Annotated in this window: 47 protein-coding genes and 1 tRNA gene (1 of these 48 only partly in view); 29 read left to right on the plus strand and 19 right to left on the minus strand. The window is 67.5% G+C overall.

Annotated features, from left to right (window positions below; genetic code table 11):
* Positions 1–1,952, plus strand: the 3' end of a protein-coding gene (locus tag IPI67_02415) for an RHS domain-containing protein (GenBank protein ID MBK7579035.1). Its footprint begins 6,082 nt before the window's first position; only the last 1,952 of its 8,034 coding nucleotides appear in the window; the start codon falls outside the window, past its left edge; it ends in the stop codon at positions 1,950–1,952.
* 55 nt (positions 1,953–2,007) lie between these two features.
* On the plus strand, positions 2,008–2,502 hold the full coding sequence (locus IPI67_02420) for a hypothetical protein (protein MBK7579036.1): 495 nt from the start codon (positions 2,008–2,010) through the stop codon (positions 2,500–2,502).
* Between the two features lie 366 nt (positions 2,503–2,868).
* Here the strand turns inward: IPI67_02420 and IPI67_02425 are convergent, their stop codons facing one another.
* Both IPI67_02425 and IPI67_02430 read right to left on the minus strand, forming a co-directional pair.
* Entirely contained in the window at positions 2,869–3,084 is a 216-nt protein-coding gene (locus tag IPI67_02425) for a hypothetical protein (GenBank protein ID MBK7579037.1), read from the minus strand.
* Positions 3,081–3,431 (minus strand): DUF559 domain-containing protein, encoded by a 351-nt coding sequence (locus IPI67_02430; protein ID MBK7579038.1) that lies wholly within the window; start codon positions 3,429–3,431, stop codon positions 3,081–3,083. The genes IPI67_02425 and IPI67_02430 overlap by 4 nt, the downstream gene beginning before the upstream one ends.
* A gap of 267 nt (positions 3,432–3,698) precedes the next feature.
* Here IPI67_02430 and IPI67_02435 point away from each other — a divergent pair, with 267 nt between their 5' ends.
* Positions 3,699–5,804 carry an RHS domain-containing protein gene (locus IPI67_02435; protein ID MBK7579039.1) on the plus strand — a complete coding sequence of 702 codons (2,106 nt, stop codon included), beginning with the start codon at positions 3,699–3,701 and terminating at the stop codon, positions 5,802–5,804.
* Positions 5,805–6,577: 773 nt separating this feature from the next.
* Here the strand turns inward: IPI67_02435 and IPI67_02440 are convergent.
* The 5 genes from IPI67_02440 to IPI67_02460 form a co-directional block, all read right to left on the minus strand.
* The gene (locus IPI67_02440) at positions 6,578–6,790 is read right to left on the minus strand and encodes a hypothetical protein (protein ID MBK7579040.1); all 213 of its coding nucleotides are present in this window, start codon (positions 6,788–6,790) and stop codon (positions 6,578–6,580) included.
* The gene (locus tag IPI67_02445) at positions 6,787–7,842 is read right to left on the minus strand and encodes an AAA family ATPase (GenBank protein MBK7579041.1); all 1,056 of its coding nucleotides are present in this window, start codon (positions 7,840–7,842) and stop codon (positions 6,787–6,789) included. The genes IPI67_02440 and IPI67_02445 overlap by 4 nt, the downstream gene beginning before the upstream one ends.
* The gene (locus tag IPI67_02450) at positions 7,839–9,095 is read right to left on the minus strand and encodes a transposase (GenBank protein ID MBK7579042.1); all 1,257 of its coding nucleotides are present in this window, start codon (positions 9,093–9,095) and stop codon (positions 7,839–7,841) included. Before IPI67_02450 ends, IPI67_02445 begins: the two co-directional genes overlap by 4 nt.
* 162 nt (positions 9,096–9,257) lie before the next feature.
* Positions 9,258–9,599: a hypothetical protein gene (locus tag IPI67_02455; protein MBK7579043.1), complete on the minus strand. Its 342-nt coding sequence runs from the start codon at positions 9,597–9,599 to the stop codon at positions 9,258–9,260.
* Complete coding sequence (locus IPI67_02460) at positions 9,596–9,826, minus strand: hypothetical protein (protein ID MBK7579044.1); 231 nt, start codon at positions 9,824–9,826, stop codon at positions 9,596–9,598. The genes IPI67_02455 and IPI67_02460 overlap by 4 nt, the downstream gene beginning before the upstream one ends.
* A gap of 180 nt (positions 9,827–10,006) precedes the next feature.
* Between IPI67_02460 and IPI67_02465 the strand changes: the two genes are divergently transcribed.
* From IPI67_02465 to IPI67_02490, 6 genes are all read left to right on the plus strand, one after another.
* Positions 10,007–10,360, plus strand: coding sequence for an RHS repeat-associated core domain-containing protein (locus IPI67_02465; protein ID MBK7579045.1), 354 nt, complete (start codon positions 10,007–10,009; stop codon positions 10,358–10,360).
* A gap of 1,164 nt (positions 10,361–11,524) precedes the next feature.
* Positions 11,525–11,812, plus strand: coding sequence for a hypothetical protein (locus IPI67_02470; GenBank protein ID MBK7579046.1), 288 nt, complete (start codon positions 11,525–11,527; stop codon positions 11,810–11,812).
* Positions 11,813–12,245: 433 nt separating this feature from the next.
* The gene (locus IPI67_02475; protein MBK7579047.1) at positions 12,246–13,313 is read left to right on the plus strand and encodes a transposase; all 1,068 of its coding nucleotides are present in this window, start codon (positions 12,246–12,248) and stop codon (positions 13,311–13,313) included.
* On the plus strand, positions 13,310–14,056 hold the full coding sequence (locus tag IPI67_02480) for an ATP-binding protein (GenBank protein MBK7579048.1): 747 nt from the start codon (positions 13,310–13,312) through the stop codon (positions 14,054–14,056). Before IPI67_02475 ends, IPI67_02480 begins: the two co-directional genes overlap by 4 nt.
* An 894-nt stretch (positions 14,057–14,950) precedes the next feature.
* Positions 14,951–15,829 carry an RHS domain-containing protein gene (locus IPI67_02485; protein ID MBK7579049.1) on the plus strand — a complete coding sequence of 293 codons (879 nt, stop codon included), beginning with the start codon at positions 14,951–14,953 and terminating at the stop codon, positions 15,827–15,829.
* A gap of 2 nt (positions 15,830–15,831) precedes the next feature.
* On the plus strand, positions 15,832–16,476 hold the full coding sequence (locus tag IPI67_02490; GenBank protein MBK7579050.1) for a hypothetical protein: 645 nt from the start codon (positions 15,832–15,834) through the stop codon (positions 16,474–16,476).
* Between the two features lie 183 nt (positions 16,477–16,659).
* On the opposite strand, the gene IPI67_02495 is transcribed toward IPI67_02490, so the two are convergent.
* Positions 16,660–16,977, minus strand: coding sequence for a hypothetical protein (locus IPI67_02495; GenBank protein MBK7579051.1), 318 nt, complete (start codon positions 16,975–16,977; stop codon positions 16,660–16,662).
* A gap of 55 nt (positions 16,978–17,032) precedes the next feature.
* Here IPI67_02495 and IPI67_02500 point away from each other — a divergent pair, with 55 nt between their 5' ends.
* Positions 17,033–17,248, plus strand: a complete 216-nt coding sequence (locus tag IPI67_02500; protein ID MBK7579052.1) for a hypothetical protein — start codon at positions 17,033–17,035, stop codon at positions 17,246–17,248.
* A 339-nt stretch (positions 17,249–17,587) separates the two neighbouring features.
* On the opposite strand, the gene IPI67_02505 is transcribed toward IPI67_02500, so the two are convergent.
* Positions 17,588–20,011, minus strand: a complete 2,424-nt coding sequence (locus IPI67_02505) for a mechanosensitive ion channel (GenBank protein MBK7579053.1) — start codon at positions 20,009–20,011, stop codon at positions 17,588–17,590.
* 560 nt (positions 20,012–20,571) lie between these two features.
* On the opposite strand from IPI67_02505, the gene IPI67_02510 reads away from it, so the two are divergent.
* The 3 genes from IPI67_02510 (at position 20,572) to IPI67_02520 (ending at position 24,844) form a co-directional block, all read left to right on the plus strand.
* Positions 20,572–23,127: an SUMF1/EgtB/PvdO family nonheme iron enzyme gene (locus IPI67_02510; protein MBK7579054.1), complete on the plus strand. Its 2,556-nt coding sequence runs from the start codon at positions 20,572–20,574 to the stop codon at positions 23,125–23,127.
* A 120-nt stretch (positions 23,128–23,247) separates the two neighbouring features.
* The gene (locus tag IPI67_02515) at positions 23,248–23,484 is read left to right on the plus strand and encodes a hypothetical protein (GenBank protein ID MBK7579055.1); all 237 of its coding nucleotides are present in this window, start codon (positions 23,248–23,250) and stop codon (positions 23,482–23,484) included.
* Between the two features lie 130 nt (positions 23,485–23,614).
* Positions 23,615–24,844 carry a glycosyltransferase gene (locus IPI67_02520; protein ID MBK7579056.1) on the plus strand — a complete coding sequence of 410 codons (1,230 nt, stop codon included), beginning with the start codon at positions 23,615–23,617 and terminating at the stop codon, positions 24,842–24,844.
* Positions 24,845–24,874: 30 nt separating this feature from the next.
* Here IPI67_02520 and IPI67_02525 read toward each other — a convergent pair whose 3' ends face one another.
* From IPI67_02525 to IPI67_02535, 3 genes are all read right to left on the minus strand, one after another.
* The gene (locus tag IPI67_02525) at positions 24,875–25,594 is read right to left on the minus strand and encodes a hypothetical protein (GenBank protein ID MBK7579057.1); all 720 of its coding nucleotides are present in this window, start codon (positions 25,592–25,594) and stop codon (positions 24,875–24,877) included.
* A 70-nt stretch (positions 25,595–25,664) separates the two neighbouring features.
* Positions 25,665–26,747, minus strand: a complete 1,083-nt coding sequence (locus IPI67_02530) for a DUF362 domain-containing protein (GenBank protein MBK7579058.1) — start codon at positions 26,745–26,747, stop codon at positions 25,665–25,667.
* 65 nt (positions 26,748–26,812) lie between these two features.
* Positions 26,813–28,468 (minus strand): hypothetical protein, encoded by a 1,656-nt coding sequence (locus IPI67_02535; GenBank protein MBK7579059.1) that lies wholly within the window; start codon positions 28,466–28,468, stop codon positions 26,813–26,815.
* A gap of 239 nt (positions 28,469–28,707) precedes the next feature.
* Here IPI67_02535 and IPI67_02540 point away from each other — a divergent pair, with 239 nt between their 5' ends.
* From IPI67_02540 to IPI67_02555, 4 genes are all read left to right on the plus strand, one after another.
* Positions 28,708–28,956, plus strand: coding sequence for a hypothetical protein (locus tag IPI67_02540; protein MBK7579060.1), 249 nt, complete (start codon positions 28,708–28,710; stop codon positions 28,954–28,956).
* Between the two features lie 114 nt (positions 28,957–29,070).
* Positions 29,071–29,577: a helix-hairpin-helix domain-containing protein gene (locus IPI67_02545; GenBank protein MBK7579061.1), complete on the plus strand. Its 507-nt coding sequence runs from the start codon at positions 29,071–29,073 to the stop codon at positions 29,575–29,577.
* A 44-nt stretch (positions 29,578–29,621) separates the two neighbouring features.
* Positions 29,622–30,551, plus strand: a complete 930-nt coding sequence (locus tag IPI67_02550; protein ID MBK7579062.1) for an SUMF1/EgtB/PvdO family nonheme iron enzyme — start codon at positions 29,622–29,624, stop codon at positions 30,549–30,551.
* Positions 30,552–30,880: 329 nt separating this feature from the next.
* Positions 30,881–31,597 carry a hypothetical protein gene (locus IPI67_02555; protein MBK7579063.1) on the plus strand — a complete coding sequence of 239 codons (717 nt, stop codon included), beginning with the start codon at positions 30,881–30,883 and terminating at the stop codon, positions 31,595–31,597.
* A gap of 165 nt (positions 31,598–31,762) precedes the next feature.
* Here IPI67_02555 and IPI67_02560 read toward each other — a convergent pair whose 3' ends face one another.
* Positions 31,763–32,383, minus strand: coding sequence for an ATP phosphoribosyltransferase (locus tag IPI67_02560; GenBank protein MBK7579064.1), 621 nt, complete (start codon positions 32,381–32,383; stop codon positions 31,763–31,765).
* Positions 32,380–33,648: a UDP-N-acetylglucosamine 1-carboxyvinyltransferase gene (gene murA, locus IPI67_02565; protein ID MBK7579065.1), complete on the minus strand. Its 1,269-nt coding sequence runs from the start codon at positions 33,646–33,648 to the stop codon at positions 32,380–32,382. The genes IPI67_02560 and murA overlap by 4 nt, the downstream gene beginning before the upstream one ends.
* Before the next feature lie 161 nt (positions 33,649–33,809).
* Here murA and IPI67_02570 point away from each other — a divergent pair, with 161 nt between their 5' ends.
* The 11 genes from IPI67_02570 (at position 33,810) to IPI67_02620 (ending at position 48,766) form a co-directional block, all read left to right on the plus strand.
* The gene (locus IPI67_02570) at positions 33,810–36,170 is read left to right on the plus strand and encodes a protein kinase (protein ID MBK7579066.1); all 2,361 of its coding nucleotides are present in this window, start codon (positions 33,810–33,812) and stop codon (positions 36,168–36,170) included.
* Between the two features lie 45 nt (positions 36,171–36,215).
* The gene (locus tag IPI67_02575; protein ID MBK7579067.1) at positions 36,216–38,318 is read left to right on the plus strand and encodes a thrombospondin type 3 repeat-containing protein; all 2,103 of its coding nucleotides are present in this window, start codon (positions 36,216–36,218) and stop codon (positions 38,316–38,318) included.
* The gene (locus IPI67_02580) at positions 38,315–40,435 is read left to right on the plus strand and encodes a HEAT repeat domain-containing protein (protein MBK7579068.1); all 2,121 of its coding nucleotides are present in this window, start codon (positions 38,315–38,317) and stop codon (positions 40,433–40,435) included. The genes IPI67_02575 and IPI67_02580 overlap by 4 nt, the downstream gene beginning before the upstream one ends.
* A gap of 49 nt (positions 40,436–40,484) precedes the next feature.
* The gene (xseB, locus tag IPI67_02585; protein ID MBK7579069.1) at positions 40,485–40,763 is read left to right on the plus strand and encodes an exodeoxyribonuclease VII small subunit; all 279 of its coding nucleotides are present in this window, start codon (positions 40,485–40,487) and stop codon (positions 40,761–40,763) included.
* Positions 40,764–40,768: 5 nt separating this feature from the next.
* Positions 40,769–41,539, plus strand: a complete 771-nt coding sequence (locus IPI67_02590) for a competence/damage-inducible protein A (GenBank protein ID MBK7579070.1) — start codon at positions 40,769–40,771, stop codon at positions 41,537–41,539.
* Positions 41,540–41,712: 173 nt separating this feature from the next.
* Positions 41,713–42,387 carry a DNA repair protein gene (locus tag IPI67_02595; protein MBK7579071.1) on the plus strand — a complete coding sequence of 225 codons (675 nt, stop codon included), beginning with the start codon at positions 41,713–41,715 and terminating at the stop codon, positions 42,385–42,387.
* Positions 42,388–42,473: 86 nt separating this feature from the next.
* Complete coding sequence (locus IPI67_02600) at positions 42,474–43,847, plus strand: cyclic nucleotide-binding domain-containing protein (GenBank protein ID MBK7579072.1); 1,374 nt, start codon at positions 42,474–42,476, stop codon at positions 43,845–43,847.
* Positions 43,844–44,812 (plus strand): hypothetical protein, encoded by a 969-nt coding sequence (locus IPI67_02605; GenBank protein MBK7579073.1) that lies wholly within the window; start codon positions 43,844–43,846, stop codon positions 44,810–44,812. The genes IPI67_02600 and IPI67_02605 overlap by 4 nt, the downstream gene beginning before the upstream one ends.
* A 55-nt stretch (positions 44,813–44,867) precedes the next feature.
* Entirely contained in the window at positions 44,868–46,436 is a 1,569-nt protein-coding gene (locus tag IPI67_02610; GenBank protein MBK7579074.1) for a hypothetical protein, read from the plus strand.
* 9 nt (positions 46,437–46,445) lie between these two features.
* Entirely contained in the window at positions 46,446–47,849 is a 1,404-nt protein-coding gene (locus IPI67_02615) for a hypothetical protein (protein ID MBK7579075.1), read from the plus strand.
* A complete protein-coding gene (locus tag IPI67_02620) occupies positions 47,846–48,766 on the plus strand; it encodes an RluA family pseudouridine synthase (protein ID MBK7579076.1) in 921 nt (306 codons plus the stop codon). The genes IPI67_02615 and IPI67_02620 overlap by 4 nt, the downstream gene beginning before the upstream one ends.
* On the opposite strand, the gene IPI67_02625 is transcribed toward IPI67_02620, so the two are convergent.
* The 4 genes from IPI67_02625 to dnaK form a co-directional block, all read right to left on the minus strand.
* Entirely contained in the window at positions 48,676–50,469 is a 1,794-nt protein-coding gene (locus tag IPI67_02625) for a hypothetical protein (GenBank protein MBK7579077.1), read from the minus strand. The two genes, IPI67_02620 and IPI67_02625, sit on opposite strands and share 91 nt — an antisense overlap.
* 88 nt (positions 50,470–50,557) lie before the next feature.
* Positions 50,558–52,543: a hypothetical protein gene (locus tag IPI67_02630; GenBank protein MBK7579078.1), complete on the minus strand. Its 1,986-nt coding sequence runs from the start codon at positions 52,541–52,543 to the stop codon at positions 50,558–50,560.
* A gap of 128 nt (positions 52,544–52,671) precedes the next feature.
* The gene (locus tag IPI67_02635; protein ID MBK7579079.1) at positions 52,672–53,904 is read right to left on the minus strand and encodes an NAD(P)/FAD-dependent oxidoreductase; all 1,233 of its coding nucleotides are present in this window, start codon (positions 53,902–53,904) and stop codon (positions 52,672–52,674) included.
* A gap of 92 nt (positions 53,905–53,996) precedes the next feature.
* Complete coding sequence (dnaK, locus tag IPI67_02640; GenBank protein ID MBK7579080.1) at positions 53,997–55,916, minus strand: molecular chaperone DnaK; 1,920 nt, start codon at positions 55,914–55,916, stop codon at positions 53,997–53,999.
* Between the two features lie 265 nt (positions 55,917–56,181).
* Between dnaK and IPI67_02645 the strand changes: the two genes are divergently transcribed.
* Positions 56,182–56,254: transfer RNA gene (locus IPI67_02645), tRNA-Ala, on the plus strand.
* A gap of 76 nt (positions 56,255–56,330) precedes the next feature.
* On the opposite strand, the gene IPI67_02650 is transcribed toward IPI67_02645, so the two are convergent.
* Positions 56,331–57,545, minus strand: coding sequence for a S1 family peptidase (locus tag IPI67_02650; GenBank protein ID MBK7579081.1), 1,215 nt, complete (start codon positions 57,543–57,545; stop codon positions 56,331–56,333).
* Between the last annotated feature and the right edge of the window lie 126 nt (positions 57,546–57,671).

Consider the following 57,671-nt stretch of genomic DNA (forward strand, 5'->3'; position numbering starts at 1 on the left):
CGACCTATTTCAACACCGCCGACGCCCGCAACGGCTACGTGCAGTGGGTCACGAACGCCCTCAGCCAGACCACCAGCTTCTCGCCTGACGCGACAGGTCGTGTCCTGCAACAGCTCGACCCCGACGGTGCGCTGACCAGCTTCTCCTGGGACGGCAACAGCAACCTGACCAGCGTGACCCCGCCCGGCCAACCGGCTCACGGCCAGTCCTTTACTCCCGTAGACTTGCTCTCGGCCTACACGCCGCCGAGCGTGCCGGGAGTGCCGGCCCCGGCTACACTGTTCGCGTACAACGTGGACAAGCAGCTGACGCAGACAACGAGACCCGACGGCTTGCTCGTGGGCAGGACCTACGACGCGGCGGGCAAGCTCGACTTGCTCACGACACCCACCGGCAACGTGGACTACGACTACTTCGGGCTGACGCCTTGCCCTAGCTGCGCACCGGGACGACTTCAGCGCATCACCGATCCGAGCGGCGTGGTTCTCGATCACAGCTACGATGGGATCCTGCTTAAGAGCCTGACGTGGTCGGGCCCTGTCGCCGGCAGCGTGACTTTCGGCCACGACGCGAGCTTCCGGGTCACCAGCGAAACGGTGACGGTGGGCGCGACGACCTCCCCGGTGGCCTTCGGCTACGACAACGACGACATCCTGATCTGCGCGTCGCCCAGTTCGTGTTCGCCGGGCGGAACGGACGCGCTGAAGCTCACGCTGAACGCTGGCAACGGCCTCGTCACCGGGAGCACGCACGGCGTGGTCGCCGATACGCTGACGTACAACGTGTTCGGGGAGCTCGCGAGCTACACGGGCAAGGTGGGGGCGACGAACGTATTCAGCGAGGTCGTCGACACGGCCAGCAACCCGCGCGACGCCCTCGGGCGCATCGTGCAGCGCGTCGAGGCCAACGGAGGCGCGAGCACGACGTGGCGATACTCGTATGATCTTCGCGGGCGGCTCATCGACGTGCAGAAGGATGGATCGCTGTTCGAGCACTTCGACTACGATCCGAACGGGAATCGCACGCTGCTGACGACGCCGACCGGGACCACGGCCGGCGTGTACGACGCCCAGGATCGGCTGCTGAGCTACGGTGGCACGAGCTACACGTACACCGCCAACGGGGAGCTGCGAACGAAGACCGACTCATCCGGCACGACGACGTACACCTTCGACGTGCGCGGGAACTTGGTGCAGGTCGACCTGCCGAGCGGCGACGTGATCCAGTACCTCGTCGACGGTCAAGATCGACGCGTCGGCAAGAAGAAGAACGGCGTGCTCGAGAAGGCGTGGCTCTACCGGGATCAGCTCAACCCGGTGGCGGAGCTGGATGGGGCCGGCAACCTGGTGGCGAGGTTTGTCTACGGGTCGAAGAGCAACGTGCCGGAGTACATGGTGCGGGGCGGCGTCACGTACCGGGTGCTCTCGGATCACCTCGGCTCGCCGCGCGCGCTCGTGAACGTCGCGAATGGCGCAGTGGCCTGGCGCGCGGACTTCGATGCGTGGGGCAATCGCACCGTGCAGTCGGGAACGGCTGATTTCCTGCCGTTTGGCTTCGCGGGAGGGATGCTCGATGCGGAGACCGGGCTGACCCGGTTTGGTGCGAGGGATTACGACCCGATGGTGGGGAGGTGGACGGGGAAGGATCCGGGCAGCTGGGAAACGAACAACGGAAATTCATATGCTTACGTCGACAATGACCCGGTTTCCTACCAAGATCCGACTGGCTTCGGCCCTGGATGCAAAGCTTGCAAACATGATGCGTATGGCTGGGTGCTTAAGTGCGGCGGGAAGTGCAACTCGAAGTACCCGTATGGAAGTATTTTCCGCAGCATCTGCCAGGAGGGCTGTTCCACTGCTTATTCCGGACTTCTCGGCTCCTGCTATGTGCTCTGCGTGACCGAGGATGCCGCGGACGCCTGCAAGGCGGCCAAGAAGAAGTACTTCCCGTAGGCGGATGCCGATGCCTCGCTACATAGCGTCGAGCGCCGGCCAAGCTCCCAAAGGAGTGGCCATCGTCACGGTGTTTGTCGGCCTCGGTGCGGTTGCGATCGGTGCGATCGGTGCCGCGTACTTGCTTCAAATGGGCTGGGGTGGCACTGGGGGGATGGTCGGTCAATCTGTGCAACGATTGGGCAGGTTCTGGGCGCTCAGTGGCGATAGCGCGATGCTGTTCGCGGGATTGCAGTTGCTACGAAGGCGGACCGAGTGGCTGTCCATGGTTCCGGTGCTCTCTGGCGCGCAGCTAGTGATTTTTTTCGCTCTCCCAGCTGGGCTTTTCCTCGCCGGCTTGTCAGGTGGCGCGGAGCTGCTCAGCGACTTCGGAACCAGCCTGGTGGTTGTTGGCGCGCCGTTCGGAACGACATGGCATGCGGTGTTCGTGATCATCAGCGGGGTAGCGGCGCTCTGGGTGCGCGCGGCGCATCCGGAGGGCAGTACCCCGCACGCGCCTACGTCAAACGGCGACGATCATTGCACCGTCAGCGGCCACGACTCCGCGTGAGGTGGCGCTCACGGTTTGGTCGCGAGCCGCGGCTACAGCTCGAACCCCTCGTCCACGGCATGGTCGAACAGCTGTTGCCGGCCGAATTTACGTCGTAGAGAAATCCAAAACTGACGTCGTAGAGAATTTCGAAAAAGCTCGTGCTGGCATCGTAATTCGCGACCGGGATGGTCGCAGTTCTCCGGGCTCGAAACGACCAACGCCGTCGTAGCGCTGGTGGGCACCACGACGGCGCTGGCCGCGTGCAGCGAAGTCGCTACTGCGGCAGATCGACCTCCTTGCGCCAGTGTGGCTGGAGCAAAACGCGGTTGATTTGCTTCAGGTCGACGGTTTTGGTGCGGTCGCGCACGGCCTCGAGCGGGGCGCTCAGGCATAGGTTCTCGCGCGGCGGAGCACGCCTTCGGACGAGCGGACGATGAGGCTGAGCGAGTCGTCGGTGAAGGTCGAGTGGGCGACCGCCACCTTGTCGAACTCGGCGCGGATGAAGTCGGCCACGCTGTCGGGGGCGAGCTTCTGCATCAGGAGCGAGTAGGTGACGCCGTTCTTGATGTCTTCGTTGACGGTGAGGCCCAGGCGGCTCACCCGAGCGCCTCGCGCACCAGCGCGAGCGCGACGTCCGGCGCCCGGAGCACGAGCTCAGCCTCGAGCCGCAACACCCGCCACCCGAGCCGCGCGAGCTTGCGGTCCCGGCGGGCATCGGCCGCGCCCCGGGCGGCATGCCACGCCCCGTCGACCTCGATGATCAATTTTGCGCTCGGCACCGCGAAGTCCGCCACGAATGGCCCGACGACCACCTGCCGCTTGACCGCAACGCCGAGCTTCGCAACTCGAAGCAACCGCAGCATCGCCTGCTCGCTCCAGGTGGGAGCGGCCCGCATGGCATGAGCGCGAGCTTCGAGGAGCTGACGGCGTTTCAGGTTTCGATGCATGAGGTCCTCCTGTCCCGGCAGCGCGTCCGGGCTTTGCCCGACCTCGGCGCAGGGGGCGTGACAGGCGCCCGATGACGCTCTGCTCTCGCCGAGGTCCTCGAGCTCGCCTGCTCGATCCACGACTCCACGGCGCCTGGCGCGCCCCGTGCGCCATCAGGGCAGAGCCCGGACGCGCTGTCGGGCAAGGACCGAGCGGGCATCGAAGCGCGACCGCCGGCCCGCGACCCGTGCGAGCATGCCCGCACGGGCGGGGCGATCGCGAAGCGCATGCTCCAAGCGCTTTGCGCAGCGCTGGCGCTCGTGGTCTGGGCGCGACCCAGCATCGCGGCGGCGTACCCAGTCTCGGAAGGACCCGCCCCCTCCATCGGCGCGCAGCGCCGGCCCCAGGATCCTTCGACTTCACAGGTCCTGCACCGAGTCGAGCTGCGCCTTCCGTCCTGGGAAGCCGGCGCGAGCACCGATTCGGAGGGGGCAGGCGGCGCGCAGCGGCGCGAAGCGCCGCGAGCAACGACCGGGGGAGGCAACAAAACCGACGGTGCGCTGACCAGCTTCTCCTGGGACGGCAACAGCAACCTGACCAGCGTGACCCCACCCGGCCAGCCCGCTCACGGCCAGAGTTTCACGCCCGTGGACCTGCTCTCGGCCTACACCCCGCCGAGCGTGCCGGGCGTGCCGGCCCCGGCTACACTGTTCGCCTACAACGTGGACAAGCAGCTGACGCAGACAACGAGACCCGACGGCTTGCTCGTGGGCAGGACCTACGACGCGGCGGGCAAGCTCGACTTGCTCACGACGCCCACCGGCAACGTGGACTACGACTACTTCGGGCTGACGCCCTGCCCGGGCTGCGCACCGGGACGACTTCAGCGCATCACCGACCCGAGCGGCGTGGTGCTCGACCACAGCTACGACGGCCTCCTGCTGAAGAGCCTGACGTGGTCGGGCCCGGTCGCGGGCAGCGTGACGTTCGGTCACGACGCGAGCTTCCGCGTGACCAGCGAGACAGTGACCGTGGGCGCGACCGCTTCGCCGGTGGTCTTTGGGTACGACAACGACGACATCCTGATCTGCGCGTCGCCCAGCACATGTTCGCCGGGCGGTGTGGACGCGCTGAAGCTCACGCTCAACGCTGGCAACGGCCTCGTCACCGGGAGCACGCACGGCGTGGTCGCCGATACGCTGACGTACAACGCATTCGGAGAGCTCGCGAGCTACACCGGCAAGGTCGGAGCGACGAACGTATTCAGCGAGGTCGTCGACACGGCCAGCAACCCGCGCGACGCCCTCGGGCGCATCGTGCAGCGGGTCGAGACGAACGGCGGCGCGAGCACGACGTGGCGCTACACGTATGACCTTCGCGGCCGCCTCGTCGATGTGCAGAAGGACGGCGCCCTCTTCGAGCACTACGACTACGATCCGAACGGCAACCGCACGCTGCTGACGACGCCGACCGGAACGACCGCCGGCGTGTACGACGCCCAGGATCGGCTGCTGAGCTACGGTGGCACGAGCTACACGTACACCGCCAACGGGGAGCTGCGAACGAAGACCGACTCATCCGGCACGACGACGTACACCTTCGACGTGCGCGGGAACTTGGTGCAGGTCGACCTGCCGAGCGGCGATGTGATCCAGTATCTCGTCGACGGTCAAGATCGACGGGTCGGCAAGAAGAAGAACGGCGTGCTCGAGAAGGCGTGGCTGTTCAGGAACCAGCTCAACCCGGTGGCGGAGCTGGATGGGGCCGGCAACCTGGTGGCGAGGTTTGTCTACGGGTCGAAGAGCAACGTGCCGGAGTACATGGTGCGGGGCGGCGTCACGTACCGGGTGCTCTCGGATCACCTCGGCTCCCCGCGCGCGCTCGTGAACGTCGCGAATGGCGCAGTGGCCTGGCGCGCGGACTTCGATGCGTGGGGCAATCGCACGCTGATCGCGGGAACGGCTGATTTTCTGCCGTTTGGGTTCGCGGGAGGGATGCTCGATCCTGAGACGGGGCTGACCCGGTTTGGTGCGAGGGACTACGACGCGACGGTGGGGAGGTGGGCGAGCAAGGATCCGATCGGGTTCGCTTCTCGGGACCGGAACTTCTTTCGCTACGCAGATGGCGATCCGGCCAATCGTCTCGATGCACGCGGAACGACCACCGACCCTTGCATGGAGTGTTACGGGGACTGCAGCGCGGAGGAAGGCAAGTGCCGAGTGAACTGCGGCCCGATCGCCAGCGTACCGCCAGAGCCGGGGTGCCCAACTGCCTGCCCGGGTTGCGACACGGAGAAGGCCAAGAAGACGAAAGATAAGTGCGAAAAGGAGTGCGACGATGCGGCCAAAACGTGCAGAGACCAATGCAAGAAACTCCCGAACTGTCCGCCGTGAACTGACGGTGGACCGCGGGCTGGCGTTGAGGTTTCGGATGGTCGAAGCCAAGCTCTACGCGGCATCCCAGACCGCCAACGGAGCATGAATCGTTGCGCTGGGGTCACCTACGCGCCGACGCGCACTTCGGCTCGGCCGTCCTTTTAGCTGTTGCATTGGGAACCGCGTTGCATTTCATCACGTCGCCCGTCCGCCACGTGGAGGGCGTGCGCCCAAAGGATGCCGGCGCGCCGGACGCGGGAATCATCTTGGCTGACCCGATCGACCCGCCGTTCCCCCGTAAGTCACGCGACGCTCAACCTCAATCGTTCGGAGCCGCCGGTGCGCCCAGCGATGACGCGTGGACGGACGCGAGCTGGACTGACCGCGAGCGGATGGAACGAATCAGGAAGTCGCTGAAGGCGGCAGCGCAAAAGGGTCTGCTGGACGACGCTGACCGGCGCATGCTTCGCCACGTGTGCAAGGAACTCCGGGACCGGAGCTGCTCGGAGTGAGTTGTTGCCGGCCAAAACTGACGCCGTAAAGGATTTGCGAAGAAGCTCGCACTGCCATCGCCATTCGCTACCGAAACACCGAAACGGTCGTACGTCACCGAGAGCGAATCGACGAACGCCATCGTAGCGAGTGTCGACGCTACGACGGCGCTGGTCGCTGGGCGCGTCGCTACTGGGGCAGGTCGACCTCCTTGCGCCAGTGGGGTTGCAGGAGGACGCGGTTGACCTGTTTGAGGTCGACGGTTTTGGTGCGGTCGCGCACGGCCTCGAGCGGGGCGCTCAGGCATAGGTTCTCGCGCGGCGGAGCACGCCTTCGGACGAGCGGACGATGAGGCTGAGCGAGTCGTCGGTGAAGGTCGAGTGGGCGACCGCCACCTGTCGAGCTCGGCGCGGATGAAGTCGGCCACGCTGTCGGGGCGAGCTTCGCATCAGGAGCAGGTAGGTGACGCGGTTCTTGATGTCTTCGTTGACGGTGAGGCCCAGGCGGCTCACCCGAGCGCCTCGCGCACCAGCGCGAGCGCGACGTCCGGCGCCCGGAGCACGAGCTCAGCCTCGAGCCGCAACTGTTGCCGGCCAAACTGACGTCGCACGAAACTCCAAAACTGACGTCGTAAAGATTTCCGAAGAAGCTCGCGCTGCCATCGCAATTCGCGACTGAAACGGTCGTAGGCGCAGGATGCAAAACGACCAACGCCGTCGTAGCGCTGGTGGGCACCACGACGGCGCTGGCCGCGTGCAGCGAAGTCGCTACTGCGGCAGGTCGACCTCCTTGCGCCAGTGTGGCTGGGCAAGACGCGGTTGATTTGCTTCAGGTCGACGGTTTTGGTGCGGTCGCGCACGGCTTCGAGCAGGGCGCTGAGGCAGAGGTTTCTGGCGCGGCGCAGGACGCCCTCGGACGAGCGGACGATGAGGCTGAGCGCGTCGTCAGTGAAGGTCGAGTGGGCGAGCGCCACCTTGTCGAGCTCGGCGCGGATGAAGTCGGCCACGCTGTCGGGTGCGAGCTTCTGCATCAGGACCGAGTAGGTGACGCGGTTCTTGATGTCTTCGTTGACGGTGAGGCCCAGGCGGCTGAGCAACTCGGGCTGGGCGACCAAGACCAGGCAGTGATTCTTGGGGAAGTCTTCGAAGAGCAGCCGGATCCGGCGCAACGCGGAGACGTCCATCAGGTGCGCGTCGTCGATGATGGGCGCGAGCATTTTGCCCGATGCGTTGAGCCGGCGCGCCTCTTCGATGAGTCGTTTTTCGCAGCGGAAGTCGGCCCCGTCCGGCTCGATCTGAAACGCCTCGCACAGAATGCGCAGCGTGCTGTGGTAGGTGTGCAGCGTCCGATTGACGACGGGCGTCATGAGGCGCTTGGGATCGTGCTGGCACAGGGCGTGTTTGATGACGCTCTTGCCGGTGCCCGGCTCGCCGACGATGACGCACAGGCCTCCCTGCTGGCAGTGGACACGCAGGGTGTCGAGCACTTCCCTCTGGTGCGGCAACAGGGTCAGACTCTCCGCCGAGAATGGGTCTTTCGCCAGACCGAAGTGAGCGCGGATCACGACTGCACCTCGCCGGCTTGGTCGCGCGCCGGCGCGTTCGCGTGAGCTGTTTTCGAGGGCTTTCGGTCATTGGCGACGAAGTCGACGGGGCGTGCCTCGCCCATGCGCTCACCTTTGAAGTACACGATGGCGCGGTCGAAGTGCAAGCGATCGAAGCGGACCTGGATCTTGCGACTTCGGAGGTCGCGCGGCGCTTCGAAGCGGGTGTTCTTGAGGGAGAAGGTGTTGTCGGCAAGGACGGTGCGATTTTGCTCGACGAAGAACAACTCGTCGTTGACGTCGCCCGGCGGCAGGAAGCGGATGCGGCTGAGATCGAGTCCGAAGCGATCGATGGGGCGCATGCCGAGGGAGCTGTGCTCGCTCTGGTGGTACTCGTCCTCGACCCAAGCGGTGAAAGCTCGGTTGAGGGCGTCGAGGCTCGACAGGTCGAGCTGCCGGCTGAGGAAGCTCATGCGGACAGTGCGGAAAAACCGCTCGATCTTGCCCTTGGCGGCGCCGTCGCGCACGGGCGTGTGACACAGGATGGCGCCGATGCGCTGGCAGACCTGACTCATCTCCAGCGAGGAGTAGTTGCTGCCGTTGTCGACGTAGAGGCACTCGCACAGGCCGCGCTTGTAGAGCGCGCTCTTGAAGGCCTCGAGCAGAAGTTCGGTGTTGTCGGCGGGAAAGAATTGCCCGTGACAGCACACGCGGCTCGCGTCGTCCAGAAACGCGATCAGCTTGGCTTGCACCTTGCCCGCGCCGTGCTGCACGTAGGGGCCAAACATCGTGTCGGCCTGCCAGAGTTCATTGGCGTGCGCCTTGGCGAAAGCCAGCCGGCGCTTGTCTTTCACTTCGGCGTCGGGCTTGAGCAACTCGTGGGCCTTGACGACGCGGCGGAAGGTGTTCGGGGCGATGTGCTCGCGCTGTAGCAAGCCGTGCTCGATGCAGGCGCGGTAGACCGCCGTCACGTTGGGCGGGCCGCGGAAGCTGCCGCGCACCTGCTCTATGGCTTCGAGCACCTCCTCGGGCGTCGTCTTGCGCGTCTTGCCCTTGTCTGAGCGGGTCTTCGGCTTCACCGTCGTGATGCCGTTTTTCTCGTAGCGCGAGTACCAAGTCTGGATCGTGCGCCAGGTGAATTGGAAGCGCTGGCCATCCTCGTCGAGGAACACTTGGCCGCTGACGTGGCGAATGCGCGCCACGATGCTGTTGCCTGGCGCCGATTCGATGGCGCCGAGCACCCGCATCTTCAAGTAGCTGCTGACTCGTTTCATGTTGGGTCCTTTCAGGGGCGCGCGGCGCCCCCGCCCGGACGTCTACGGCGAGCCGCGTTGGGATCCGGATTGCCGTCTGCTGTTGTTGTGTGCGCCCGGTTCGAAGGCGCCCGCAGGCTACGAGCGCAGTGTGGATGGCGCGCGGAGGTGACGATGGCGCGATCAACCGTCGAAGAGCCCACGCTGCAGGCGGCCCTGAAAGCCGGATAGGAGCTCAGTCTTGCCAGAGCCGATCACGACGCGCAGGTGCGCCCACAGCTGCGCCAGCGGCTCACGCGCCGTGCTCGGGGGTGCCGTCGCCTCGCGGCACAGGCGGGCGCGGAGCGCGCTCTGCGCCTCGCACAAGCGCTGCCAGAGTCGATACCCGCTCGACAGCGACAGCGCGCCGCCCGCCGCGCGCAGCCACGCTGTCCGCCTGCTGAGCCCGGACAAGACGAGCTGCAAGAAGACCCAGAGCGTGAGCGTGCGCACGAGGAAACCGGCGACCACGGTCGACAGCTTCACCGAAAGGTCCGGCCACACCCGCGTTGCCTGCCGCGGTTCGAGCAAAAGAACCGCCGGCCGCGCACCACGATCTCGGACCCGCGCTCCGCGTAACCGCGCAGGAAGCCGTGGCCGATGAGGGCTCCGGTCCGGCGGCAATGCGGACACGCGATGAGCTTGATGCCCTCGAGCACCGCGCCGAGCGCGACGTCGGAGTCTGCGAAGCGCGGAGGGCCGAGCGGGCGCAAGGGCGGGCTGCCCTATCGATGCCGACTTCTCACGTCAAAACACCAGCCGCCGCAAGCCCGAATTGTCGGCGTTTTCCATGCGCCACCATCCGACGTCAATTCGGGTGAATTCGAGCTGGGGCTACGACTGGAGTGCGGCTTTCAACAGCTGATTTCCTGCCGTTTGGCTTCGCGGGAGGCATGCTCGATGCGGAGACGGGGCTGACCCGGTTTGGTGCGAGGGATTACGACCCGACGGTGGGGAGGTGGACGAGCAAGGATCCGATCGGGTTCGCGGGAGGCAGTGCAAACCACTATGAGTACAGTCGCTCGGATCCCGTTAACGCGGCGGATGCTACAGGGCGCTCTGCATGCGATCTCTGCCACGATGTCGTTAACCTGACCTGCGAGCAAACTTGCGCGGCGTGGGCTCCAGAGTGCTACTTCTTCAAGTCCTGCGGGCGTTACTACAAGTGCCTAGCGGCGTGCCACAAGCAGCTTGACCCCACATGCGACTCGTTCTGCACTAACTCAACTTTCTGCGGACAGCCATGAACGAGCTGGAGTCCGCTCTGCTCGGGCCCGCGATTGCGGTACAGCTTTGCGTTTGGGTGTGTGCGTGTGGTTGCATGGCCGCGACAGTCCTGGCACCATACGGCGTCAGCCGCTTTCGCGCGCGGTGGGTGGGGTCGGCTCTAGTCGCGCTTGCAGCAACCTGGGTTGGCGTGGCAACCGCTGTGTTATGGCGGGTTCCAGTACTCCTTGCCACGGCGACCGTGCTCCCGCTGGCGACCGGCAGCGCAGGGTTCCTAGCGGCGTGGATTGGCTGGTGGGTGGGAAGGTCGGCAGGGATCCTCGGCGGAACTCGTGCATGGTCCCTCTGCGTCGTGGCTACCGTCGTCAGCGCGACGGCTGCGGTGGCTGCTCTCGTCTGGCCACCCCTTGCCCTGGTCGTGGCCCCTGCCTTTTCGGTTCCGCTCGGGGTCGCCTTGCTCTTCTCCCGCCAGCTCGGTCGCATGGGTCGAGCGGCGGCGTCCTGCTCTCTAGCCGTATTCTGGATTTCGTTCTGGCCGACAACGAATTCTGTGACATGTCAGCAGCGGCCTGACTGAGCACCAATCCCACCGAGATCACCGGGACCCGGGTCCGGCGACGTCGGTGGCGTGATGGGTGCCAGGAATTGGCTCGGGCTCGGGGTGGGACGCGACGCTGGTCGGCATGGGCCGAGAAGCGAAACGGTGCACGGAGTGTCGCAGGTGGTTCCAGCCAGCGGCTTCGGCGAAGCTGGGGCAGCGAGTCTGCAGCAAGGCGTGCCGCGCTTCTCGGCGTCGCAAGCTCGCTCGACGCCGCCGACACAAGGCTCCGCTGCTGCATCGGGTCGATGCGCGATTGCGCCAGCAGGAGCGCCGCCAGCGGCTGCGCGAGCGGGGTTGTCACGCGCCACCCTCGCGGCGGAAGTCCCTGGAATTGCAGCTCGAATTGCGCGCTTTCGTGGACGGCGCTTTGGAGCTGTCACGCGCCACCCTCGAGCGAGGATTGCCCAGGATTTTGGCTCGATCAGCTGCCTCTTCGTGGACAGAAACCGGACCGCCGGGGGCAGTGTCACGCGCCACCTCGCGCCATAACCGCCGGAGATGATGCGGATTATCCGGGTTTTCGTGGACGGGATGTCACGCGCCAGGCTCGTCACGGACGACCGGCGCAACGTGCAATCGGCCCATGAGATCCACCCTCCACCCCGAGACACTGGCGCAAGCGCCCGAGCTCGCGACGCTGAAGTCGCTCGAAGTGCTCTTGCTCATCACGACGCGCGCACTCGTCGCGGCGCATCCGACTCTGATCGACGACGCCTCCGCGCCCTGGCGTCGCGCTCCGCGCTCGGTTCGCAAGGCGCGCAATCTCGTGAGGCGGATCGCCCCGCTTCGCCGTGCGCTCGAGAGCTACCGCACGGCGGTGCTCGACGCGCTCGCTCCCGCTGACATCGACGACAGCGACATCCCGTTCTGATGGCCATCGACGCTGACGCTGTGCGGGCAGAGGTCATGCGCCTTCACTACTTGGAGCGGCTGAGCATCCGGGCGATCGCGCGCCGGCTGGGGCTCGCCAGGCGCACAGTGCGGCGCCACCTGGGCAAGTTGCCCCCGCGTGAAACATCCAATCCGGCGCCGCGACCCTCGCTGCTCGATCCGTTCGCTCGGAAGATCGAGTCGATGATCGAAGGCTCGCCGGAGCTTCGTGCGCCGCAGATCCTCGAGCGGCTTCGTCCACTGGGCTACACCGGCGGGCTCAGCATCTTGCGCAGCCGCGTGAGAGCGCTGCGGCCAACGACACCGCGAGATGCATTTCTCACGCTGGACTTTGCGCCGGGTGAGGCCATGCAGGTCGACTGGGCAGACTTCGCTTCGCGATCCCGGGCGTGCCTCGGCGCGTCAGCGCCTTCGTGGCAGTGCTCTGCTACTCGCGGCGCTTGTACCTGGAATTCGTGCTCAGCCAGCAGATGGGCTCTTTCCTCCGCTGCATGGACCGCGCGCTGGAATTCTTCCAGGGCGCCACCACCGTCGACATCTTCGACAACATGAAGACGGTGGTGCTGGAGCACCCGCGCTCGGGCCCGACTCGCTTCAACCCCCACATGCTCTCCTACGCCGTCGCACGCGGCGGTTTTGCCGTCGTCGCCTGCTCGCCGGGGCACGCTGCGGCCAAGGGCCGAGTCGAGCGCCCGATCCACTTCGTCCGAGATCGCTTCTGGACGGGACGACGCTTCTCGAGCTTGCTCGACCTCAATGCCCAGGGGAGCGCGTGGCGCGACGACTTCTGCAATCTCCGAGAGCACGCCGAAACCGGCAAGGTGCCCGAGCTCGTCTTCGAGCACGAGGAGCGCGCGCGGCTCAGACCGCTGCCTGCGACGCCCTTCGATACCGACGATGTCGAGTCGGCAACGGTAACCAAGACGTTTCGAGTCCCCTGCGACCGCAACAGGTACTCGGTCCCGTGGCGTCTGGTCAGCCAGAGCGTCCTGGTCCGTGCCAACGACGAGACCGTACGGGTGATGCTGGGCACCAAGTGCGTCGCGGAGCACGCTCGCTGCTGGAGCATCAATCAGGACGTCCGCCAGGAGTCCCACTCCCGCGGTCTGCGCGAAGCGAAGAATCCCGCTGACCCTGCCGCGTCGACTCGTGATCGCTTCGGTGACACAGGCGAGCAGTATTTCAAGTTGCTCGCCGCCGGCTCTCGCTCGATGCGTCGGGAAGCGCTGCGCCTGACCTACCTCGCGGAGCTCTTCGGTCCCGCCGAGACGCGCTCCGCCATGGTCGAGGTCATGCGCTCCGGCCACGTCGGCGTCGACTTCGTCGAGTACGTGCTGCGACACAAGCGCAAGCTCACTCCCGCTGTGACTCCGCTTCGGCTCGGCAACCCGGCGCTCGACTCCATCACGCTGCGCGAGCCCGATCTCAGCATCTACGACCAGCCCGTCTCCACTCGTGACCCCGACGAAGGCGCAGCATGAAAGACGAAGACTTGCTCCAGCTCGTCAGCGGAAAGCTCCGCTGGCTCAAGCTCCCGGGAATGACGCGCGCGCTCACCGATATCGTCGACCGTGCCCGTCAGGACAACCTGTCCGCGCTCGAGATCGTCGATCGCCTCGCCGACGAGGAGCGTGCCAGCCGCGTCAGCAGCGCCGTCAAGCGCCGCATTCACGACGCAAGGTTTCCCGAGGTCAACACGATCGACGGCTTCGACTTCGATTTCGACGCCGATCGGAAGAAGATCCGCAGTCGCTACCTCGCGCTGCACGACCTGGCCTTCATCCAGCAGGGGATCAACCCGCTCTTCATCGGCATCCCCGGCACCGGGAAGACCTTCTTGTCACGCGCGTTGGCCTACAAGGCGTGCCAAGCCACGCGCCGCGTCGTCTTCGTCTCCGCGCCCAGGATGCTCAACGAGCTGCACGCGGCCGAGCTCCACGGCAAGCTCGAGCGCGTCATGCGCAAGTACGCACGCGCCGACCTGCTGGTGATCGACGACTTCGCCTGCCTCGAGATGGACCCGGCGCAGGCCAAGCTCGCCTTCCAGGTCATCAGCGAGCGCTACGACTACCGCCGCTCGACCTGCATCACGACCAATCGCCCCTTCAAAGAGTGGCCAAAGGTCTTCCCGGACGCCCTCAACGCCCAGGTCATCGCCGAGCGCCTCACCGAGCGCGCCGAGCACTTCGTCCTCAACGGAAAGGGCTACCGCACGAAGCGCTGACCCTCGCGCCCAACCCCGACCGAGAGGGGACGACAGCTCGGTCAGCGAAGAGCTCGGGCGACGATCACCCGCGTCAGCCCAAGCCCGCAGGCCGAGGTCCGCCCTCACGCCAAAAGGTGGTGCCCTGGGCACCGGTGACATCGGTGGAAGTGGGCCCCGGTCTCGTCGCTGGTGACACTGTGACACTTGCCATTGTTGGTCGTCTTGCGAGCGGCGCTACGCTGTTGGCCTGTGCGAGTGCGGCTGCAGCGCGTGGCGCGCGACGCGCGCGCAAGCCGGTTGGAGCAGAGCCGGACGATCGCGGCATTCAAACATCATGACGCCGTTGCGCGAACCCCAGCGATCGCGTCTGGGTGCGTGGCGTGCAAGCTCGCGAACGCATCGGGAAAAATCGCTGAGCGGTACGACGCTCGCGTCCACCGCGGTCGTGACGAGCATTCGCTGGCAATCTTTGCAGCTACTGTTCGTCCACTTGGGCGCCCTTGGCTCGGTCGCGCGCCCGTGCTCCGCGAGAAGTCGTTCGAGGGACCTCCGATGACCGATGATCGTGAGCGCTCGAGCAGCCTGCAGTACGCGCCGCCTCGCGCAGCGACGCCGCTGGCGATCTTGCCCGGCCTCGGCACGCGCGAGCACTCGGTTCTTGAAGGACGCGCCCCCTCCGTTCGCGCGCAGCGCCGGCCGTGGAGCTTCCGACGTCACCGGTCCTGCATCAACGCTCGCCGCTGCTGCCGTACCACGATACCGGCGCGAGCACGAACAAGGAGGGGGCAGGCGGCGCGCAGCCGCGCGCAGCGCGGCGAGCAACGACCGGGGGAGGCAGGAAGAGAGCACTACGACTACGATCCGAACGGGAATCGGACGCTGCTGACGACGCCGACCGGAACGACCGCCGGCGTGTACGACGCACAGGATCGGCTGCTGAGCTACGGCGGCACGAGCTACACGTACACCGCCAACGGCGAGCGGCGCACGAAGACCGACTCATCCGGCACGACGACGTACACCTTCGACGTGCGCGGGAACTTGGTGCAGGTCGACCTGCCGAGCAGCGATGTGATCCAGTACCTCGTCGACGGCCAGGATCGACGCGTCGGCAAGAAGAAGAACGGCGTGCTCGAGAGGGCGTGGCTTTACCGGAACCAGCTCAACCCGGTGGCGGAGCTCGACGGGAGCGGGGCGCTGGTGTCGAGGTTTGTCTACGGCTCGAAGAGCAACGTGCCGGAGTACATGGTGCGCGGCGGCATCACGTACCGGGTTCTGTCGGACCACCTCGGCTCGCCGCGCGCGCTCGTGAACGTCGCGAATGGCGCAGTGGCCTGGCGCGCGGACTTCGATGCGTGGGGCAATCGCACCGTGCAGTCGGGAACGGCTGATTTCCTGCCGTTTGGCTTCGCGGGAGGCATGCTCGATGCGGAGACCGGGCTGACCCGGTTTGGTGCGAGGGATTACGACCCGGCGGTGGGGAGGTGGGTGAGTAAGGATCCGATCAGGTTCCGAAGCAACGAATTCTCTCTCTACGCATACGCGATGAACGACCCGGTGAACCACACAGATCGAACTGGACTTGCTGCGAACTGTGACGATTGCCGCAAGGTAACGCGCACCATATGCGAGCAAGGCTGTATCTCCGTTAATCCTGCGTGTTACCTCTTTGGCTCGTGTTACCTCTACTGGAAGTGCTTCGCGGCTTGCATGAAGGCGCAGAAGCCCATCTGCTCGGACGTTTGCGATTCCGATAGTGCATCCAACGCCTGCGGGGGCGAGGACGGCTAGCCGTGGGATACTTCGTGCTAGCCGCGGCAATTGGAGTCGAGCAGCTCTGGTTGGTGCTTGCTACGATTGCCGCCATTGTGGGCACACTGGTCGGGCCTCGGTCTTTTGATCTGCAGGTCAAGCGAGGGCTGGACGTTGTTGTCTTGGTCGCGACCACGTTCGCACTTTTCGCGGTGGCGATTCGCTTCTGGCACACCCCAAGGCTTGCGGTCACCATTGCAGTGAGCGTTGGCGCGATCGCCCTGTGTGGCCTGACCGCAGGACGTGTCGGTTGGAACCTGGCCTTCCAGCCAAGCGGATCACCGCGTGCGCAGAGAATCGCGCTGGGAGGGTTGACGGCAGTGCTTGCGGCGGCCGGACTGGCCACTGTGTGGCCGCCGTCGTTGTTGATTGTGGCATTGATCTTGGGCGGTGCGCTTGCCGCGTTCCTGCTTCGAGATTCAGGGGCAACGCGCGTGACTGTGCCCGCAACGATCGCTCTCGTGGTGGCTGTCGTGCTCCAGAGCACGGTACTGCAACCCGCGGAGGTGGGGTGGCTGCTGGTGCGATTCACAACCAACGCGATCCTGGTGGCAATCGTCGCGTGCACAGGCCGGCGATTCGCGCTCCAACCGCGGACACGGAGCGCAGACGTGGTCCCAGGATGAGAGCCATGAACAAGATGCTCCTGAGCCGTTGCTCATCTGCCAGCGCAACGTTTTCGCGGGGAACTGCGGGCGCATTTTTCCGTCCCGCAGCGACCACACGCGAGCACTCGGTTCTTGAAGGACGCGCCCCCTCCGTTCGCGCGCAGCGCCGGCCGTGGAGCTTCCGACGTCACCGGTCCTGCATCAACGCTTGCCGCTGCTGCCGTTCCACGACACCGGCGCGAGCACGAACAAGGAGGGGGCAGGCGGCGCGGAGCCGCGCGCAGCGCGGCGAGCAACGACCGGGGGAGGCATCAAAGCGGCAACACCACCACGATGGGCTACGCCCACGCCGGCTGCGCCTACGGCGACCGCGTCCGGGGGCAGGTGGTCCGCCGCGTGCTCCATGCCGCAGTAGTCGAGCTCGCGCGCTCGGGCTACACCGGCTTTCGGATGGACGAGGTCGCGTCCCAGGCATCGGTGATGCGGACCGCGCTGGCGCAGCGACCATGTCTCCGCCACGCCGCGCTCACCTCGTGGTTTGTGGCGTGATGCTCAGCGTGCGTCATGCTGCGCCATGACCTTGGAGCTCCAAACGGTCGTCGATGCCAGCCTTCGCCGAGAGCTCGAGACGCTCGTGGCGGGACACCGCACCCTCGACGAAGTCGTGCGCTCAGGGCTGGCTCGGGAGCCTGCGCTCTTGGTTGAAAACGTCGTAGTTCAGGATGAGTACACCCATGACGTCGTGATGCCTCATCCGTCGGGTTTGTTCCTTGTCTACGACACGACCTGACTCGGCGGCATCACGGCGGTCGCCGTGTGGGACCACGCTCCGGACGCGGACGAGCTGCTCGCGGCGCGACTTGCGCGGGGTTGGGAACCGACACCGACCACCCTCCGGGACGGCAAGCGCGTGCTCGGGCACGCGGCGTGTCTCGTTGACCGCGTGAGCCCTGCCAGCTGACCTCGATCTCCGCTAGATGCCCCGAGGGTACTGCCCGGGAGTAGGTCATGAACGAGCAGGCGCTGTGCCGTGTCTCCGTAACGCAGCTATGCTCGAATGCGCGCGGCACCCTCGCCCTCGCGCTCGCGAAGTGGCCGTCGGGCGCCGGCTTCCCCCCGCCGCCACCCCCTACTGAGGCCTTTCCGGGGCGACGATAGCCGGTGGCTCACCAGCCCGAACGCTGGCCCCAGCACCCAGGACCTTGGCCGCCCCCTCCGACAGCGAGCGAAGATGCAGGTCGCGCTGCGGAAACGGGATTTCGATCTTCTGCTCGACGAACGTTCGATTGATCGCCCGCGTGAGGTCGCTCTTGAGCACGACCCAGTCGTCGAAGCGGTCCGTCCAGACCCGGAGCTGGAAGTCCAGGGAGCTCGACCCATGCTGCAAGAACAGCACGAGCGGGGCGGGCTCTTCGATGACGCGTTCGTCCTGCCGCCCAACCTGCAAGAGCAGCGCGATCACGCGCTCGGGGTCGGTTCCGTAGGCAACACCGATGTCCACGTCGACGCGGCGGCGCTCGTCCGAGTGGGTCCAGTTCACGACTCGGGTGGAGATCAGCTCCGCGTTCGGAATGATGAGCTCTGCACCCTGATAGGTGCGCAACGTCGCGGAGCGGAATCCGATGCGTTCGATGATGCCGAGCGTCCCGCCGACCTCGATCCGATCGCCGACGACCACCGGGCGCCCGAACAGCAAGATCAGACCGGAGACGAAGTTGCTGACGACATTCTGCAATCCAAAGCCGATGCCGACGCCGAGCGCGCCCATCAGGAACGTCAGCTGGCTGAAGGCGATGCCCGCGGCTGCCAGCGCAAAAAAGAAGCCAGCGACGAGCACCAGGTAGTACGCGCTCGTCGAAGCCGCGTGCTGCGCGCCCGGCACCAGCGGCGTCCGAGGCAGGACGTCGTCCCTCAGCACTTGACGCAGGATGCGCGCGACCACGAGCGCGAGCAGGATGCTACCGAGCAGCGTCGCGATCTCGCCGACCTTCACGTCGACACTGCCGACCTTGATGCCGACGCTGCCGAGGTCCAATGCGAGCCGGGCGATGTCGCTCGCGACGCCCAGCGCCTTTGACACCAGATGCAACCAGAGCAACAGCGCCGCGCCGCGCAGGATGCGGCGGGTCCAGATCTCGAGCAGCACGCCCCGGTCTCGGATCAGGTTGGAACGCTGGGCGAGCGGTGTCGCAAATACGGTCCGGACGCCATCCGCGACGACTCGCGTCGCGCCCGCAGCAACGAGACCGGCGAACACAGCGGTGAGCACGGCCATGCCGAGCAGATGTGAAAGTGAGGTGTAACCAACGACGAGCGCCAGCGATGCAAGCAGCAGCAACCCCGAACCAAGTCGACGCAGCCCCCGCGCGATGCCCGGTTCCGGACGCGGAAACCCGACGAACACCGCGATGAGCAGGGTCGAGAGCTCCGCCAGGAAGAGCCACGTCTCCAGGTTCGGGGTCGGAGCGACGCGCCGCACGATGTCGAGCGCCAGGATCAGAGGAGCGGCAAGGGCCAATCGCCCCAAACGAAGGTGTTCGCTGGCCTGGAGATGACGGAGAGCGCTGAAGAGCACGAGCACTTGCAAGCCTGCCCTCACCAGAGCGGGCACCGGATAAAATAGCGGCGTTGCCAGGACGAAGCAGAGCAGCGCCGCGGAATACGGTCGCTTCAGCAGCGACGACGCGCTGAGAGCTTCTGGGCTGGCGTTGCGCCTACCAAGCAGAAATCCAAGCGCCAACAGCAGGCCCAGGCCCGCGTGCAGAACGATGCGGGAGACACTCGACGCGCCAAACTCGCGGGCGGCTTCCAGAGCGTCACGCGCCCGCTGAGGAAACTCGTCGACCCCAGCGGGATCCGGGGGCCGCTTCCACAAGGGCGTGGCGCGGCGGCCGAAGCTCGAGGAGAGTCGGGGGCGATGTTGCTCCACTGCCTCGAGCACCAGATCGGCCGAGGCCTGCGCTTCGATCAGGTGCCCTTGCAGCCGAAGCACCGCTGATTTCCGCTCGCGCAGCTCGCGCCGGAGGCTGTTCGCCTGGAGCTGTGATGTTTGCAGCGCGCCCAGAACCACCGCTGCCACCCGCTCGTCCGCGAGCGATTTACGGCGCGATGCCAGCGCCTCGACGATGACCGTGGCACGCCGTTCCGCAGCTTCCAGTTGCTTGGCGTTGTCGTCGACACGGGACTTCCAGGGCTCGAACCGCGCGCGCTCCCGCCGCCACGTGTACTCCAGGTCGTCCAGCTCTCCCTGGGACGAGACGTTGCGGCATCGCTTGATGGCCTCGGCCACCCGGGCGTCGAGCGTCACCACCACCGAGCGCAGGGACCGGGCGAGCTCGAGCAGATCGGGGGACAGAGCCGTGCGGGTTCCGAGTCTCCGCAGCTCCGCCAGCAGCTCTGCGGTGTTCTCCGCTTGATCCGCCTCGGCCGGCGACTCGTCTGGCCGGGCCTCCAGCGCCGGCTCCGGCGTCGGCTGAGCCTGCGCCGAGCGAACGAAGCCCGAGAGCAAGATCAGGAGGGCAGCAAGGCGCGGCGCTCGTCGGGCGGGGAACATGTGCCGACACTAATGACAAACCCACCGCGGACGGCAGGTCTGGCGCGACCCGCGCACAGATCGGGCGTTTTGCTCGGGATTTCGAGAGACCCCGAGGGCGGCTTGAAGGCGCGGCGGATGTGCGCGTCGCGGCGGGTGAGCGCTGGGCCAGGGAGCCGGTGCCGTCGACTGCTGCCGCAGCCGCGGCGCTCGAGCCGGCGTTGCAACCCGGCAACGACAAACCTCCAACATCGACGCAGGGCCCCGCGCGGCATCAGCCGCAACTCGGCTCCGCAAGCGCCGTCGTGGGCGCCGATCGCACTCCGCCCTCCGCCGCCGCCGAAGACGCCGCTTAGCTCGGCGTGCTCTCGCTCTTGCGTCAGGGCCGGACCGATGACGCTCGCGGCGCCGCGCGCAAGTATCTCGCCGACTTTCCCCAGGGCTTTCGCCGAGTCGAGATGGAGCGCGTCGCGCGCTGAAGCGGCCGTCATTCGCTCAGCGAAAGCGCACGAGTCGAGGCTCGGTGGGCCGGCCACTTGATGATGGGCAAGCGCGGCGTCCGGCTCTAGCATCCGACGCCGATGGAGGCGGGCGAAAAAGGGGACCGGCGGGCGCTCGGGGCCGCCGAGATCGCGCGCACGATGCTCGCCCGGGGCGTCGTGCGAGTGAATCGAGCTCAGCTGGAGACGGTCCCGGCGGGAGACGCTCACACCCAGGCTGCGTCGGACCAGGAGGCGGTCAGCGGTGCGCGTCCGACCGCGCGCTCGCTGCCCACGCTCGCGGCCGATGCCCAGAGCACACCGCCGCCAACCGAGAGCGCCGGCCCGGTTCGCTACGATCACGTGTCGGAGCTGGGCAAAGGTGGCATGGGTCGCGTCGACGAGGTGTTCGACCGGGTGCTCGGTCGCCCGGTCGCGCAGAAGCGTCTGCTCCGGGTGGCGGACACCGACCACGCCACGATGCTGGTCGCCGAGGCGCAGACCTGCGCGCAGCTCGAACATCCGTCCATCGTGCCGGTCTACGATCTGGACGCGGCGGACGACGGGCGCCCGTTCTACACGATGCGAGTGGTGCGCGGGCGCTCACTCCGCGAAGTGCTCGAAGACAACACCCGACCGGACAAGGAGCGGGTGCCCCTCGCGCGCATGCTCGGCATCTTTCGTCAGGTGTGCCTGGCCGTCGACTTTGCTCACAGCCGCGGGGTGGTGCATCGGGATCTGAAACCGGACAACGTCGTCGTGGGGGAGTTCGGTGAGGTGTACGTCGTCGACTGGGGCATCGCGCACTTGATCGAGGGCAGCGAGGTGCGCCGCAGCAGCATCGGACCCGCCATCGCGGGGACCCCCGCGTACATGCCGCCGGAGCAGCTGCTCGGCGAAGCCCTGGATGGGCGCACGGACGTGTTCGCTCTCGGGGTGATGCTGTACGAGATCTTGGCGGGCGCGCGACCGTTCTCCGACGAGAGCATCCGCGGGGTGATGGGGCGGCGGCAGAAGACCGTGGAGGTGGCGCCGAGTCGTGCGGATCCGGCGGGTGGGACGCCGGATTTCTTCGACGAGCTGGCGCTCGCGTGTTTGTCGCCGGGGCGCGAGGGCCGGCCGGGGCGGGCGCGCGTCATTGCCAACGCCATCGATGACTATCTGGATCACGAGCGCACCCGGGCCGAACGAGAGCGCGAGGCGACGGAGTACACACAGGAGGCGGAGGCGGCGCGCGCACGCTTCGAGGCGCTGACGGCGGAGGCGCGGGAGCTGGAAGAGCGCGCCGATGTGATGCTCGAAAAGCACAAGGCGTGGGAGAGCGCCGAGACCAAGGCGCCGGCCTGGGAGCTCTCGACGCGAGCGCAGGCGCTGCGCTCGGAGGCGGCTCGAGAGCGCGCGCGGACGGGTGCGGCCTTCACCAGCGCCCTCGGGCGGGTGGAAGATCACGCGGGGGCACGTCGGGGTTTGTGCCTGCTCTACTGGCATCAGTTCCTCGAAGCCGAGGAGGCCGGCGACGAACAGCGCATGGCGCAGTTCCTGGATCTGGCGCGGGCCTACGACGACGGGCAGCTGGCGCTCGAGCTGGCCAATCAAGGTGAGCTCGTGATCGAGTCGCGGCCGGCGGGCGCCCGGGTCAGCATCGCGCGCTACGTGCGGCGCGGTCCGCTGCTGGTGCTGACGGACGAACGCGAGCTCGGGACGACGCCGCTGAAGGCCGGGCTGTTCGAGGCCGGATCTTATCTCGTGGTGGCGTCGCGCGACGGGCGCGAGCTGCGGTATCCGCTGCTGATCAAGCGCGCCGAGCGCCATCGGCTCGAGCTGCGCCTGCCGGAGGCGGACGAAATCCCCGAGGGCATGCTGCTCGTGGCGGGAGGGCCGTACTTGACGAAGGCGGACGCCCGCTCGGCGCGGCTGGTGGAAGCAGAGCTGCCGGATTTTGCCATCGGGCGCTTTCCGGTGACGCTGGCGGAGTACGGGCGTTTTCTGGAGGAGCTCAGCGCGGAGGAGCGGGCGCTGCGCATTCCAATGATCGACGGCGTGGCGGCGTATTCGGAGGCGACGCGGAGCTGGAAGATCGAGCTACTGGTCTCGGGGGACGCGACGAACAACTTGTCGGCAGGACGGGAGTTGGACCTGCCCGTGGTCGGCGTGCGCTGGAACGCCGCCCGAGCCTATGCCGCGTGGCTCGCGCGCCGCACGGGCCGCAACTACCGACTGCCGACGGAGCAGGAGTGGGACAAGGCCATGCGCGGCGCGGACGGCCGGCCGTTCGCGATGGGGGCCCGGCTCGACACCAGCTTCGCGAAGCTCAGGGACTCGCGTCCGGAGCATCCGCATCCGGAGCCGGTCGGGGCGTTCTCGCACGATGAATCGCCGTATCGCGTGCGGGACTTGTGCGGCGGCGTGGGGGACTGGACCGAGACGTCGATGGATGGCGGGGCGCTCCCGAGCCTGGAAGAAGCGGACAGCGGCAGCGCGGACTACCGGGTGGTGGTCTGGCGAGGCGGGACGTGGTCGACGACCACGCCGACGTCGCCGATGCGCTATTCGCAAGCGATTCGACAGCACGGCGCCTGGATTGGATTTCGTGTCGGCCTCGATCTCGGTTCGGGCACGTCATCTCGCGTTCACCGGGAACGGCTGCGCCTCACCTGACGTCTTTGGGCTTGCGCGGCACGGCCGGTCAGACTTGAGTGGCCCGACCCGTTCGTGAAAGAGGGAGCGTTGGGGACCGGGACGAGGACGGGGCGGTCCGCCGACGCACAAGGAGAGACCATGCCGACAGATGTGGACATCGACGACCGCGACGAGAGTGGGACGGACGCGCCGGCGATCATCCGGCGCCTGACCAAGGTGCTGAAGATCCAGGCCAAGGTCACGGCCCGCCTGACCCTGATCGGGCCCCACACCCCGAACCCGGGACCGCCGGAGCTGCCGACGGCGCTGAACGCCATCATCGCCGAGGCCAACGCCTCGATCGACCTGGCGCGGAACATGCTCGGCTCCCGCTGAGCGAGGCGCCGGGATCACGAGCCCGCAGGCATGAGTCTGCGGGCTCGTTCTTTTTTTGTCGGCGGGCATCCCCGCTCGGCGATCGCGACTCCCCTCTCCCGCGCCCACCCGGCTAGACTCCCGGCGCTCCATGGGCCGCCGCCACCGCATCGTCTGCCTCTCGTCCCAGCACTGGGACGACGCGATGTGGACCAACAAACAGCACATCATGAGCCGGCTCGCGAAGGAGCACGACGTGCACTACGTCAACTTCGGCTCCCATCGCTCGCTGCGCGCGATCCTGAAGCAGGAAGTGGCGCACGCGCCGGCCGAGCTGCTCGCGCCCCGTCGCCTCTTGCTCGAGCCGCGCGTCCGGGTCGAGCACGGCGTGAAGCTGATGAGCTTCTACAAACCGGAGCTCTTCAACCGCCTGCGGCACGGCCGCCGGTTGCGCGTGTTCGCCGAGTTCGATCTCGAGGTGAGCCTGCTCGAGCGCTATTTGCGCCGCGAGGGCCTGCTCGACGCCATCGTCTGGGTGTATCACCCGGGCTTCGGCGCCAACGTCAAACGCCTGCCGCACGAGCTCCTGGTCTACGACTGCGTCGACGAGTACACGGCGTTCCCCGAGTTCAAGCTCGCCAAACCCTGGATCGCCGCCCGCGAGCGCGAGCTGTGTCGGGCCGCAGATCTGGTGTTCTGCACGGCGCCGGTGCTGCACCAGAACAAACAACACCTGAATCCGGGTCACACCCACCTGGTCCACAACGTCGGCGACGCGGACCATTTCAAGCGGGCGATGCTCGACGAGACGGTCGTGCCCGACGACCTGGCTCGCCTGCCCCACCCGGTGATTGGCTTCGTCGGCGCCGTCAGCGACTACAAGCTGAACATCGACTGGCTGATCCACCTGGCCAAGGCTCGCCCCAGCTTTCAGATCGCCGTCATCGGTCCGGCGGGTATCGCAGATCCCACCACCGACGTGTCCGCGCTGCAGAAGCTACCCAACGTGCACCTGCTCGGCCACCGCAGCTACGAGACCTTGCCCAGCTACCTGAAGGGGTTCGACGTCGCGACCATCCCCTATCGGCTGAACGACTACACCGAGGGGGTCTTCCCCATCAAATTCTTCGAGTTCTTGGCGTCGGGCAAACCCGTGGTGGTGAGCGCGCTGCCGGCGACCAAGGACTACTGGAGCGCGGTCCGGGTCGCCCACACCGCCGACGAGTTCGTGAGCGCCTGCGACGCGGCCCTCGAAGCCGGCGACGCCGGTCGCGCCGAGCGCGTGGCTCTGGCCGAGCAGAACTCGTGGCCGAAGCGCATCGGGGAGCTGATGCGCCTCGTCGACGAGCGCCTGGCGAGCCGCGCCGAGCCCCGACGCTGAGCCCTCCGCGGCCTCCGCGTCCTCTGCGGACTACTTTCGCACCGCACGCGTCGGAGTGATGGGGTTCACCCGCTCGAACGCCTCGGTCAAGAATCGATCGCGCACCTTGCGGGCCTCGGCCGGGTGGTCGCGCCACGGCACCGCCACCGCGTAGATCAGACAAGCGTCCGGGTACGCCGGGTAGGCCGCCCAGGCCGCCGAGAACTCACGCCGGGAGAAGCCCACGTCGGCGTACCCATCGACGAAGTGAATCAGCAGCGGCTTGTCGCGCCACTTGCTGACCCGCTCCCCGATGGCATCGAGCTTCGGCTCGAAGGACTTGGACTTCTGGCGCGCCCACAGCTCGAAGCGCCGGATGCAGGTCCGGCTCTCGACCGCGACGCCCGGCTCGACCTCCTGCACGAAGGCAATGGCGAGCACGTGGTGGTCGTCGCCGTAACGGAAACCCAGGAAGTGGTCGACACCCCAGTACCGCACGCGCTTCCACTTCTCGATGTCCGGCAGCGGAACCAGCAGCTGGTTGTCCTTGTCGTTGCGCTCACCCCACGCCTCGCTGAGCTGTCGCTGCAGCGCCGCCCAGTGAGGATCGTGCGCGTCACCGCCCGGCTCGGCCACGGTGACCGTCGTGGGTCGGGGCGGAGTGCCCGGCGGCTGAGTGTGGGTGCTCGACGAACCGCAGCCGACGAGGCCGAGGCCGAGGGCCAGACTGAGCAGATGGCCCGCGCGGGTCATGCCGGTTGGACGGAGCACGTCCCACAATGATGGACCGCCAGGGCCCCGGTGCCAACCGCCTTCCCGGCCGAAACCGGGGAAAAACCGCTCAGATCTCGCTGCTCTTCAGCCGAATGGCATTGGCGTCGGCAACACCGAGGCCGAGCTCGCCCGCGGTGCGGATGTAGCGAGGCTCGCGCTTCGCCTCCGTGAGCGTCTTCAGGCCCTTCTCCTTGCGCAGCTTCTCCACCAGCTGCCAGCCGACCGTGTCCATCGCCACCGGATCGGTGGCGACGTAGACCGAGCCCGCGAGCACCCGGGTCTTCGGATCTTTGTCGAGGGGCCCCTTGTCGTACATCACCTTGAAGGCGTCCGTGATGTGCAGGCGCACGCGGCTCGTCACCAGAGGCTGGTTGTACAGCATCGCGATCTGCGGACTGGCGCCGTGGGCGTGGTGCTCGTGAGGGTTGTTGACGTTGCCGTGGGTGATGTTCTTGAGCGTGCCGGTGTAACCGCAGATCGAGTGATCCTTGATCTGCGTCAGGTTGATGACCGCCGTCGCCTCCAGGAACTGCCGCGCGTACTTGGTGCCCACGCCCTGATACACCGTGATCTCCGGCATCGGGTGGTCGTTGTTGTTGTGGGTCGCGGTCTTGACGCCAGCCGGCAGCTTGAACTGCCGCACGTTCACCCGGCAACCCGCCAGGTACGAGGGGTACTGCTCGTAGACCATGATCTTCTCCGGCGGCACGCCGAGGGCGATGACCGCCTCGACCAGCGGCAAGATCAGCTCGAAGTTGACGGCCATCGTCGCGCCCTTCTGGCCGGCGATGCCGTTGGGTTTGATGGCAACGACGTCGTCCTTGGAGATGAAGCGCTTCATCGCCTCGACCAGGTTCGACGCGCCCGTGAATTCCATCATCGCCTTTTCGAGCAGGCGTTTGGCCACGTCCGCCTTCGGCCAGAGCAAGTTCGGCTGCATCGTCGCGCGGTAGTCCCCCTTGGCGCCGACGTGCACCACCTTGCCGGGGACGGCCATGGGTGAAAAACCCTTGGGAGGTTTGGCTATCAACGGGGACGCCTCGGGGTCCTCGCCGGCGAGCGCGCCCCCGGCGGCGGTGGTCGCGGCGCCGGCGGCGGCCAGGGCCAGAACGGTGCGGCGGGAGACCGAGCTTTCGACGGGAACGCGCATGACTGTGCTCCTCGGGGACACCCTTGGCGGTATCACGCAGTCCCAACCCGGGCAAACATGAGGCTCTAGCTGCGCGGTTCGGATTCGCCCTCCGCGTCCTCCGCGTCCTCCGCGCCCTCCGCGTCCTCTGCTCCCTCCGCGTCCTCTGCGTCCCCTGCGCCCTCCGCGTCCTCTGCGTCCCCTGCGCCCTCCGCGTCCTCTGCGTCCTCTGCGTCCTCTGCGCCCTCCGCGTCCTCTGCTCCCCCGTCGGCCGCCCCCCAGATGAACCACGCCGCAACCCCAAACAGCACCACGAACACCAGCGCCCCCCACAAGATCCGCCGCCGGTCGTCGGGGAAGCGGGTCCCGATCTGCACGATGCCGTCGCTGAAGTCACCCCGGGGCGCCTCCTCCGCGTGTTGATCGCGGCGCTCCGCAGCAATGGTGCACGGTTCACCCGTCGGCAACCGCGGACCATCGTAAGCTCCGCGGTACACCGTCTCGACGCTCGGCAGGTTGCCCGCGACGTCCAGCCCCGTCTCACACACGGGCCAAGCGTCGACCTGATGCGAACGACCGAGCGCAACGTCGTAAGCGCGAGGTCCCGCGTACCCGACGACCGCGAGCACCACCAGCGCAAACACCCCTCGCGCGGCGTACGGCGAGCTCAGCATCGACTGGCGGACGATCAGCGCCGCGATCAGCCCGCCACCAGCAAACAGCAGCGGCAACGTGGGTGTCTCGGTGCCCGGAACACCACGGAACGCATCGGTCAGCAGGCCAACCGAGGTCGCGGCGAGGATGGCGTCCCAGACCGGAAAGAGCACCAGCATCACGAACACGAGGACCGCCACCAGGCTGCGGCGCGCGCCGGAGGGGGGCGCTGCCCGCGCGGGTTCGAAGCGCGCCGCGGTCTGGCTGGAGTCTCGGCCAGCGGAGCCCTTCGATTTCTGGCGGTCCGATGCGGGCGGCGGGGCTTCGGAGCCCTGCGCTTCCTCGGGCTGTTCTTCCGATCCCGGCTCCGGCGGTGGCGAATCCAGCTCCGCCTGCGCCCGCTCCGCGCTCGAGCGCCGGACGCGGCGCGCCAGATCGATCAGCAGCACTGCCAAGATCAGCTGGGCCACCAGCAACGCCCCGCGCTGCGTCACCGGCTCGGGTCCGGGTCGCGCCGCGAACAAACGGAAGAGCGGGAAACCCGTGTCGATGGCCACGAACGCAAACGCCGCCCCCACCACGCTCGACGGCACCCTCGCCTCGAGAGCGCTGGCCATGCGCGCGAGCGCCAGGATCAAGGCCCCCAGACCCAACAACCGGGCCGCCGCGACCAGCACGTACAGCTCCTTCGTCGAGATGGCCTCCGACGAACCCTCGGTACCTCCGAACCCCAACACCAACGCGCCACTCACCAGGGCAACCACGACGAACGCCGCGGCGGCGACCAATGCCGGAGTGACCGCGCGTGTGGCTGGCGGCACGCGCGTCAGCCGGAGCAGCGCCGTCACGAGCAGCAGCGAGATCAAGGTGTAGAACCCTTGATGCGCGTACGACACCATCGTCATCAGCACGAGCGCGCCGGGATCTCGTGCGTCCAATTGCGGGGCGAGGCGGATGGCCTGAAACTGCGCAGCAGCGCTGCCGAGGGTCAGTACGAGCCAGGTGCCAATCAGCCATTTGAGGCCAGCGCGCACCGAGACCCAGCTCGCGGTGCGCTCGAGCTCTCGCTGGCCGCGCGCGGTCACCATGGCCCGGCATCATGGCCGAGGTCCGGCCGCGGGCGAAGTGGCAACACCAGCAGGCGGCGTCGAGGCGCGCGCTCGTGCACCGGCGAAGCGCCGGCGATCGCCGGCGGGCGCCGGTGTTCGCCTGAGGGTGAGCCCACGAATCGAGCGGTTTTTGTTGCGCGCGGGCCTGGCATGACGCTCGCAATCCGCTCTGCCACGGGCGCACGAAGGTCGGGCGCCTCGCCGGAGGAATTGAGCACATGCACGACTCGAAAATGAAGGTTGCTTACGTCATCACTCAGCGCAACGGCAAGAACCACTGGACGCGCATCGGCGTCGGTTTCGTCAACCGTGACGGGTCCATCAACCTGAAGCTGGAGGCGGTGCCGGTGACCGGCGAGCTCCAGATCCGTGATCAGGTTCCGCGAGATCAGCCGCTGACCATCGTCTCGACCGACGGGGGCAAGAACGGGCGACACGAAAGTGGAGCGCTGGCCGAGCTCGGGTGACGCGCCATGACGCGGACTGAAGCTGCTGTCCGGTCGGGTGCTGACCCGACCGGACTGGCGTCCGAAGAATCGCTCAGAGCGCCCGCTCCCACACGGAACCATTGGTTCCCCGTGGTGATGAAGGTCGCTGGCATTGCGGCGCTGCTCATCGGGCTCGCCGGCATCGGTGCGGCGTCGATGGTGCTCGGCGACGGGGGCGTCGCGGTCGCCCGCGGTGCGGCCCCGGAAGCGTCGGGAGGTTGGCTCGCGGGAGGCCCTGCGGCGGAGCCGCCCGCAGCGGCCGGCGGCAGCGCGCGCAAGCAGCACTCGGGCCCGGCGGACTCTCGCAAGCCGCCCAGCGCTGCGCTCACCGCCGACGGCAAGGTCATCCTGAACCTGGCAGAGGTCGACGACCTGAGACGCTTACCCGGCATCGGTCGCCGGCGGGCCGAAGCCATCCTGGAGCTGCGCGCGCGCCTCAAGCGCTTCCGACGGGTCACGGAGCTCCTACGTGTGCGCGGCATCGGCGTGCGCGGGCTCCGGCGCATCACACCATTGGTGGTGCTCGATCCACCAAAATCCGGCGGCGACGCCGGGGCCGATGCCGGGGCCGATGCCGCGAAAGGAGACGCGGGGAGCTGAGCTTTCGGCGGCGAGGCGCCGCGAGTCGGCTAGGCTTCGTCGCCGTGAAACCCCTGCCGGTTCGCGGAGTCGTGCGGCTCGCGCTCGCGCTGTCTGGCGCGGCGGGGCTCGGGGCGGCGTGTGTCTCGGCGCCGCCGCCGTCGGCCGAACCGGCAGCTGGAGCTGATTCGATCCGACAAACATCCGACGCGACCGCGAGCGCTCGGCCCGACGCGACGGCGAGCGACGGCGGAGGGCTCGCGGCGGACGCAGCGGTTGGGGCGGACGCAAGCTCCGCGGCGAGCGCTTGTCCTGACGGCATGTTGCGTGTGACCAAGGACTTCTGCCCCAAGGTCGAGCGTCAGTGTTTGAAGAGTGAATACGACAAGGCCAATCACATCACGCTCTGTCATCGCTTCAAACCGGACACGACGGTGTGCCGTGCGCCGCGGGTCGCACTCGACTTCTGCATCGATCGCTACGAGTACCCCAACCAGGAGCGAGCACACCCGCCGGTGATGGTGAGCTTCTTCGACGCCAGCGGGCTGTGCGCCGCCAAGGGCAAACGCCTGTGTTACGAGGGGGAGTGGACGGCGGCGTGTGAGGGCCCCGACGAGAAACCATTTCCGTACGGGTGGGAGCGGTCGAGCGAGAAGTGCAACTTCGACAACGCCTGGACCGATCCCAGCCTGAAGAAGATCTACTCGGACGATCCAGCAATTCGCGACGCCGAGCTGGCGCGCCTCGACCGCAGTGTGCCGAGCGGCTCCAAGCCCGGTTGTGTGAGCGACTACGGCGTGTTCGATCTCACCGGCAACGTCGACGAGTGGACCCTCGCCGATCAGGACCGCCCGCGGGAAAAAGGGCGCTTCTCGGCGCTGAAAGGCGGCGCCTGGGGCCACGTCCGCAACGCCTGCCGCCCCGTGACCACCAGCCACGAGCCGGAGTTCACCTATTACTTCGTGAGTTTTCGCTGCTGCAAAGATGTGAGTTGAACTCGTCTCTCGTGAACGGCTGAGTCTGGACCCGGACGGGGCGGTCGCTAGTGTCGTGAATCCGCAATTCGCAACCGAATTGCGGACCGCGCTCCGCGCGGCGCTGCTATCGCAGCGCGGACACTATCTTCCTCGAAAGGGCGCCGCGCGCCCCTCTCGCGCTTCGCGCGATTCACCCCGCGGAATTCGCTCCGCGAATTCGCTAGTGTGCCGAGGTCACATCTTGCCCGATTTGCGGACTCGGCACTCTAGGCCGCCGGGACGATTTTGACCCACCGAGGCCGGCCGGATATGAGTAGCGGTTTCCTGCCTGACTCGAAGGACAAAACATGAAGACGATGCGATGGTTCGGGGTGGTCGCGTTTCTTGGAGTGTTCGCTGCTTGCGGGGGCGACGACGGCGGCGGTGGGAGCGGGGGAACCGGAGGCTCCGCGACCGGCGGCAGCGGTGGGAGCTCCGCAACCGGCGGAGGCGGCAGCGCGGGCAGCACCACCGGTGGCGGAGGTGGGACAGCGGGTGCTGGGGGCGGGGCAACGGGAGGCGCAGCGGGCGGTGGTGGCGCGGCGGGCACCGGCGGTGCGAGCGGCGGCACGGGCGGCGCAGCGGGTGACGCAGGCACGACCGACTCGGGCGGGGTCTGCAACACGTTCGCCAACGGCGCGTCCCCGATCGACGAGACCAAGGTGGCGACCAGCCAGCCGGCTCCGACTGGCGGCACCCTCGTGGACGGCACGTACTTCCTCACGAGCTACGCGATCAACACGGGCCCCGGCGGCAGTGCGGGTCCGACCGGAAAAAAGATTCGCCACACGCTGGTCATTTCGGGAGCCAGCTCCGGCACGGCCACGCTTCAGAGCGTACGGGAGAAGCTCGGCGAGGCCGAGCTCCGCACGACCGGCACGGCGACCTCGTCGGGCACCAACCTCAACATCCAGTTGACCTGCGGAGTCAGCGGCAGCACTTCGATCGGTTACACCGTCACGAGCACCGGGCTGCAATTGCTCGACGCCACGAACACGAACGTGCAGACGTTCACCAAACAATGACCTGATCTGGGCGGGGTGGACGCGGTGCACGAGCTCACCGCGTCCGCGTGCCCCCCTCCTGAGCGAGCGCGGCGATGCAGCGGAGGCCGCCCACACGACCGGGCGAAGCCCCGAGGATGGGCGGGCAGCGCCTCCCCGGCACGCTGGATCCCTGAAGCGGTAGCCCTAACCGAGCGCGGCTCGCAACCGCTCCACCAGCGGCTGGACCTCCGCGCGGCGGAGTTTGTACTGCGCGCGGTTGGCCACCAGCACACTCGATACCTCGGCGACCAGCTCCCGCTCCTCGAGGTTGTTCTCCACGAGTGTCGTGCCGGTCTCGACCAGATCGACGATCAAATGCGCGAGCCCGACCAGCGGCGCGAGCTCCACGGAACCCTGTACGTAGATGATCTCCGCCTGGACCCCGCGCTTGGCAAAATGCTCCGCTGCGATGCGCGCGTACTTGGTCGCCACCCGCGGCACCGCCGGCACACTCACGTCCTTCTTGGCCGCAACCACCATGCGACAACGACCAATGCCGAGATCGAGCGGCTGATACAGATCGTAGCGCCGCTCGAGCAGCACGTCGCGCCCGCTCACCCCGAGGTCCGCCGCGCCGTACTCGACGTAGGTCGGCACGTCGTCGGGCTTGAGCAGCAGAAACCGCAGGGCACCGTCGGCGCTCTCCCGCACCAGTCGCCGGTCGTCGGCGAGCACCGAGGAGGCATCCAATGACGCCCGCTCGAACAGCGCCGCGAGCTGTTTGGTGACCCGGCCCTTGGGAATGGCGATCGTCAGCGGCCTCACGGCGCGCCCTCGAGCGCCACGCGCTCGATGTCGGCGCCGACACCCGCGAGCTTCTTCTCGATGTGCTCGTAGCCACGGTCCAGGTGGTAGACACGGCGCACGATCGTGTCGCCCTCGGCGACGAGTCCGGCGATGACCAGCGAGGCGCTGGCGCGAAGATCCGTCGCCATCACGCTGGCCCCCGACAACCCCTTCACCCCCTGCACGAAGGCGGTATTGCCGCGTGTGTCGATGTCCGCACCCATGCGGCACAGCTCGGGCACGTGCATGAAGCGGTTTTCGAAGATGGTCTCGGTGAGCACACTGCGACCCTCCGCCACCGTCATCATGGCCATGAACTGCGCCTGCATGTCGGTGGGGAAGCCGGGGTGCGGCGCGGTCGTGACGTCGACCGCTCGCAGCGCGCCGAGCCGCCGGACCCGCATGTGCTCCCCCTCGCGCTCGATCTCGAGGCCCGCCATGCGCATCTTCACGATCACCGGCTCCAGCTGGTCGATCGGCGCGTTTTCCAGCAGCACGTCGCCGCCCGCCGCGCCCACGGCCGCGATGAACGTGCCCGCCTCGATGCGATCGCTGACGATGGCGTGGTCGAACGGATCCAACGACTCGGAGCCGTGGATCACGACCACGTCGGTGCCGGCCCCTTCGACCCGCGCGCCCATCTTGTTGAGCACACGCCCCAGCTCTTCGACCTCCGGTTCGCGCGCCGAGTTCACCAGCGTCGTACGACCCCGGGCCAGCGCCGCCGCCATCATCAGGTTCTCGGTACCCGTGACGGTGGGCAGATCGAACACGATCTCTGCACCCTTGAGCCGCGGGGCTTCGGCCACCACGTACCCGTGCTCGACGCGAATCGTGGCGCCGAGGGCCTCGAGCCCCTTCAAGTGTTGATCGATGGGCCGCGCACCGATGGCACAACCGCCCGGCAAGGACACCTTCGCGCGACCGTAGCGGGCAACCAGGGGGCCCAGGACCAGCACACTCGCCCGCATCTGTCGCACCAGCTCGTACGGCGCCTCGGGGCGGACCGCACCCACCGCCTCCGCCACTCGCACCTCCGGCGTCGCGACGCTCACCTCGCGCCCCAGGAACCTGAGCAGCGCCGCGGTCGTGTCGATGTCGCGCAGGCCCGGCACGTTGCGCAGCAGGGATTGGCCGTCCGAGAGCAGTGTCGCGCACAGGATCGGCAGCGCGGCGTTCTTCGCGCCACCCACCGCGATACGGCCAGAGAGGGGGCGGGTTCCTCGAACTCGAATCGCGTCCATCGGGTGTGCCCGCGTACGCTCGGTCGGTCGGGCGCGCAAGCGAGAATGTAAGCTCGCGCGCCGCCGGCATACTGCTCGGGGTCAGCCCCTCCGCAACATTGGCGCGCGCATCCGACGGGTCAGCGCTCGAATTTCGGGCTACGCTCGCGCTCGACTGAAGCATGGCCGAAGACGAAACGCGCGACGCCCAGAGAACCGTCGGCATGACGCCGTGGGCGAACCCGACCCCGTCCGGCGAACGTGTGGTGCTCGCAGGGCGCTACGAGATCTTGGGCCTGCTCGGCAGTGGCGGCATGGGCAGCGTGTACCGCGCGTTCGACCGCGAGCTCGACGAAAAGTGTGCGCTGAAGCTGGTGCGCCCGGAGCTGGGTGCCTCGCCGCGACTGCTCGAGCGCTTCCGCCGTGAGGTGAAGCTGGCGCGACGCGTGACTCACCCCAACGTCGCGCGGACGTACGACATTGGCGAGCACGGGAGCGAGAGGTTCCTGACCATGGAGCTCGTCGATGGTGAGTCGCTGTCGTCGTTGATCGAACGCGAAGGACGGCTCGGTCCGACCCGAGCCGTGAAGATCGCGCTGGAGCTTGCTGCGGGGCTCGAGGCCGCTCACGCGGTGGGCGTCGTGCATCGAGACTTGAAGCCGGAAAACGTGCTGCTCGAGAAGACCGGCCGCGTGGTGATCACCGATTTTGGCATCGCCTGCGCGCGCCAGGACGCCGAAGATGCCACGAAGACCCTCGGCGGCGTGGTCGGCACACCGGCGTACATGGCGCCAGAGCAGGTCGAGGCCCTGCCCGACGTCGACGCAAGAGCCGATCTGTACGCGCTCGGCGTGTTGCTCTACGAAATGCTGACGGGAGTGATGCCGTTCAGCGGTACTTCGCCGTACGCGGTGGCGTCCGCGAGGCTGACCTCCGAGCCGCCCGATCCGCGGCGCGAGCGACCAGATCTGCCGGCCGCGCTCGCCCACATCGTGCAGACCTGCATGGCCCGCGACCGAAACCATCGCTACGGCAGCGCGGCCGACCTCGCCGCAGCACTGAGTGTCAGCGCACCGACGGAGTTCGACGAGCTGGCCGTATCCCGCTCCCACGTCGGCTGGCAGCCACCGGATCCCTCAGCTCGCACCCGCGCTGGCGAAAAAACCCTGGCGGTCCTGCCCTTCAAGAACGCCGGCCCGCCCGAAGACGCCTACATCGCCGACGGCCTCACCGAGGACTTGATCGACACGTTGAGCATGACCCCGGGGCTCAAGTTGCGCCCCCGCGCGAGCGTCCTGTCTCTCTCGGCCCAGGCAGACGCGGACCCGCGGGAGCTCGGCCGACGATTGGAGGTCCAGGTCGTCGTGGACGGGTCGGTGCGGAGAATGGGCACGTCGTTGCGGATCGCCACGCGGCTGATCGGCGTGGGCGATGGGTTTCAGCTGTGGGCCCGGCGCTTCGACCGGCCACAGTCCGACGCGCTCGTCGTGAGCGACGAAGCCGCACACGCCATCGCCGAGGCGCTCGGCGCCGAGCCCACTCAGCCGCCCCGCGCCGCGCCGACCGACGACGGCGCGATCGATCTCTACCTGCGCGGCAAGGCCGAGCTTCGCCGCATCTGGCGCGAGCCCATGCGCCGAGCCGCGGAGCTGTTCGAGGCCGCGCACCGACGGGCGCCGAATGATCCAACCTTGCTTGCGGCACTCGCTCGCGCACGCGCGCGCCTCTGGTACTTCGATGGTGGCGCGCGTGAGGGCGGCGAGGCGAGGGAGCTGGCGGACAAGGCGCTTGCGGTGGCGCCGGAGCGTGGTGAGAGCTGGCTGTCGCTCGCGTCCGTCCGCTTCGTGGAGCAAGAGCTGCCGAGCGCGGCGCGGCTGCTCGAACAAGCGCTGAAACGCTCGCCCCAGCTCGCGGAGGCCCACGAGCTCGGTGCCGAGATCGCCCTCGAGGTGCTCGACCCCGCCGTCGCCCTCGCGCGTTACCAGACGGCGCTCAGCCTCGACCCCGAGCTGCGTTGTCGTTTCCACATGGCACGCCTGCACGCCTACGCAGGGCGCTGGCACGAGGTCGACGCCATCGAGCGAGTACCAGCCGAGGACGAGCAGACGCGCAGCATGTACGCCGCGTCGCGCGCGCGACTCGCGCTGTGGAGCCCGGACGCGAAGGCGCGAATCCGCGATCTGACGGCGCCGGAGTCCGCGGAAGATCGCCTGCCCGTCGAATACACGAAGGCCTGCCTCTCGGTGATCGAGTCCGGCTCCCTGTCGGAGGACGTGCGCTCGTACATGAACGCGCAGTTTCTACAGCGTGACCAGGCCCCGCGTTTTGCCACCTTCAAACACATGTTGGCCGCCGAGCTGATGTGTTTCGCGGGCGAGCTGCCGGCTGCAATCGCGCAGATTGAGTCCGCTGTGGGCGTCGGGCTCACCGACCAGAACTGGCTCGAGCGCTGCCCGGTGCTCGCCCCGCTGGCCGGGCGGAGCGATTTCGCGCGGCTTTCGGCCGTTGTTCGCGATCGAGCCGAACGCGTGCGAGAGGGCTGATTTTTTAGTTCGAGCTTCGTGAAGAGCCACACTATCTTGTCGCCCATGCGACTGAGCCAGAGGCTCGCCGTCACTATAGGTGCTCTCGTCGTTTCGACCGCGGCGGCTGCCGAGCCACAGCCGTCTCTCGACTTGCGCAACTTCCACCCGCCAGCCGACCCGAAGGGATCGCTCTATCTCGAGCCCAGCTCCACGCCCAGCGCCGGGGACTGGAACGTCGGCGCCTGGCTCTCGTACTCGCACCGTTCGGTGACGCTAGAAGATGCCTCGGGGACGCGGGTGGCCATCCCCCTCGATAACCAGCTGTCGCTCGACTACGTCGCGGCCGTGGGTGTGCTCGATCGCTTGGCGCTCAGCCTTACCCTGCCGACCGTGCTCTACCAGAACGGCGACGACGTGAACCCGCAGCTGGGTGATGGCCGGCTGCCGCAGACCGCGCTCGGAGACGCAGCGTTCGGGTTGAAGGCGAACTTGATCCCCACCAGCGCGCTCGGTGGGTTCGGGCTGGCAGCGCTCGCGCGGGTGACCGCGCCGACGGGTGACAGTCGTTCCTTCGTTTCTGACGGAACGGTGAGCGGAGACCTGCGGCTGCTCGGCGAGCTCAAGCTGATCGCGGTGACCCTCCAAGCTACCGCGGGCGCGAAGGTCCGAGGACAGAAGCGCACCTACGTCGGCGAAGAGTTCGGCCACGATCTGCCCTGGGGCGTCGCACTCGGCGTGCATCCACAGGCCTTTGGCCTCGACAAGGGTGGACACTGGACCTGGAGCGCGGAGGCTCGCGGCCAGCTCGCCCTCACGCCGGAGTTCGGCAGCGCCCACGCTTCACCGGCGCTGGTGGGCCTCTCGGCCCGGTATGGGCTCGGCGACGTGTCCCTGATTGGCGGCGCGGAGTTGCCTCTGAACGGTGCGGTCGGAAGCCCGAAAGTCCGAGGAGTGCTCGGGATCTCGTGGGCGCCGCGCTTCTACGATCAGGACGGCGACGGCATCAGCGACGAGCTGGACGAGTGCCAGGAGCTCGCCGAAGACAAGGACGGCTTCGAGGATCGCGATGGCTGCCCGGACTTCGACAACGACGACGACGGCGTGCCGGACGAAGAGGACAAATGTCCCACCGAGCAAGAAGACGAAGACGGATTCCAGGACGACGACGGTTGCCCGGACCTGGACAACGACGGCGACGGCGTGCCCGATTCAGTGGATGCGTGCCCCGACGAGGCGGGGCCTGCGACCGGCTCCGCGAAGGGCGCAGGTTGCCCGAACAAGGATGCAGATGGGGATGGCGTCGAGGACGCCGCGGACAAATGCATCGACCAACCCGAAGACAAAGACGGGTTCCAGGACACCGACGGCTGTCCCGATCCCGACAACGACCGCGACGGGGTGCTCGACGAAGAGGACGCCTGCCCACTGCTCAAGGGTGATCCGCGCTCGGACCCGAAGCTGAACGGCTGCCCGAGCCCGGACCGGGACGGGGACACCTTCGACGACGCGGCGGACAAGTGCCCGGACCAACCCGAGGACTTCGACGGCGTCGACGACGAGGACGGTTGCCCGGACGACGACGGAGACAAACCGGCGGCGGCCCGTGCCAAACCGCTGCTCACTGTCGCTCAGAAGGGCGACCGGCGCACGCTGAACTTCCGAGTCGCGCCCAAGTTGACGGGCAAGGCCAGTGAGGTCGACATCGATCCGAAGACGCTGCCGAGCGTGCGGGCCCTGGCCACACTGTTGAACCAGAATCACGGCTGGGTCGCGCTGGTCGGGGTGCGGGCGGCCGGCACCACACCAGAGGCAGAGCAAGAGGCGCTGAACAAGTCGTTCGCCGTCGTGAACACCCTGCGCAGCCTGACCCACCGGGACGACGCGGCAGAGAGCATCGGCTGGAGCGCCGTGAAGGGCCAGCCGGGTGCGCAGCAGCGGGGTTACGGCATCATGATCGTCGGGCCCGGCACCGCAGGAGCGGGCGCCACGCCCGAGCTCGCAGCGCCCCCGAAGGCGAGCGGTGCAGCCAAGACTCCGCCGAACGCCGGCAGACTTCAGCTGAAGATGCCGGCGCCGGCGGCAGGTCCAACGAAAGCAACGGCACCGATGGGTCAGCCCAAGCCGCCTACGCCCCCCGTGCCTCCCACTCCGAAGAAGAGCCCGTGAGGCTCCGCGCTGGCTGGGTGCTGCTCACGGCAGCGCTGATGTTGGCGACGCCCGGGCTCTCCCACGCACAACCCCGTCCGACTCCGAGCCGGCGTGTTCCGGTCCGGCCGCCGCGGCCGCCGCCTCCGCGGCGGGTGCCCGTACCGCCAAAACATCGAGCCAAACCTGCGGTCAGCACTCGGGCGACCAGCTTCAGCTCGCGGCTCGGAATCACCACGGCGATGCGTCTGCTGCGCTCGACCGATGTCAGCGAACGCGTGCGCGGCCTCGAGCGTCTGGGCGAGGTCGGCACGCCCGCTGCCACGGAGCTCCTGGCGCGAAGCCTGGAGCCGGGAGGCGCAGCGAAGGGTTACGAAGAACGCTTGGCCACGGTCCGCGCGCTGGCAAAACACGCAGACAAACAGGCCCCGCGCCAGACGTTGGCGCGAGCCATGGCCAGCTCGGTCTCGGGTCGCGCCGACGATGGCGGGGAGACCCTCGTGCGCGACACCGCGGCCCTCGCCCTCGCTCGGTCCGCGCACAAGGACGCCCTCGAGATCTTGGGCAAGGCGCTGCGCCAGGAAGGCCCGGTCGCAGCATCCGCTCTCCGCGCCCTCTCCGCTCATCCACCGCGGAACCTACGGCCCATCCTCGCGGCGCGCGGCGCGCCCACCCGAACGCTGATCGATCTGCTCGACGCGCTGGGTGATCAGCGAGCATTCTCTGCGCTTCGCGGCTTCGTGAAACACGGCTCGCCGGAGCTCAAGGGTCGAGCGCTCGTCGCGCTCACGCGCCTCGGTGACTACGAGACCGTCGCAGTCGCAAGGCTCTGGCTGAAACAAACGAAGAACGATCGGCGACTGCGCCTGGCTGCCGCCGAGACCCTGCTCATGGCCCACGCTCCGGACGCCGGGCGTGCGCTCTCGGCCTTGCTCGACGAACCGGACACCGCCGAGGCCGCCACCCTTCTCGCCAGTCAGAGCCGCTCCGAGGCGCTCTTGCCGGGGCTCGCCAAACGCCTGAGCGCGGCGGATGCAAGCAGTGCACCGGCGCTCCTGGCAGCCATTGGGCGCATCGGAACGGCGCGCGCCGCCCAGCTTTTGTCCGCCGAGCTCGCCAACGAGGAACACGGCACGGCCGCCGCCTACGCGCTCGGGACCTGCGCCAGCAGTGACGCGGGGCAGCACCTGGCCCGCGCGCTGCTTCAGCCGAAGACGCGCCGAAACGCGGCCCGCGCCTCGGTGGTCCGTGAGGTCGTGCTCGGCGATCGAGTGGACGACCTCGACGCCGCCCTCCGCAGCCTGATCGTCTCCGAGGTTGCCGCGGACCGCGCGGCTGGCGCTTGGGGGCTTGCCACCAAAGACACGAAGCTCGCGCGGACCCTGCTCGGCCGCTCTGATCATGTCGTGGTGCGCGCGGCCGCTCGCGCAGCGCTCGCCGTGGACGCCGCCAGCGTCGCGGCCGACCGCCTCGCCGGCGAGTCCGACCCGCTCACTCGCGCCGCTCTTGCCATCGCCCTCACACGCGAGTCGAGCGCTCGGCGGGTACCAACCCGAGTCATCGTCGAGCTGCTCGAGGGGGGCGGCGCAGCCGCAGCGGTGGCCGCCAAGGCCCTGTCGGCGCGCGACGACGCCACGTTGCGCCCCCAGATCGAGCTCTTGTCGAAGAGCGGCGACCCGTTGATCCGCGCGCACGTCGCCCTCGGGCTGTCGGACAGTCGGGCACCCTCGTCGATCGGCCTGCTCGCCGAAATGTACCGCGCCGAACAGAACGCGGACGTACGCCACGCGGTGATCGTCGCGCTCAGCCGGCGAACCGACTCGACGCGTCGAGCAACTCTGCGCCTGGCGGCCGACCTCGACGGTGACGAACGTGTGCGCAGCGCGGCGCGCCTGGCATTGAAGAACGTCGCGCTGTCGCCACTCCCGACCGGGCGCTCTGCGCTGTGGCTCGCCCTGGTCGACTCTGGCACAGGCCCCAGCCACCCCGCGCAGGCCCGAGTGGGGACGCCGAGCGGCGTTGCGCTCCCGGTGGTGGCCGACCCGGACGGTCTCGTCGTGATGGCGGGGCTGCCGGAAGGCCCCCTCGTGCTGCGGCTTGCCACCGGAAGCGACGAGAGCAACGCTCCAGGTCGATGACACCGGGCTGACGGCCGAGCGGGGAACGAAGAGACACGAGGAGTTTTGCGTGGAAACCAAGAGCGCCGAGAGCAAGAAACGACGGGCGACGACGGCGGACAAGGAGGAGCCCAACTTCGAGGCCTCCCTCGCGCGCTTGAGCGAGATCGTCGAACAGCTCGAGTCCGGCGAGCTACCGCTCGAGCGCTCCCTCACGCTGTTCGAGGAGGGCGTCGGTCTGGCGCGCGCCTCACAAGCCAAGCTCGATCAGGCCGAGCGCCGGGTCGAGGAGCTACTGTCCGTGGACGAAGACGGGAACCCCGTCGTGCGCGAGCTACCGGTGGACTGAGCGCCATGAGCCGCGAGGACGAGCACGAGACCCTCGCGCCCCAGGTGGCCGAGAGCGCCGCCTTCGTCCTGATCGGAAACGAGCTTCTGAGCGGCAAGGTCCAGGAGGAGAACCTCGTCGAGCTGGCAAAGCTGCTCAGGGCCCTCGGTATCCGCTTGAAGCGCGTCGTCATGATCCCCGACGACATCGACACGATTGCAGAGGAGGTTGCGCTGTGCAGCCGCACGCACGACATCGTGTTCACGAGCGGGGGGGTCGGACCCACCCACGACGACCTGACGCTGGATGCGGTCGCCAAGGCCTTCGAAGTCGAGCTCTGCCTGAACGAGACGATGGCGGACATGCTCCGGAATGCCTACGGCGAGCGCTGCACCGAGCATCACCTGCGTATGGCGCGCGCGCCCGAGGGCGCGGTGTTGGCCACCACGCCCGAGGAGCGATGGCCGACCGTCGTGATGAGGAACGTGTGGATCTTGCCGGGTGTGCCGCAGATCTTCCGCAGCAAGTTGACGGTGGTTCGGACCTGGGTGCGAGGACAGGAGGCCTTCTGTTCGCGCGCAGTGTTGACGCGGCTCGACGAGGGCAACTTGAAGCCGCTCCTGGATCAGGTGGTGAGTGAACACCCGAAGGTCGAGGTCGGCTCGTATCCGAAGTGGTTCGACGCCACGTATAAGACCAAAATCACCTTCGATTCGCGGGATTCGGCCGCGGTGGACGCCGCCGTCCTCGCCTTCGTCGCCCTGGTCCCGAGCGACGGCATCGTACGCATGGAGTGATCCCCGCGACGGTGGCCACGGCGGCGAGGCTCGCCACCCGAAAACCCTCGACGTTTCTTCGAGCGCGCCGGTGCCGAGACCGGCGAAGCGCGCCGCGCACCAGACGACGCTCCACAGAATCACGGTTTGTCGAGGGTGACTCGTCGTGGCACGCGGTGTGCTCGGGCCCTGTCATGTTCCCGTCCAACACGTCGCGAAGATCACGAGCGCCAGCCTTCACATCCGCCGGTCCCACCGAGCTCGGGGATGTCGAGCTGCTCACCTTGCTCGTCGGCCGCGAGCGCTCCGGCGCGTCGCGTGCACCCGCGGCGCGACTGCTCGACAGCGCCGGCGGACTCGCGGGCATCGCGGTCTTGGGACCGAGGGACATCGCCGCGTTCGCCGGTGTACACGAGACCCGAGCCTTGCGACTGAGCGCCGCAATCGAGCTGGGCCGCCGCGTTCACATCGCGCTCGGCGAGCTCTGCCGCGAGCCGATGAGCAGCTACCAGGAGGTCGAGAGCTGGGCAAGGCCACGGCTCTCCGCCCTGGAGCACGAGGAGGTGTGGCTACTGTGCCTGGACGGCCGGAACGCACTCCGGTCGAGCCGACGCGTTGCCCAGGGCGGGGCTCACGGCTGCGCGCTCACGCCAAAGGACATCCTCACGCCCGCGCTCAAGGACGCGGCGAGCGCCATCGTGTTGGTCCACAACCACCCCAGCGGTGATCCGACGCCGAGCCCCGAAGATGTGCACATGACCCGCGCGGTCGCGGAGGCGTGCAACGTGGTGGGTGTCCCGCTGCTCGACCACATCGTCGTCGCACGCGGCGGGTCTCGCAGCGTTTTCGAAGCCGCAGACGCGGCCTGATGGCGCGCAAAAGGCGGCGTTCGGGCGGTCTCGGCCGGTCAATCTGAGGGTGCCACGGGCCCGAGAGTCGAGCTACAGTCGCCGGCGTGACCGAAAGCGGCGTCTCTCAGTTCGCCGCGTTGACCGACGTCGGACGTCAGCGCGACCACAACGAGGACAATTTCCTCGTGGACAAGAAGCTGGCCCTGTACGTCGTCTGCGACGGCATGGGCGGGCACGCCGCCGGCGAGGTGGCGAGCGCCGTCGCGGTCCGGACCGTGCACGAAGAAGTGAAACGCGAGGTCGAGCTGCTCACCGACTACGCGGAGGGCAAGACCGGGGCCGAGCGTGTCAGCAAGCGCGACGTGATCAACATGCTCGAGTTCGCGGTGAACCGCGCCTCGAACAAGGTCCACTCGGAAGCGCTGAAGGACCCGACCAAACGCGGCATGGGCACCACGCTCGTCTCGATCTTGACGGCGGGCAACCAGGCGTTCGTCACCTACGTCGGCGACAGTCGCTGTTACCTGCTGCGCAACGGCTCAATCCAGCAGGTCACCGAAGACCACAACGTCTACAACGAGCTGATCAAGAAGAAGAAGCTGCCCAAAGAGAAGGCCGAGAAGCTGCTGTCGCAGAAGAACGCGGTCACTCGAGCGGTGGGGGTCTACGAGCACTGTGAGCCAGACACCCTGGTGATCGACGTGGTCGCGGGGGATCGGTTCCTGCTCTGCACCGACGGCCTCAGCATGTACTTCGAGGGCGACGAGATGGCCGCGCTGGGCACCCTGCTCAGCAATCGCGACGCCGAAGCCTCGGTCAAGTCGCTGATCGATGCCGCCAACGAGCGCGGCGGCGGCGACAACATCACGGCGATCATCGTCACCATCGGTGACGTCGGCGTGAGGGACGACGTCCGCGCCCAGCGATTGCAGCTCAAGCGGGACATCCTGGCGCGAATGCCGCTGTTCCGCATGCTGAGCGAGCGCGAGCTGCTGCGGGTCCAAGAGGTCACCGACGTGGTGGCGTTCAAGAACGGCGAGCGGGTGATCAAGGAGGGGGACCGCGGGGAAGAGCTCTTCATCGTGCTCAACGGCCAGGTCAAGGTGCTGCGCGGAGGAACACAGCTCGCCACGCTCAAACAGGGCGAACACGTGGGCGAGATGGCGCTGATCCGCGCCCAGCCTCGATCGGCAACCGTCGTGAGTGATGGGGACAGCGAGATGATGTTGATCCGCCGGGTCGATTTCTTCGATATCCTGCGGAAAGAACACCAGTTGGCGGTCAAGCTCCTGTGGCAGTTCCTGGGAGTGCTCGCCGATCGTCTGGCGGACACGAGCCGCGAGCTGGACCACGCCCGAGAGGAGCTCGCCGAGGACATCACCTCGGAGATCTTCGACGACGACGAGGACGAAAACCGGAAGACGCTCGTCATTCCACCGCCCCCGCGCTCGATTCGCAGCCCGGGCGGCTCGTCGTGAGCTGCGCGCCCCGCCACGCCACTGTCCGGCTGGGCTGCGTCGGCATCACGAGTGCTGCGCTGCTCGTTCTGAGCTGCGACAAACCTCCGACGCCGGCACCTGGCTCGGACTCGGCGAGCACTGGTTCGGCGACTGCCACAGCCTCGGTGCCCACGCCGGCGCCCTCGTCGAGTGCGCGCTATCCCAGGGTCCCCACGACCCCCGCAAGTCGTCCGGCCTGCCGCGCCCTCGCGCTGACAGGCGACGTGAAGTCCGGGGACAAACCGCTCAGCAACGGCGCCATCGTCTACGGCGACACCTGGCTCACCCTGGCCAAGGACGCATCGATCAGCCTCCGCCACACGGTGACCACTCGGGAGCTCACGCTCAAAGGTCCTGCGTACGCCCTGCCGTGCATCGACGGAGACGAAGACACCGTGCTCGGCATGGGCACGCTGTCGACGAGCGCCGGGGCCGGCGCCCGGCCCGGCGCCGTGGTGACGGTGTTCACTCCACTCGGGACGGTGAGCTACGGCGATGCCCAGATCACAATCCGAGCGTCCAAATCCAAGGCGGAGATCGTCACCACCAAGGGCGAGGGCTGGGTGCGCGCAGCGAAGGGGGCGACCCGAGCGGGACCGGAGAAGGTCACCTCACCCAAGGACAAGTCCTCACTCTCCGGCTCCGGCCCCACCGAAGCTCTGGTAGTGGAGTGCGAGCGAGCCGCGGCCGAGGCCGCCGGCCTGGCCCGCGCCGTCCTCGACCCGGCCGCGGCGGACGGCGGTTCCCTCGGCGAACGGGCTGCAAAGCACCTCGAGGCTCGACAGAGGGCGCGCTGGGCCTGCGGCGTGGCTCTGGCCGGAGCGGCGGCCGAGACCGACGCCGACAAGCGCAAGGGCCTGGAAAGCCGCGTGGAAGCCGCAAACGCCCGCTGGCGGTCCCTCGGAACCCCGGGCTCGCCCGCGCCAAAAAGCTCTGCACAATGATGCGTCGTTGACAGTTTCGGCCCCACACCGCTAGCGTCCGCTACGGGCGACGTCGATGAGTCTTCGTAGGGTCAATCTCGACGCGATGCGGCTGGGAACTGGGGTCGCCATCGCTGTCTTTCTGGTCAGCGCGACCAATCCAGCACGGGCGGACGAGCCGCGCAAAGTCACGGAACCCTCGGTGCTGCGCGAGCCGGCCGAGGTAACGCAGGTCGTGGACGCCTTCGACGAAGACGATCCTTTCGATCTGCACCTGTCGCTCGGCTTTCAGCAAACCTGGAAGAGCGCCAAGATCCGGCGCGAGAGCGCGGTGAGCCAACCGGGGCTGACGACTGGCGGGTTCACCTCCGACGACATGAACGTCGCCGGCTACAGCGAGACGACGAGCCGCCTGAACACGCGCGCGGCAATTGGTGTCTACAAGGACATCCAGCTCGTCTTCCGGCTCCCCATCATCCTGTCCAACAAACGCAAGCTCGAAGGCCTCGAGGGCAGCGACAAGGTCCAACCGGTCGTGTTGGCCGGCGCACCGGGTGAGCAACTCTTCTCTCTCCCATTCGAGTCACCGACCCGCAGTGGTATCGAGTACCTGGCGGTCGGCATGGACTTCGGGCTGATGAATCAGTTCCGTGATCTGACCAAACCAACCTGGGTCATCGGCTTCGAGGGACGCTTCAGCGTCTCCGAACCCATGCACGCCTGCAGCAACTCGACCGCTGGTCTGAACCAGCCGGGGCCGCAGAAGAAGTGTGCACACCCGTCGGACATCAACCGCAACGGCCTGAAGGACGTGATCGACCCCGCCACGGGTGACCCGCTCGAAGGGGAAAACCTAGGTGAGCGAGAGCCAGGCGTTAGCCGCGGGACCACCGGTCTCGAGCTCCACACCTTCCTGTCGAAGCGCATCAAGTACATCGAGCCTTACGGCGGATTTCGCGCCCTGTTCGAGTTCCAGAACGACAGCAGCGACTACGGCTCCACGGACCTCAAGGGCTCCCTGGTCAACCACCCGCCGCTGGCCGGCTCGCTCATCATGGGGTTGAACGTGATCCCCTGGGAGATCCGTGACCAGTATCAGCGGGTAACGATCGATTTCCGGTTCACCGGCACCTACCGCTCCGAGGGCCGCGACTACTCCGAGCTCTTCGACGCCATCGGCTCGAGCGACGCGCCCAGCGTGCGCGCGCCTGCTTACGCATCCTACCGCGAGAACCCGGCCTTCGACGCCACGCAACCCGATGGCCCCAACAACCCTCGCTCCGTGGTCGACCCGAACTCACAGAAGGTCTACACGACCGGCCTCACCGACGTGCAGCAGCACGGCACGTACATGTTCAGTACCGAGGTGACGTGGCAGGCCGGGGAGTACGTGAAGTTCACCCTCGGCGGCGGCTACACACTCGTTCAGAGCCACCTCATCACCTTCGATCAGGCTTGTAACCCGGATTTCTCGGACGACGTGACCAAGTCGGGGCCGTGCAAGAACACGACGGCTTCGGGTTACTCGGCCACGGGTATTCCGAACCCCAACTACCGACCGGTGATCAACACGCCGGGACGCCGTTTCAAGGTCGACGATTCCCACGCCTTCGACGCCTGGCTGAACGCGACCGTAATGTTCTGAGGGGCCGGCATGGCCCTCGACCGACTGGCCCTTCGGACCGCAGCGCTTGGTTTGGTCCTGGCCAGCTGGTCGGCCCCCGCGCTTGCCGATCAGGAAGACGTCGTGCTCCTGCCGACGGTGATCCCCGTCGCTCAGTCACCGAACGAGCTGCCGGAGCTCCGACGCCCCGACGCGGAAGACGCCTCGGCGCTGGCCCGTTGGGCCCGTCAGCTCGACGCCATCGTGACCGAGGCCGTGCAGGACCTGGGGCTGCGCCTGGACGTTTCCAGCCGCAGCACGCAGTCGGCGAGCGTCATGTCGGAGGACGCACTCGTCACTCGGGCCGCAACTTCGTGGGTCATCTCACCCCGACTGTCCCTCGACGGCGACCGCTTGCGCCTTCACATCATCGCGGTCGCCCCGGGCTCGAAGGTGCTCTTGGTTCGCACCGCCGAGCTCCCTCCCCGAGAGGTCGCCGTGCGGGCGTTGGTCATGACCCGCGACGTGGTGCAAGCCGGACGAGGCACACCGGAGGATCCTCACGCTCGCGAGGGAGGACCCGAGGCGCCGCCCCCGTCCAAGTTGATCATGCCAGCGCGCTCCGCCGGACGCGCCGTACTGGCATTGAACTCCGCGGCGTTCGGCGGCTACGTGGGGTTATCGCTGCAGCGTGCGAGTGGGTCCAGTGACGAACGCCTCACCTACCCATTGATCGCCCTCGGCACGGGCATTGGCCTCGGCGGCTCGATGATCGTCGCGGACGAGTGGGACGTCGGCCTTGGGGACGCGTGGTTTCTATCGGCCGGAGCATGGTGGCCACTGGCCTCGGGTTACTTGCTGGCGGACGGCTACGGCGTCTCGCCGGACGACGACCGCTTTGTCTACGGCCTGGTGGGAGCCGCCTCGGGCATGACCCTCGCGACCGTTGCCCTCACCTTCAAGGGCATGGGTGAGGGCGGAGCAACGCTCGCGCACTCGGGTGGCGCACTGGGGCTGACCTTTGGCGGCATGGCTCAGCTGGCCTTCGAAGGACGCACCGACAAAACCCCGACGCGCGGCATGGGCTACGGGGCAGGCGCTGGAGTGCTGGTCGCCGGGGCGCTGGCCACGCAGCTTCAGGTTGCGTCGAGCCGTGTGCTGCTCATCGACCTCGGCGTCGTGCTCGGCGGGCTGACGGGGGCGGCCGCCGCGAGCCCACTGGTTTTTGGCGAAGAAAAAACCCCCGCCAAGGACCGCGCGTGGCTGGGCAGCGTCGGCGCCGGCTTCGTCGCAGGCGGCGTGGTCGCGTATTTGATGACCGAACCCTCCGAACGCGCGGCAGAGGCTGCCGAGCCAACCTCGATGCTCCCCTATTTCGGCGTGGTCGCCGAGAGCGTCGCCCGTGACGGCCGTCGTGAACCGGTCTACGGTGGCGGCGTTCAGGGCATCTGGTGAGAACGCTCACGTTCACTGTGTCCGCGAGCGAAGCGGGCCAACGCCTCGACAAGCTCGTAGTGGCGCGTTCCGAGCTCGGCCGTCGCCGGGTGGCGGAGTTATTTGCCGCAGGCCAGGTGGTCGTGGGCGGGCGGCGCACGCCGAAGGGCGAGCCGGCGCGCGAAGGCGACGAGATCACCATCACCTTCGACTCTGACGATCGACCAAGCCCCGAGCCCGACGCGCGCCTTGCCGTACGGCTCGAGCGACCGGAGCTCGTGATCGTGGCGAAGCCGGCTGGGCAGCCCAGCGCGCCGCTTCGAGGCGAGAGCGGAACCCTCGCGGGAGCCGTGCTGGGACACTACCCGGAGACGGCGGACATTGGTCACTCACCCCGCGAGCCCGGACTTCTGCATCGCCTCGACACCCAGACCTCGGGCCTGGTCGTCGTCGCGCGCAGCGCGGACGCCTTCGACCGCCTCCACAACGCCCTTCGGTCGGGCAAGATGACGAAGCGCTACCTGGCCATCGTCAGCTCCGAAGGCCTGCAGGAGCAAGGCATCATCGACGCCCCGATCGCGCCGGACCGCAAGAACCCGAAGCGGGTCCTCGTCGCCGACGCACTGGCACACAAGACCGGCAAGAACCGGGCTCGACCCGCGTTGACCCAGTGGAAAGTGGTGCGAACGGAGGGTCCATGCGCGCTGCTCGAGGTCACCGTTTCGCGCGCGCTTCGCCATCAGATCCGCGCACACCTGGCCTCGATTGGGCGGCCCATCGCCGGCGACGCAACCTACGGCGGCCCCCCGGCTGCGGTGCTCGGCGAGCGCCACGCACTGCACGCGAGTTACATCGCTTGGGCGGGCGACGACACCATCGCGGGTTTCACCCTGGAAGAACCCTTGCCGGAAGACATGGCGAGCCTGATGGCGGGCTGAGCGGGCTTGCTGGCAGATTCGCCGCGGTCGGTCAGAGACGAGGCGACGGACCGGAGCAGCGACAGGCTCACCGCGCGTGTCGGCAACTTCGGCCGCAGCACGGCCGTGCGCTCCTCGGCCTTTCGCCCACGCGTCCAGGTTACCGTGCGCGGCAGCGCCCGATGGGCAGCCGAAGACTCGTTGGCTCGCACCATCACCCAAGGCAACGCCACGTTGCCCCCGAGCGCAGACTGATACTCGATCCCGAACTCGATGGCACCGAGACCGGACAGCGCGCGGCGGGGCATGACCAGCAGACGCAACTCGTCGGCCTCACTCTCACCTTCCGGAATGCGCGCCCAGGCTACGACCTTGAGCTGGGCATCTTCCCTCAGGCGCCTCGCCAGCCACGCAAGCAAGCGCGCGGGGCGTCGGGCGGCGTCAGGCGGCAGCTCCCCCGCTCGGCCGGTGCAGAAGATGGGCAAGAGGATCGCAGAGCCGAGGGCCAGCGAGATCCCGTGGTAGGGCGAGCGCAAGAACGTGAATACGGCGCCGGCCGCAAAAGCCAGAAACAGCAGCAGAAAACCCACAAAACCCGGCACCGTTCCGGCGTCGAGCCAGCGTCCAGGCAAACTCGGCTCCTGGACCTCGAACGCGTCTTCATCGCTGAGCGCCAGCCAGCGTCCCGGCCGACGCGGCAGCGGCAGCGCGCGCGGTGAAACGTGCGCGGAGAGTGCGATGCTGACCAGCAGACTAAAACCCGCGAGCGTCGGTTGGTCGGTACCAATCGCAATCGCAACCGCCGCCGCCAAGGAGCCGCCAGCGGCGACTGCGCGGGGCGCCGCGGGCACAGGCACGAGCGCGCGCGGCTCGGCGTTCTTGGCCTGACAGCCGCGCCGCACCATGCGCCATTTCGCGTACACCAATACCGAGTAACAGAGCGCCAGGAGCGCGAGCAGCCCGATGCCGAGAGCGCGCCGCTCAGGCACTGCTCGAAGCTCGGCGGGCGACGAGAGTGGCAACGGCGTCGCCTCGTCGTGACCGAACATGTCGAATGACTTGGGGCTCGCGAGCACGCGCCACACGACCGGCTCACCCTTGGCGACGTGCGGCCGCACGATCTCGAGCTCGTCCTTGTCCTCCGTACGCCGTAGGTTCGACAAGAAGATCCCGCCAGATTCTTCGTCGGCCTCTGGCAGACGTGGAGCTGTGGCGCCGGGCGGCAGGCGGAACACCACCTTTGCCGAATCGACACCGTCAGCCGCCCGCGGTGCCACCCAGCGCAGCTCGACCTGAGAGCCCTGCTGACGAATCAGCTTTCGCTCCGCCAACCGAGTCCGGTAGCTGAGCCTGAATACGTACTTGCCTCGACTCACTCCCTTGGAGTGGTCGACCTCCGCCCGCAGCGTCCCGTCTTCGCGCTTCTCGAGCAAGAGCGGGATCGGCTGGGTGCCTGTGGGCCCCGCGTCGGCGACCGTCACGGTGGCATCCGGCAGCGGCACCGCATCGGCGTCGACGCCATCGAGGTCGATCGAAGTCAGCGGTCCGCCCTTCACGCGAATCACGATTTCGTGCGTCACCGTGGCGCTGCCGTCGCGCTCGATGTCCAGGGTCACCGAGTGCGACTGGGTGGCCGTCTCGATCCAGGCCCGCGCCCACGCAGGCGAGAGAGCCGCCACCAGGAACAAGGCAGCCGCACACACATGTCGGCGAAGGGCGTACATTGTACGACCTGTGCTCACATGCCAGCGCCCTGCCGGCCAAGTTCTGTCAGCTACCCGGACCCTGCCTTGGTCGGCAAACCACGGATACTCAACGCTTTTTTGGCTTCGATAGGGCCTTGGGCTTGACCGGTCCGGGAGCCACCGGCGGGGCAATGCCCTCGGGCGCCATCACGGGCACCGGCTCCTTCTTCATCGCTGCCAGGAGCGGGGCGATCGCTGCAATGTCCTCGACGACCGCCCTCGGCACCCGCAGTGTCCAGAGCACGTTGGGGCCGGCCCCGGCCGATACGGTGGTCCACATGAGCACCGGGGTCTCACCGTGATGGGGCATCGCGTTCAACGCCTTCTTGATGTCGCTCGCGTCCGCGATGCTGTCGGCCGCGCTCTTCACCAGGTTGCCCGCAGTGAAGAAGCCGCCGGAGACCCCCCGCGCAGTCTTCAGCTGCCCAATGCCCTCGCGCGACGCGAGCGTTGCATCCCCCTTCTTGACCTCCGTGAGCTTCGTGTTGAGCAGCTTCTCGTCTGCCGATAGGCCGATCCACGTGCGATCGCCATCCGGCAGGACCGTGATCACGATTGACAGCGGCGGCACACGCGCGCCCTTCTCCGCACCATCGAGCTTGCCGAAAAACGCGCTGGTCAGCACCAGCTCGTAGGTGGTGGCCCCGCCCGCCAACCCCCGCGCCGGGCGCGCCGACAGCTTCGGCAGGTCCGTGCCCTTGACCTTCATCCGTTTGTCGAGGAGCTGACGAAGTTGCGCGTCGTTGTACAGCTTGACGACCTTGTCGAGGTAGCCCTTGTACTTGGCCGGTTTGTCGTCGATGCCGATCACGTACCAACCGAGCCGCGAGCGAATGCTGTCGCGGATCGCGAGCGCGCTCCCCGGCTTGCCCGGAGCCCCCGAGCCCATCAATTCGCTGTGGGCGTAGACGAAGTCGCCTTCCGCAGTCCACGTGTCGAGCAAGACGTCGCTGAGCTGGTCTCGGACCTTTCGTGGCACCTTCTCTTTTTCGAGTGCCCCGTCCATCAGCTCGGCCAGGGTCTTGCGGATCGCGTCGTAGCGCTTCGCATTCGCCCCGACTCCGAACGTGGCGAGCTCGCTGTCCTTCGGCAGCTTCCAGAACATCTCCGGCACGCCCTTGCTGCGTTTTGCTGCGTCCACCATGGTCTGGACGGTCCACGAGCTCTGGCCGCGGAATTTGAAGGCGGTGGTGGTTTCGAGCACGTTCCCGCTCTTGTCGAGCGCTGCTTCGATGCGGATTTGGTCGATGTCTTCGGCCAACGAGAGGACCTCGTCGGCGACGCCATGCACCGCGTCCGCCAGCGCGCGGTCGAAGCGCGGACTGTCCAGCGACATCTCGCTCAGCACGAACGGGGCCGCCATCGTCTTCAACTGCCGCAGATCTTTCGAGTAGCGTCGGCGGAGCGGGTCGGCGCGAAGCTCGATGTGCAGATCGGCCTTGCCCATGTTCTCGGTCGGAAGCCCTCGCGTCGCGTAGCCGAGGAGCGCGTCGATGTCCTCCTGCCGGTCGCCGCACACGAGTCGCGCGGGTGCCTTGCCGATGGACGCTGCCACGGCACACACAGGGCTCTTGCCTTTGGCGATCTGGTAGACGCCTGGACGCTGCATGCGGACCGATTGCCCCTGGCGCTTTGCGAACTCGACCGTGCCCTCCACCGACGACACCCCGATGGAGACCACCGCGAACGGCTGCGGGAAATTGCCGAGGCCCTTGTTGTCGAGCGCCACGGCAAACTCGACCGGCGCGTCGTAAACCAGGAGCGCCGCTGCTTCCGGCTTGTTCTTACTGACGAGCGCCCGAACGTCGATGGGGTACTTCGCCCAGGCAGCGACCGTGTCGATCACGGTGGCTGGGTTCGCCAGTCGACCGACGGCTATCAGATCCGCGGGCGCCGGCACCGGTGTGAGATCCGGTGACGGACTCGATGCAATACCCGGCGAGTCCGTCGTCGGCGCCGGCGGCGCGGGCGGTTTCGCGGGAGCTTGCGGGCCTCCACACGCGGTGAGAGTGAGGCAGCCGACCAGAAGCAGAGAGCGATGGGGTCCTGTCATGGCGGGGGGATTAATACACGCTCCTCCGGGCGCGGGAACTGCCGTATTGGGTCACTGCGCCGGCGCTGGGCCCCGCGCGCCGAAGCCTCCGAGCCAGCCGCAAAGTCAGCCGCTGCCCCGGGGAAATTTCAGTCGGACTCCTCGCCCGCCGACGCCGCCGGTGGCGCCGGGGTGCGCCCGATCAGGTAGCGCGCGGTGTGTACGACCGCACGACCGCCGGCACGAAGCAGCGCCGCCTTCGACCACGTCTTGCCTCCAAAGTGCTGGGCGCCGATGCGAATGAAGTCGGGGGAGTCGAGCAGGAACGCCTCGACGTTGGCGCGCGGAGGTCCATAAAACAGCGGGACTCCCAGCGTGCGCGTGATGAGGTCGCGTCCGATGGCGTTGCGGCGAATGGTCGACGGCCAGTCCTCGAAGGCGAAGTCGCGTCCGCGGATCCGCGAAGCCAGATACCGGGCTGCCGTCGCACCGTAGAAGATGGCCTGAGCGATCCCCTCTCCCGTGACCGGGTCGATACCGGCAGCCTCCCCGACCAAGAGCACGTGCGGGCGCGATGCAGGCAGGTGCGGGTCGAAGGCCAGCTCGGCGTAGCGCTTCTTCTTGAGCTTCGTGAGATCGATACCGCGGAGCGCGAGCTCGTCGGCGAGGACCGCGTTGATCTCCACCTCGGCCGGCTCGTCGGTTCGGCGCAGGAGATACACACCGCGCACGATCATCTCCCTGCCGTCGACCAGCGTCGGGAAGTCCCAGTAATAGCCGGGCAGTTCCCGGCGACTTGCGTCGAACAAGATCACGTCGCGGGGCAGATCCGACTCCACCGGCTCGGTGTCCACCTCGATGGCTTGTGCCCGGTATCGCGCGGCAGAGAGCCCCATCGCTCGGCGCACCACACTCTGGACACCGTCGGCGCCAATGACCACTCGGGCCTTGATGGGTCCCGCCGACGTCTCGAGCTCGTATCCCGACTGGACCCGCGACAGCGAGAGCACACGCACGCCCTCTTCGACCTGCACTCCGCGGCTCCGCGCCACCCTGACGAGCTCGTGGTCGAACTCGATGCGCCGCACGACTCGGCCGATCCCCGGCTCGCGCACCGTGGTCGTGTGACCCATCGCGCGAAACGCGATCCCGTCCAGCCACACACTCGGCACGTCCACACGGACGCCGATCGAGCCGAGCAGCTTGTCGGCCCGGGCCCCCACACCACCCGCGCAGAATTTCTCTCTCGGGAAGTGCTCTTTCTCCAGCACCAGGACGCGATCGGTGAGCTCCGGCGCCACGTGGGCCAGAAAGAGCGCGGTGGCCGACCCCGCCGGGCCGGCACCCACGATCAGGACTTCGACGTTTCTAGTGCGAGACAAGGGGCGGCGTCAGGGGTGGCGAGAGACCCGCCCCTAGATAGCACGAGGCCCGAGCTTGCCCGAGCCTCGTCGCCGTCCGGACCCGACAACCGTCAGTTCGTTTCCTCGAACTCCGCGTCGATCACGTCGCCCTTCTTCTTGCCGTCTCCACCGGGAGCAGGGCCACCGGCCGCGCCATCACCCGCCGGAGCACCCGCCCCACCAGCGCCGGCGCCCGCCGACTCGTAGAGCTTGCTGGCCATGGCGTAGGCCTCCTTCTCGAGGCGCCCGAGCACGTCCTGCACCTTCTCGTCGTCCTGTTTCTCGATCGCCCCGCGGCCTTCCTTGATCAGCCCCTCGAGACTGGAGACGTCGGTTCCCTGGAGTTTGTCCTTGTTCTCGCTGATCTGCTTCTCCAGCGTGTAACACAGGTTATCGAGCTTGTTACGCCGCTCGATCTCTTCGCGCCGGCGTTTGTCCTCGGCCTCGTGTTCGCCGGCCTCCTTCACCATGCGACCGATCTCATCGTCGCTGATCCCGCTGTTCGCGGTGATGGTGATGCGCTGATCTTTGCCGGTGGCCATGTCCTTGGCAGTAACCGCGAGAATCCCGTTCGCGTCGATGTCGAAGGTGACCTCGACCTTGGGAATGCCACGCGGGGCGGGCGGGAGACCTTCGAGGTGGAACTTGCCGAGAGTACGGTTGTAACGCGACTCGGCGCGCTCACCCTGGAGCACGTGGATCTCGACGCTGGTCTGACCGTCACTGGCGGTGGAGTAGACCTCCTTCTTCTGAGTCGGGATGGTCGTGTTGCGCGGAATCATCACCGTCATCACACCGCCCAGCGTCTCGACGCCGAGGCTGAGCGGGGTGACGTCGAGCAATACGACGTCCTGCACCTCGCCACCGAGAACCCCACCCTGAACCGCGGCACCGATTGCCACGACCTCGTCGGGGTTCACACCCTTGTGGGGATCTTTGCCGAAGAACTTCTTCACCGTCTCTTGGACCAGTGGAATGCGGGTCGACCCGCCGACGAGCACGATCTCGTTGATGTCGCTCGGCTTCTTCTTGGCGTCGTCGAGCGCCTTCTTGAGCGGCTCCATCGAGCGCTCGACGAGAGGCGCGATCATCTGCTCCAGCCGCGAACGATTGAGCTGCTTCTGCAGGTGCTTCGGGCCGCTGGCGTCGGCGGTGAGGAAGGGCAGGTTGATCGTGGTTTCCATCTTGTTGGACAGCTCGATCTTGGCCTGCTCCGCCGCGTCCTTGAGGCGCTGGATGACCATCTTGTCGGCCGCAATGTCGATCCCGGTGTCCTTGCGGAACTCGGCGATCAGCCACTCCATGATCAGGTGGTCGATGTCGTCGCCACCCAGATGGGTGTCACCGTTGGTCGCGATGACCTGCACCACGTTGTCGCCCACCTCGAGGATCGAGATGTCGAAGGTGCCGCCGCCGAAGTCGTAGACGGCGATGACCTCGTTGCGTTTGCTGTCCAGACCATAGGCGAGCGCGGCCGCCGTGGGTTCGTTGATGATCCGGCGCACCTCGAGGCCGGCAATCTTGCCGGCGTCCTTGGTCGCCTGCCGCTGGGCGTCGTTGAAGTACGCCGGAACGGTGATGACCGCCTCCGTCACCTTCTCGCCGAGGTAGTCCTCGGCCGCCTTCTTCAGCTTCTGCAAGACCTTGGCCGCAATCTCCGGCGGGGCCATCACCTTGCCGCGTGACTCGATGCCAACGTCGCCGTTCTTGCCGCTCACGACCTTGAACGGAACCCGCTTCATCTCCTGCGCGACCTCGTCGAAGCGTCGACCGATGAAGCGCTTGGCCGAGTACACCGTGTTCTCGGGGTTCGTCACGGCCTGACGCTTGGCGATGGTGCCGACGAGGATCTCCCCCTTCTCGTCGAAGGCCACGACCGAAGGAGTGAGGCGAGCCCCCTCTTCGTTGACGATGACCTTGGGCTCCTTGCCCTCCATCACAGCGACGACGCTGTTCGTCGTTCCGAGATCGATACCGATAATCTTGCCCATGACGCTGTGTTCTCCTGATGCTTTGCGGAGCCCGGCCGCGGTCGAACGGCGACCGGTTCCGGCGAGCCCTCGCGGACCCACGACAGACCGAGTTTTCGGCCGTGGGATGCGCGGCAAGATAACCACCAGGCTCCGGGGGTCAACGGTGGCGGTGGGGGGTGTGGCCCCTCCGCCGTTCCGGCGGCAGCGGCGCGTGACCCCGGCGGGCGGCGAAGGATTTGGTTGACAGGTCGGGCGCCGCGGATACCCTCGCGTTCCCCTTCCCGGGGCTGTAGCTCAGCTGGGAGAGCGCTGCGTTCGCAATGCAGAGGTCAGGGGTTCGATCCCCCTCAGCTCCACCGAGGAGACATTTGCGCCCGACCTGCCCGGTAGCACCGAGCAGGTCGCCTGGCAGAGGTCAGCAAGATTGCCTCATCACGCGCGCCGGCGGCGCAGCAGTGAGGCACAAGCACCCAGGAGCGCGAACACCCACGGCACCGGTTTCGCCGGGCCGCGCTCGCCGCCCAGGGAGCACCCGCCACTATCGCTGGAGCTCTCCGGGTTGCCGTTGGGTGCTGCGGCGGCAGCGCTGCACACTCCCAGCGAGTTGCACTCGAACCCGCCGGCACAGGGGTTGGCGGCGCTGCACTGGGCCGCGCAGGTCGCGCTCTCGACCGGACCTTCCGCGTAACACTGATAACCGGTCGGACAAGCCTGGCCCGCCCCACAGGATTGCCCCTGTGGGTTGCCGCCACTGGAACCGCCGGCGCCACCCGTGCCCGCAGGCGGCTGCTGTTCGGGGTCACTCTTGCCCGTCAGCGCCCAGAACGGCGGCTCGTAGCCACCTTGTGCGGCGGCATCCAGGGCCGTCTTGATGATGAAGTCGCTCCACGACGAGACCGAGCCGTAGATCGGAGTCGTGCAGCCCTGGCCGCCGCGCGACACGACACCGATGACCTTGCCCGCGGCATCGAGGGCGGGCCCGCCGGAGTCACCCTGGCAAATCCCGGTGTCGCCCAGGAATTCCGTGAACTCGATGCTCTGGCCGGGACACTCGCCCGCTCCACAGACCACGTTGAGCCCGCCCAGCACCATGCGTGTGCCGCCGCTCCAGCCGCCGTTGTCGTCCTGCTGCCCGTAACCCACGGCGGTGTACGGCTCACCGGCGGTCGCCGGGACGTCGATGCGCGGCACGCGCGGCGTCACGTCGACCTTCTCGGACAGGATGAGCAACGCAACGTCATAGCCGCAAGCACCCGTGCCGTCCTCCGGCACGCGGACCTCGGCACCCTTGAACCAGTTACCCTTCTGTGAGAGGGCCTGGTCCGTCGAGACGAAGAAGCCGGTTCCCGCGTAGGTCGCGCCGAACTGCGAGACACCGCACTGCACCGCGCCGTTCAGATCGGGCGTGAGCTTCGAGACACAATGGCGGGCGGTCAACACCAGATTGGGAGCGATCAGAGTGCCGCTACACATGCCGCCGTTCATGGCGAACATGCCCACGACGTTCACGTCGTCGAAGTCCGCTGCGCCGCCCTTGATGGCGTTCGCGCTCTGATTGGTGAGCGTACCGGGCTCCGGCTCCGGAGCGTTGGCACAACCCGAAAACACGAACACGAGGGCAGCGGAAGCAACGAGGGAACGTTTCATGGTGGACCCTTCCTGACCTCGACACGAGCCGGCGGAAGCATTGGCGCGCGCGGTCGAGGTCGGCGCGCCAAACGCCGTGGGGGCAGAGGTTTCTACGGCGGCGCTGCTCCCCCCGCCAGCGGAAAC

The organism is Myxococcales bacterium, from assembly GCA_016706225.1.
Lineage (GTDB): Bacteria > Myxococcota_A > Polyangia > Polyangiales > Polyangiaceae > JADJKB01.

Excerpts from the sequence above, each read along its gene's own strand:
- IPI67_02430 (MBK7579038.1), bottom strand. The coding sequence starts at position 3,431 with ATGCATCGAAACCTGAAACGCCGTCAGCTCCTCGAAGCTCGCGCTCAT.
- IPI67_02435 (MBK7579039.1), top strand. The coding sequence starts at position 3,699 with ATGCTCCAAGCGCTTTGCGCAGCGCTGGCGCTCGTGGTCTGGGCGCGA.
- IPI67_02450 (MBK7579042.1), bottom strand. The coding sequence starts at position 9,095 with ATGAAACGAGTCAGCAGCTACTTGAAGATGCGGGTGCTCGGCGCCATC.
- IPI67_02465 (MBK7579045.1), top strand. The coding sequence starts at position 10,007 with ATGCTCGATGCGGAGACGGGGCTGACCCGGTTTGGTGCGAGGGATTAC.
- IPI67_02470 (MBK7579046.1), top strand. The coding sequence starts at position 11,525 with ATGAGATCCACCCTCCACCCCGAGACACTGGCGCAAGCGCCCGAGCTC.
- IPI67_02480 (MBK7579048.1), top strand. The coding sequence starts at position 13,310 with ATGAAAGACGAAGACTTGCTCCAGCTCGTCAGCGGAAAGCTCCGCTGG.
- IPI67_02500 (MBK7579052.1), top strand. The coding sequence starts at position 17,033 with ATGACCTTGGAGCTCCAAACGGTCGTCGATGCCAGCCTTCGCCGAGAG.
- IPI67_02505 (MBK7579053.1), bottom strand. The coding sequence starts at position 20,011 with ATGTTCCCCGCCCGACGAGCGCCGCGCCTTGCTGCCCTCCTGATCTTG.
- IPI67_02510 (MBK7579054.1), top strand. The coding sequence starts at position 20,572 with ATGGAGGCGGGCGAAAAAGGGGACCGGCGGGCGCTCGGGGCCGCCGAG.
- IPI67_02515 (MBK7579055.1), top strand. The coding sequence starts at position 23,248 with ATGCCGACAGATGTGGACATCGACGACCGCGACGAGAGTGGGACGGAC.
- IPI67_02520 (MBK7579056.1), top strand. The coding sequence starts at position 23,615 with ATGGGCCGCCGCCACCGCATCGTCTGCCTCTCGTCCCAGCACTGGGAC.
- IPI67_02530 (MBK7579058.1), bottom strand. The coding sequence starts at position 26,747 with ATGCGCGTTCCCGTCGAAAGCTCGGTCTCCCGCCGCACCGTTCTGGCC.
- IPI67_02535 (MBK7579059.1), bottom strand. The coding sequence starts at position 28,468 with ATGGTGACCGCGCGCGGCCAGCGAGAGCTCGAGCGCACCGCGAGCTGG.
- IPI67_02540 (MBK7579060.1), top strand. The coding sequence starts at position 28,708 with ATGCACGACTCGAAAATGAAGGTTGCTTACGTCATCACTCAGCGCAAC.
- IPI67_02555 (MBK7579063.1), top strand. The coding sequence starts at position 30,881 with ATGAAGACGATGCGATGGTTCGGGGTGGTCGCGTTTCTTGGAGTGTTC.
- murA (MBK7579065.1), bottom strand. The coding sequence starts at position 33,648 with ATGGACGCGATTCGAGTTCGAGGAACCCGCCCCCTCTCTGGCCGTATC.
- IPI67_02570 (MBK7579066.1), top strand. The coding sequence starts at position 33,810 with ATGGCCGAAGACGAAACGCGCGACGCCCAGAGAACCGTCGGCATGACG.
- IPI67_02575 (MBK7579067.1), top strand. The coding sequence starts at position 36,216 with ATGCGACTGAGCCAGAGGCTCGCCGTCACTATAGGTGCTCTCGTCGTT.
- IPI67_02590 (MBK7579070.1), top strand. The coding sequence starts at position 40,769 with ATGAGCCGCGAGGACGAGCACGAGACCCTCGCGCCCCAGGTGGCCGAG.
- IPI67_02595 (MBK7579071.1), top strand. The coding sequence starts at position 41,713 with ATGTTCCCGTCCAACACGTCGCGAAGATCACGAGCGCCAGCCTTCACA.
- IPI67_02610 (MBK7579074.1), top strand. The coding sequence starts at position 44,868 with ATGAGTCTTCGTAGGGTCAATCTCGACGCGATGCGGCTGGGAACTGGG.
- IPI67_02615 (MBK7579075.1), top strand. The coding sequence starts at position 46,446 with ATGGCCCTCGACCGACTGGCCCTTCGGACCGCAGCGCTTGGTTTGGTC.
- IPI67_02625 (MBK7579077.1), bottom strand. The coding sequence starts at position 50,469 with ATGTACGCCCTTCGCCGACATGTGTGTGCGGCTGCCTTGTTCCTGGTG.
- IPI67_02630 (MBK7579078.1), bottom strand. The coding sequence starts at position 52,543 with ATGACAGGACCCCATCGCTCTCTGCTTCTGGTCGGCTGCCTCACTCTC.
- dnaK (MBK7579080.1), bottom strand. The coding sequence starts at position 55,916 with ATGGGCAAGATTATCGGTATCGATCTCGGAACGACGAACAGCGTCGTC.
- IPI67_02650 (MBK7579081.1), bottom strand. The coding sequence starts at position 57,545 with ATGAAACGTTCCCTCGTTGCTTCCGCTGCCCTCGTGTTCGTGTTTTCG.